Origin of the sequence: Variovorax sp. Varisp36, from assembly GCF_047304235.1 — a bacterium.
Taxonomy (GTDB): Bacteria; Pseudomonadota; Gammaproteobacteria; order Burkholderiales; family Burkholderiaceae_C; genus Variovorax.
Genome location: NZ_JBGLYU010000008.1, coordinates 113939 through 156011 on the forward strand (window position 1 = coordinate 113939; position 42073 = coordinate 156011).

A 42073-nucleotide genomic window follows, 5' to 3' on the forward strand; every position below is an offset into this window, starting at 1 on the left:
GCGCACTATTTATGGCGCGGTGCTGCTGTCGGGCGCGATGGCCGGGCTCGCGGGCTTCGCGGTGGTCGCGGGGCAAGAGGGCCGGCTCACGCAGGCCTTCTACCAGGGCTATGGCTTCTCGGGCATCCTCATTGCCTTCCTCGCGCGCAACAACCCGCTTGCGGCCACGGTGGTGGCGCTGCTGGTGGCGGCGCTGTTCGTCACCGGCCGCAGCCTGCAGGTGTTCTACCAGGTGCCGTTCTCCATGGTGCAGCTGATCCAGGCGGTCATCGTGGTGTGCGTGGCGTCGAGCGACTTCTTCATTCGCCACCGGCTGCGCCGGGTGGGCGGGGAGGCCGCAGCATGAGCGTCAGCATCGTTCTCAACTGGCTCGCGAGCACGCCGGACTTCGCCGTGCCGTATGCGCTGGCCGCACTGGGCCTGATCATCAGCGAGCGCGCGGGCGTGCTCTCGCTCGGCGCCGAAGGGCTGATGCTGGTCGGCGCGCTGGCCGGCATCGGCGCGCAGATCGCCATCGGGCAGCCGGCGGTGTCGCTGGTGCTCGCGATGCTGGCGGCCGGCATGGTGTCGGTGCTGTTCGCGGTGATGGTGATCTGGTTGCGCGTGAACCAGGTGATTGCCGGGCTCGCGCTGGTGTTCTTCTGCCAGGGGCTCACGGCGTTGGTGGGCTCGATGGCCGACTGGACCAACCACGCGACCGAAGGCATCGGCGCGATGGGCCTGTGGCCGCTGTCGATGCTGCCGGGTGTGGGCAAGCTCTTCGAGCAGAACGCGATGGTGTGGCTCACGCTGCCGATCTTCGGCGCGGTGGCGTGGTTCTTCGCACGCACCACCACCGGCCTGCGGCTGCGCGCCGTGGGCGAGAACCCGCAGGCGGCGGACGCGGCCGGCATTCGCGTGACGGCATGGCGCTTCGCTGCCGTGCTCGCAGGCTCGGCCCTCGTGGGGCTGGCGGGCGCGTACATCTCGGTGGTCAGCACCAAGCTGTGGATCGCGGGCATGACGGGTGGGCGCGGCTGGATCGCGGTGGGCCTGGTGATTTTCGCGCGCTGGTCGCCGTGGAAGGCGCTGGCGGGCGCCGTGCTGTTCGGCTGCATCGAAGCGCTGATTCCGCAGCTGGCCGCGGCCGGCGTGCAACTGCCGCAGTACTTCGTGATGATGACGCCGTATGCGGTGACGCTCGGCGTGATGGTGTGGGTCGCTCTCTCGCGGCGCGGCGCCGATGAAGAGCCCGGTGCGCTGGGTCAACCCTATGTGAGAGAAGAACGGCGATGAAGGCCTGGGTCTACAACGAGGAGCGCGAACTCGACGCGGCGCAGTTCGCCGACTACCTGAACCCCGCGACCACGGCAGTCGTCTCCATCGACATGCACCGCGGCCACCTCGACGACAGCCCCGACTGCCCCTGCCCCGCGCCCCGGGCGCGCGACGTGGTGGCGCCCATCGACAGCTTTCATGACGAGGTGCGCGCGCTGGGCGTGCGCATCGTGCACATCAAGTCGGTGCTGCGCCCCGATGGCGTGGACGACATCCGCGGCATTCCGTCAGCGTGGCGGCGCACCTTTCCGCTGCACGTGGGCGAGATTCCGAACGCCGATGCGCACGCCATCGAAGGCTCGAAGTGGACCGAGTGGGTCACGCGCGTCGAGCCCGGCGACATGCGCGTGGACAGCAAGCGCCGGCTGTCGGCGTTCTACCCGACCGACCTCGACTTTCTGCTGCGCAACCAGCGCATCGAGACGGTGGTGCTCAACGGCGGCTTCACCGACTGCTGCGTGCTCAACACGGCCTTCGACGCCAACAACCACAACTACCGCGTGATCGTGCTGCGCGACCTCGTGCGCGGCACCGACCCGCATCTGGAAGGCGCGGCGCTGGCGATGGTGTCGCTGCACCTCGGGCTGGTGGTCGATTCGGCCCAGCTGCTACGCCAATGGCGCGGCTGAAGCGGCAGGACTGAGCCAGCGCTCGGCCACCGCCAGCATGTCGCCCTGCGCGGCCTGCCACACCATCTCGGGCGCGGCCACGTGCACGCCCGGCGGCGCGATGCGCAGCGCCACGTCGACCAGCTCCGCCACCTTCGACGCGCGCACCGGCTGCTCGCTGCTCGGCACCATGAAGCGCACGACGGACAGCATCCATGCGGCCAGCCGCTCGAGGGGATTGGCGAACTTCGCGTTCGCCGGCTTGCGCGCCGAGCGCAGGAGGATCACGCGCTCGAAGCCGCAGGCCACCACCGCCTGCTCGTCGAGGCTCGCGAGTCCGCGCTTGAGCGCCTCGGGCAGCCGGCCCTGGTCGTGCGGCTGCACGATGGCCAGCGTCTGCACGCCGCTGGCGCGCAGCCAGCGCGCCAGCGCGGGCAGGTCCGAGGGCTCGGGCACCCACAGCGCGCGTTCGCGGTCGTGGTACAGCCGCGGCGGGTCGAAGGCGACGATGGCCGTGTGGGCGGAGGTGAGCGGCCATTGCGCGATCGGCTCGGCCGGGCTCAGGCAGGTCTCGACGCCGCGCAGCCCGTCGCGGATCGGCTCGCGCGCCAGCACGCGCGTGTGGGCATGGCGGTGGCTGCCCGCGAGCCGGCGCAGCAGTTCCGCCCCCAATGCGCCAGTCGCACCGGCGACCAGCAGGGTGCCGAAGGCGTCGGAAGCAACGGGCAATACCGCACGGTTGGCGGCCTGCAGGGCGTGGAGGGGATCGAGGGACATCGAGCCACCTATGCTACCTTCCGCATCTTCTGCGGAGGTAATGCAAATGATGATGAAGCGCTGGCTATTGATCCTTGCGGCTGTCGTGTCCCTGAGCGGCTGCGGCTACAACCAGTTCCAGTCCCTCGACGAGGCCAGCAAGTCGGCCTGGAGCGAGGTCCTCAACCAGTACCAGCGGCGCGCCGACCTCGTGCCCAACATCGTGGCCACCGTGAAGGGCGAGGCCAGCTTCGAACAGGACACGCTCACCAAGGTGATCGAGGCGCGCGCCAAGGCCACCTCGATCCAGGTCTCGCCCGAGACGCTCAACAACCCCGAGGCCTTCAACAAGTTCCAGCAGGCGCAGGGCGAGCTCTCGTCGGCGCTGTCGCGGCTGATGGTGGTGGCGGAACGCTACCCCGAGCTCAAGGCCAACCAGGCCTTCCGCGACCTGCGCGTGACGCTCGAAGGCACCGAGAACCGCATCACCGTGGCGCGCAACCGCTACATCGAGAGCGTGCAGGAGTACAACGTGCTCGCACGCAGCTTCCCGACCAACATCACGGCCAAGATCTTCAGCTACGCGCCGAAGCCGAACTTCTCGGTGCAGAACGAGGCGCAGATTTCCACGCCGCCGACGGTCGACTTCAGCACGCCGAAAAAGTAACTCCCCCAGTCTTCGTGCACTTCGTGTCACTGCGCCTCCCCCCTCGCCGGGGGCAACGCCGGCGGCCCGGCAAAGCCGGTTCCGCGGTGTTTCTGGAATGGGGCGCGCGCCTCCTGGCGGCACTCATGCTGCTGACGATGGGCGGCGCATTCGCGCAAGGCCTGCTGCCGGTGCCCGCACTCACCGCGCGCGTGATTGACCAGACCGGCACGCTCGATGCCGCGCAGCGCAACGGCCTCGACACCAAGCTCGCGGCCTTCGAGCAGCGCAAGGGCTCGCAGATCGTGGTGCTGATGGTGCCGACCACCGCGCCCGAGGACATCGCCAGCTACACACAGCGCGTGGGCGACGCCTGGAAGATCGGCCGCAAGGACGTCGGCGACGGCCTGCTGGTGGTCGTGGCCAAGGACGACCGCAAGATGCGCATCGCCACCGCCAAGGCGCTCGAAGGCGCGGTGCCCGACCTTGCGGCCGTGCGCATCATCGACGAGGAGATGAAGCCGCGCTTTCGCGGCAACGACTTCGCGGGCGGGCTGAACGCGGCGGTGGACCGGCTCATCGGGCTGGTCGACGGCGAGCCGCTGCCCGAGCCCTCGCGCGACACGGGCAGCCACGGCGGCGGAGGCGGCGGTGGCTTCGACTGGGAGAACCTCGCGATCTTCCTGTTCGTCGGCGTCTTCATCGGCGCGCCGATCGCGCGCGCCATCCTCGGCAAGAAGCTGGGCACGGTGGTCGTGGGGGGCGGCGTCGGCGTGGTCGTGTTCTTCATCACCACCAGCATCGCCATCGCGGTGATCGCGGCGCTTGTCGCGCTCATCGTCTCGCTGGTCGCAGGTGCCGGGCGGATGGGCGGCGGCGGTGCGTCGGGGGACTGGTGAACACGATGACGGCAACCGACGCAACCTTCTTCTCGAAGCTCGGCCGCATCTGGCGCCACCGCTGGATCGACGAGTCCGAGGTTCGCCGCGCGCTGCCCGCAGCCGCGCTGGAGCGCCTCGCAGGCCGCGTCGCCGCGAGCGAGCGGCGCCACAGCGGCGAGATCCGCATCTGCGTCGAGGCCGGCCTGCCGATGTCGTACCTGTGGCGCCATGCACCGCCGCGCGAGCGCGCCGTCACGCTGTTCGGCAAGCTGCGCGTGTGGGACACCGCGCACAACAACGGCGTGCTGATCTACCTGCTGCTGGCCGAGCACGCGATCGAGATCGTGGCGGACCGCGGCATCAACGCGCGCGTCGATGATGCCGAATGGGCCGCGATGGCGCAGCGCATGGGCGCGGCCTTCCGCGAGGGCCGCTTCGAGGACGGGCTCACGCAGGCGCTGGAAGAAATCTCGGCCCTGCTGGTGCAGCACTTTCCGCTGGGCGAGAACGAAATCGACGTGAACGAACTGCCGGACGAGCCGGTGGTGCTCTGACTTTCTCTTTCTTTCTCCCTCCCCCGCTGGGGGAAGGAGCCCAAATCATTCCTGCTCGGGCAGCGCCCACACCGCGTCGCCACCCACTGCATGAAAGCGCCGCCCCGGCGCCTGCTCCATCAGCCACCCGCCCGTGAACTCGCCGAAAGCCGGCAGCACCGCCTGCTGCGCATCGCTCACGAAACACGGCAGCCGCACGCTGTCGCGCCCCGGGCCGTGGAGCCTGCAAACGGGGTGCAGGTGCCCCGCGAGCACGAAGTGCGTGGCATGCGTCTGCGGATGGTGGCAGCAGGCGAACGGCCCGAGCAGAAAGGGCTCGTCGACCACGTCGATGCCGAGCGCATCCGGCGGATCGCCCGCACGGCCGTCGTGGTTGCCGCGCACCAGCGTCATCGCGATGCCGGCATGGCGCGCCCTCCAGGCCTCCACCGCGGCGAGCACCGTGCGCGCCTGCGCCGCATGCAGGAAGTCGCCGAGGAATACGATGCGGTGCGGGGCCAGCCGGGCCATCAACGCATCGAGCCGCGCAAGGTTTTCCTGCGTCGTGCCGCCCGGCACCGGCTGGCCGAGCGCGCGGTAGGCCGCGGCCTTGCCCAGGTGCAGGTCGGCCACGAACAGCACGCGCGCATCGGGCCACCACAGCGCCCGCTCGGGCAAGAGCTGCAGCAGCTCGCCCGCCCAGCGGAGCGGGAACGGCGATGGGAAAGAATCGGAATGGCTCACGGGCTGGAAGTGTCGCAAAAGACGCAGGTTCGCGCGGCCGCCTTGCAATCGGCCCTGGCCGTCCCCAGTTCCTGCACATGACCGAATCGCCCCCGCTGCACATCGTCTGTCCGCACTGCCACACGACCAACCGCGTGCGCGCGGCGCAGCTGGACAGCGCGCCCGACTGCGGCAGCTGCCACCGCCCGCTGTTCGCCGGCCATTCCACCGCGCTGCCGGACGAAGCCACCTTCGACCGCCACATCGCGCGCAACGAGATCCCGGTGCTGGTCGACTTCTGGGCGCCCTGGTGCGGCCCCTGCCGCCAGATGGCGCCGGGCTACGAACAGGCCGCGGCCCAGCTGGAACCACGGGTGCGGCTCGCCAAGGTCGACACCGAGGCCGTGCCTGCCCTGGGTGCGCGCTTCAATATCCGAAGCATCCCGACGCTGGTGCTGTTCCGCGGCGGCCGCGAGGTGGCGCGGCAGGCCGGCGCAATGGGCGCGGCGGACATCGTGCGGTGGGTGAAGGCGCACGGCGCGGGCTGACCGGCTCACAGCGGCGGCAACGGGCGTGACGGCCTGCGCCGGTCGCGCCGCTGCCCCACGGGCTTAGGCGGCTTGCCCGGCCCCTCCTGGCCGAAGGACAGCGTGCCCTTCACGCGCTCGACGCCGCCGGCCGTGACCACGCCGCCCGCGGCCTTCTCGAGCTGCTCGACCATGCGGGCGATGCGGTCCGCCACGTTCTCGTTCGACAGCTTCTCGCGGAACAGCTCGACCATCAGCGGAAACGAAAACGGCGTCGGCCGCGCGAGCGGCTTCAGCACGAGCTGCTGCGTGGCCATGCGCGCGAGGCTGGCGCGCAGGCGGCCGATCTCGAGCTCCTGCGCGAGCAGCTCCTGCTCGGCCTGCTGCAGCAGCCTGTTGCCGGGGTCGTACTTGCGGAACACCTCCCAGAACAGCGAGGACGAGGCCTGCAGCTGCTTGCTGCTGCGCTTCTCGCCCGGGTAGCCCTGAAAGATCAACCCCGATACGCGCGCGATCTCGCGGAAGCGCCGCTGCGCGAGTTCGCCCGCGTTGAGCGAAGCCAGCACCTCGTGCAGCAGCACCGCGGGCGCTTCGCCTTCCGGCGGCCTCAGCACCTGCGGCAGCAGCACGGCCCAATCGACCCCGGTCGCGCTCAGCAGCTCGAAGCCGTAGTCGTTGACCGCGATGGAAAAGGTGCGCGCCTCGTGCTGCGCGACACGCCAGGCCAGCAGGCTTGCCAGCCCGAGGTGCACATGCCGGCCCGCGAACGGATAGAGGAACAGGTGCGAGCCTTCGCGCGTGTCCAGCGTTTCTGCCAGCAGCGTCTGCGGCGTCGGCAGCGCCGACCACTGCTGCTGTATCTCGAGCAGCGGCCGCACGCACTGCAGCTCGGGCGAGTCGTAGCGCCCCTCGCCGGCCAGCGCCAGCTGCTGCACCACCGCATCGGCCAGCGTGTTCGACAGCGGCATGCGCCCGCCGTTCCAGCGCGGCACCGCGGGCCGCTTGCCGCTCGCGCGCCGCACCCAGGCGGTCATGTCGTGGATGCGCACGAGCTCGAGCAGCCGGCCGCCGAACAGGAAGCAGTCGCCGGGCTTCATGCGCGCGACGAAACTCTCTTCGACGCTGCCGATCTTCGAGCCGCCGAGGTACTGCACCGACATGCTCGCATCGCTCACGATGGTGCCGATGTTCGTGCGATGCCGGCGCGCGAGCCGCGCGTCGGGCACGCGCCACACGCCCTCGGCATCGGGCACGGCGCGCCGGTAGTCCGGGTAGGCCGCGAGCGAGGGGCCACCTTGCGAGACGAAGTCGAGGCACCACTGCCAGCTCTCGCGCGAGAGGCCTTGGTACGCGGCCGTGCCTCGCACCTCGTCGTACAGGTCATCGGGCATGAAGCCACCGCCCAGCGCCACCGTCACCAGGTGCTGCACCAGCACGTCGAGCGGCTGGTCGGGCGAATGGCGCGCCTCGATATGCCCCGCCGCGATGGCCGCGCGCGCGGCCGAGCCTTCGACCATCTCGACGCTGTGCGTGGGCACGAGCGTGATGCGCGACGGCCGCCCCGGCGCATGGCCCGAACGGCCGGCGCGCTGCAGCAGCCGCGCCACGCCCTTGGGCGAGCCGATCTGCAGCACGCGCTCGACCGGCAGGAAGTCCACGCCCAGGTCCAGGCTCGAGGTGCAGACCACGGCCTTCAGCTCGCCGCTCTTGAGGCCCAGCTCGACCCATTCGCGCACCTCGCGGTCGAGCGAGCCGTGGTGCAGCGCAATGAGGCCGGCCCACTCGGGCTTGGCCTCCAGCATGGCCTGGTACCAGATCTCCGACTGCGAGCGCGTGTTGGTGAAGACCAGCGCGGTCTTGCTCGCGGCAATCTCCGCGATCACCTGGGGCAGCATCGTGAGCCCGAGGTGGCCGCCCCAGGGAAAGCGCTCGGCGGTGCCGGGCAGCAGCGAATCGATGACGAGCTTCTTCGGCACCTGGCCCTGCACGAGCACGCCGTCCGCATGGCCCAGCAGCGAATGCATCGCCTCGTGCAGGTTACCCAGCGTGGCCGACATGCCCCAGATCGCGAGGCCGGGATTCCAGCGCTTGAGCCGTGCCAGCGCGAGCTGCACCTGCACGCCGCGCTTGTTGCCGAGCAGCTCGTGCCATTCGTCGACGACGGTCATCCGCACATGGCCGAGCACTTCGCTTGCATCGGCGCGCGAGAGCAGCAGCGACAGGCTTTCAGGCGTGGTGACGAGCACGCTGGGCAGGCGCTGGTTCTGCGCGCTGCGTTCGGCCGACGAGGTGTCGCCGCTGCGCACGCCGGTGCTCCACGGATGCACATCGGCGCCGAGGGCTTCGAGGGGCTGCTGCAGGGCACGCAGCGTGTCGGCCGCAAGCGCGCGCATCGGGGTGAGCCACAGCACAGTGAGCGGAGGGGCGGCGGGGTGTGCCGTTTCCTTGCGCGCTTGAGAGAAAGCCTGCAACGCACCGAGCCACACGGCGTAGGTCTTGCCCGCGCCGGTGGTCGCGTGAAGCAGGCCGGACCTGCCTTCGCCGATGGCTTTCCACACCTCGCGCTGGAACTTGAAAGGCTTCCACCCGCGTGCGGCGAACCACGCGTCGAGCGCAGGCTTCACGGACTTGGATTTGCTCCTTCCCCTGCCGGGGGAAGGCCGGGATGGGGGCAAGCGGCCTTCGACGACAGGCCGCTGGCTCCGGATACGCCGCTTGCCCCCACCCCTGCCCTCCCCCAAAGGGGGAGGGAGAAATTCGGGATCCATTGGGTCGGTCATGAGGGAAGCAACGCAGCGAGCGTCTGCAAGGTGTCCGCCTCCTCCACGGGCTTGTCCTCCCGCCAGCGCAGCATGCGCGGAAAGCGCACCGCAATGCCGCTCTTGTGCCGCGTGCTGCGCGCGATGCCCTCGAAGCCCAGCTCGAACACCAGCGTCGGCTTCACGCTCTTCACCGGCCCGAAGCTCTCCACCGTGGTCTTGCGGATGATCGCGTCCACGCGCGCCATCTCGGCGTCGGTAAGGCCCGAGTAGGCCTTGGCGAAAGGCACGAGCTTGCGGTCGGCTTGCTCGGGCGGAGCATCCCACACGGCAAAGGTGTAGTCACTGAAGAGGCTTGCGCGCCGGCCGTGGCCGCGCTGTGCGTAGATCAGCACCGCGTCGACGCTGAGCGGGTCGATCTTCCACTTCCACCACACGCCGACGTCTTTGGTGCGGCCCACGCCGTACTGCGCATCGCGGCGCTTGAGCATCATGCCTTCGACGCCCATGGTGCGCGCGGCCTCGCGCTGCCTTGCGAGATCGGGCCAGCCGGTGCCGGTGAGCATCGGGCTCGGCAGCAGCGAAGAGTGCTGCATCCGCGTGATCAGCTCGTCGAGCAACACGCGGCGCTCCGACTGCGGCAGCGCACGCAGGTCGCGTCCTTCCCATTCGAGGAGGTCATAGGCCAGCAGCACCACGGGAATGTCGCGCAGCAACTTGGCGCCGAGCGTCTTGCGGCCGATGCGCTTCTGCAGCTCGGCGAAGGGCTGTACCTTGCCTTCACGCCACACGGCGACTTCGCCGTCGAGCACCGTGCCGTCAGGCAAGGCCTCGCCCAGCACGGCAAGCTCGGGGAAGCGCTCCGTCACCAGCTCTTCGCCGCGCGACCACACCCAGACGGCGCCTGCGCGCTTCACGAGCTGCGCGCGAATGCCGTCCCACTTCCACTCGACGATCCAGCCGGACGGCGACCCCAGCACGGCATCGAACTGCTCGAGCGGAATGTTGAACGGATGCGCGAGGAAGAAGGGGTACGGCTGGCCGCTGGTCTTCTGCACCTGCTCGGCGCTCGACTCGGGCGCGATGAGCGTGCGGTAGTCGTCGCCCCGGGGCCGTGCCCCGATGTGCGTGTAGCCCATGAGCCGCTGCGCGACACGCCTGGCATCGATGCCGCCCACCGCGGCGAGTGCCTGCGTCACCTGCAGCCTCGACACGCCCACGCGAAATGCACCGGTGATGAGCTTGAAGTACACCAGCCGCTCTTCGACCGCGAGCTGTCGCCACTGCGCGCGCAGCCGGTCGGCGAGCTGCCCGGGTGCCGTCTTCGCGGCTTCGCGCAATGGCAGCAGATGCTGCTCGACCCAACCCGCGAGACCGAGGTCGTGCACCTCGCTCGGCGGCGGCAACAGCAGCGCGATGGTCTCGGCGAGATCGCCCACGGCGTCGTAGCTTTCGTCGAACAGCCACTCGGGCAGGCCCGCCGCCTCCTGTGCGAGCAGGCGCAGCAGCTTGGTGGGCACGAGCTGGCGTGGCTTGCCGCCGGCCAGGAAGTACACCGCCCATGCGGCATCGGCCGCGTCGGCCTCGCGCAGGTAGCGCTGCAGCGCGACCTGCTTGGCGAGGCTAGACGTGCTCGCATCGAGCTCGCGGTAGAGCGCGGCAAACGCTCTCACGGTATTTCTCCTTTCCCCTTTGGGGGAAGGTTGGGATGGGGGCTCGCGGCGTCTCCATCGAGCGACGCAAGCCCCCTCCCCGGCCCACCCCCGGAAGGGGAGGGAGTTTCCTGATCGTCTTCGTCGCCGTACTCGGTCTTGAAGCCCTGCGCATCGAGGCCGTTCTCCGTGAGCCACCGCACCATCACCTGCACGCTGCCGTGCGTGACGAACACGCGCTCTGCGCCGGTGCCGGCAATCGCCTGCTGCAGGCCGGGCCAGTCGGCATGGTCGGACATCACGAAGCCGCGGTCCACGCCTCTTCGGCGGCGCGTGCCGCGCAGCTGCATCCACCCGCTGGCGAACGCATCGGCGTAGTTGCCGAAGCGGCGCATCCATGGCGAGCCCTGCGCCGATGGGGGAGCGAGCACCAGCGAACGCTTCAGCAACGCGGCGTCGACACCCTCATCGTCCGCACGCAAGGTGGGCGGCAAAGAGACGCCCGCCGCCCGGTACACCGCATTGAGTGGTTCCACCGCCCCGTGCACGACGATCGGCCCGATGCTCGCATCCACGCCATGCAGGATGCGCTGTGCCTTGCCGAAGGCATAGCAGAACAGCACCGACGCGCGCCCGGCCTGCGCATTGGCGCGCCACCACGCGTCGATCTCCGCGAACAGCACGGCCTGCGTGGGCCAGCGGTAGATCGGCAGGCCGAAGGTCGACTCGGTGATGAAGGTGTCGCAAGGCACGGGCTCGAAGGGCGGGCAGGTGCCGTCAGGCTCGGTCTTGTAGTCGCCCGAGGCCACCCACACGCGAGCGCCATGTTCGAGCCGCACCTGCGCCGAGCCCAGCACATGGCCGGCCGGATGCAGCGAGACGCGTACGCCACGGTGCTCGATGGCCTCGCCGTAGGCCAGCGTCTGCAGGTCGATGCCGCTGCCAAGGCGCGCACGCAGCGTGCCGGCGCTGTCGGTGTGGGCCAGGTAGCGTGCGTGTCCGGCGCGCGCATGGTCCGAATGCGCATGCGTGATGACGGCGCGCGCCACCGGCCGCCACGGGTCGATGTAGAAATCGCCGGGTGGGCAATAGAGGCCCTCGGGCCGGGCGACGACGAGGAGGTCTGCTTCCTGCTGTGCGGGCATGGCACGCCATCGTAGGCGCAGCGACGGTTTCCCGCCGCGCCACGGCGGGCGCAAAGCGCTGTGGGCCGGCGCCTACCCGGCGTGCAGCGGGCTACGGCTTCTTCGGCCGGTTTTTCGCCATGTCGAGCACGTTCATCTTCATGCCATTGGACATGACCATGTCGCCCGGCTTCTGGTCGGCCTTGCAGGGGCCGATCCACCTGGCCTCCATGACGCTCGCGCCTTCGGCACGGCCCATCAGCGGCGGGTTGTAGGTCGACTTGCTTTCCATGCGGTAGGCCGTGCCGAAGTCGCCGCTCAACACCGCATGCGAGGTGGCGACCGTGTTGCCGATCTTGCAGACCGAGTCCATCACCAGCTTGCCGCCGTCGGAACGCAGCTCCTGCTTCGAACACATGTCCTTGCCCATGCCCTGGCCCATGTCACGCAGCGCCTTGTCGCTGGCCGCGTCGATGCACTGCTGCACGGTGTGGCCGGAGCCGGGTCCCTTGCCCGTGCCGTCCCCGGTCTGGATTTCCCACAGGCCGGGTTTGCGCGAGGGAAAGTCGAGGGCGAACGCAGGGCATGCGACGGCACCGGCCGCGATGCAGGCTGCGAGGGAGGACAAACGAATCTTCATGGCGGGCTCCCGCACCGGTGGACGACGATGCCCGGGTTGTACCGCGCACCCCGCCGCGGCGGAATACCGCAATCGGCCTACGCCGGTCGCGCGTGCACCGGTGCGAGCGCCGGGCCGCGCTGCCGTGTGGCGACACCGAGCGCCACGCCCAGCGCCAGGCCGCCCAGCACGTCGATCAACACATGCTGGCGCACCGCCATCGTCGAGTAGACGATGCCGACGGCCCAGGCCATGTTGGCGATGCGCAACCAGCGCGGCGCCCCCACTTCGCGCAGCTGCCGCGCCAGCGCGACGCAGGTGAACACCGAGAACGAGACGTGCAGCGAAGGAAAGGCGTTGCCCGCCGAGTCGACCATCTTGAGGAACTGCAGCGAGGTGCCCGGCGCGGTGTCGACCGCGAAGTTCGGAATCGCCGTGGGCACGAACCAGAACACGAGCAGCGCGAAGACCGTCATCGCCGCGCAGCCGAAGGAAAAGCTCGACAGCTCGCGCTTGTCCTTGGCCAGCAGCACCGGCAGCGCGATGTAGCCCCAGAGCGAGAGGTACACCGGCAGCAGTGCTGGCCAGAAGGCGATGAGATGGTCGACGGCCGTGAGCGGCAGCACCCAGGCTTGGCCGGCGTGCTTCATGATCCAGAAGTACAGGGGGAAGAAGCCGAGAGTGGCGACCGTGTTGCCGACCAGCTTCAACGGAAACAGCGTGATGCAGCGCCGCCACAGGGCAGGCACCCAGGGCTGCTGTGCCGTCGATGAAGAAGATGCGTCGGAGGCGGAAGGTGTCATGGAAGCCTGTGCAGCGCGCAGCGCGCTACCAGGGCGTCCACTTTAATTCGCTTTTCGCAGAGGCCACAGTGCGCTCGATGAACCGCACGCCGCGCGCGCCGTCCTCCACGCGCGGGTAGTCGGCGTCCAGCGGGTCGGCCGGCTGACCCGCCAGCCGCGCGCGGATGTCCGCCGCCACGCCCGCATAGACATTCGCGAAGGCTTCGATGAAACCTTCGGGATGCCCCGCCGGCAGCCGGCTCGCGCGCTTCGCGGATTCGCACAGCCAGGGCGCGCCGCGCGTCAGCACGCGCTTCGGTCCGTCGTGCGGCAGATGCATCAACTGGCTCGGCTGCTCCTGGCGCCACTCGAGCGTGCCCAGCGTGCCGGAGACGCGCAGGCGCAGGTCGTTTTCCAGGCCGGTGTTGATCTGCGAGGCGATCAGCACGCCGCGCGCGCCGCCCTCGAAGCGCAGCAGCAGGCTGCCGTCGTCGTCGAGCATGCGGCCCGGCACCAGCGCGCTCAGGTCCGCGCACAAGCTGTCGATCTGCAGCCCGGTGACGGTCGCGACGAGGTTCTCGGCATGCGAGCCGATGTCGCCGATGGCACCGGCCGCGCCGCTCTTCGCGGGGTCGGTGCGCCAGTCGGCCTGCTTGTTGGTGCCGCCTTCGACGTGGCTCGCGAGCCAGCCCTGGTTGTATTCGACGACGACCTTGCGCACCTCGCCGATCTGGCCCGAGCGCACCATCTCGCGCGCCTGCCGCACCATCGGGTAGCCCGTGTAGTTGTAGGTAACGCCGAACACCGTGCCCTGCTTCGCCACGGCGGCGACCAGCGCCTCGGCCTGCGCGAGCGTGTGCACCAGCGGCTTGTCGCACACCACATGGAAGCCGGCTTCGGCAAAGGCCTGCGCCACCGGAAAGTGCACGTGATTGGGCGTGACGATCGACACGAAGTCGATGCGCTCTTCCAGCGGGCGCTTCAGCTCGTCGGCCAGCAGCGACTGCCAGTCGCCGTGGTTGCGGCCGTCGGCCAGGCCGAGGTCGCGGCCCGAGGCGCGCGCCTTGTCCGGGCTCGACGACAGCGCGCCGGCCACGAGTTCGATCTGGCCGTCGAGCGCCATGGCCTTGCGGTGCACGCCGCCGATGAAGGCGTCGCGGCCGCCGCCGACCATGGCATATCGGAGCTTGCGAAGAGAGGTATCGGTCATGTCGTGTTCTTCAAGGAACACCGCGGAACCGGCTTCGCCGGGCCGCAGGTGTTGCCCCCGGAAGGGGGTTGGCGTAGCGACACGAAGTGCGCGAAGCCTGGGGGAGAACTCAGAACGGCGAGTTAGGGTGGTAGAAGTCCTTGGCGTTTTCCTTCGTGATCAGCACCGAAGGAATGATCGTCGTCGCCGGCAGCTTCTCGCCCTTCAGCCGCGCCTCGGCCGTCAGCTTGATCGCGTCGTAGATGAACTTCGGCGAGTAGCTCACGTCGGCGGTAATGCGCTTGTCCTTGCCGTCCATGATGGTCTTGACCATGCCCTTGGCGCCCGCGCCGCCGAAGATGATCTTGATGTCGTCGCGCTTGGCCTGCTCGATGGCCTTGAGCACACCCACGGCCATGTCGTCGTCGGCCGCCCAGATGGCGTCGATGTTCTTGAAGCGCGTGAGGTAGTCCTGCGTGACCTTGAAGGCATCGTCGCGGTTCCAGTTAGCGTACTTGGCGTCGAGCAGCTTGATGTCGGGGCTGCCCTTGAGCACGGCGTTGAAGGCGTCCATGCGCTCGTTGTCCAGCGTGGTCGCGATGCCGCGCAGCGCCACCACGTTGCCCTTGCCGCCGAGCTGCTTGACGATGTACTCGGCCGGGATCTTGCCGAAGGCGGTGTTGTCGCCCGCCACGTACGCATCCTGCGCGCTGGTGTCGGTCAGGCCGCGATCGACCACGGTGACGTACGCTCCCTTGGCCTTGACCTGCGCGACCGGTTTCGTCAGTGCGGCCGATTCAAACGGGAACACGACCAGCGCGTTGATCTTGGTGACCGTCGAAAGATCCTGCAGCTGGTTGGCCTGCTCGGGCGCGTTCGCCGCAGTCTTGATCGTGATCTTCAGGTCCTTGTGTTCCTTCTCGAGGTCCTTCTTCGCCTGGTTGGCCCAGTAGTTGATGCCGCCCATGAAGCTGTGCGTGGCCGCGGGAATCGAAACGCCGAGGTTGACCTTCTCCGCGGCGAGCGCGGGCAGGCTGGCGAATGCAGCAGCGGCAACTGCCGTGAGTGCGATGCGTCGGGTGAAAGTCGTCATGCTGGATGTCTCCTCTTTGGTGGATGGAACGAACGTACGAACGGGAACAACGAGAAACGGTCTACCGGCGGCCGCGCTGCAGGAAAGCCACGATGATGATCACGAAGCCCTGCACCGCCGCATTCAGGTACACGCTGATGATGCTGGTGAGGTTCAGGATGTTGCTGATGACCGAGAGCAGGATCGCGCCCACCACGGTGCCGGTGATGCTGCCCGCGCCGCCCTTGAGCGCGGTGCCGCCGACGATCACGGCCGCGATGGCCTCGAGTTCCCACAGCAGGCCGGTGGTCGGCGATGCCGAGCCCAGGCGCGGCACGTACAGCAGGGTGGCGATGCCCACGCACACGCCGAGCAGCACGTAGGTCAGGATCTTCACGCGGTCGACGTCCACGGCCGCATAGCGCGCCACCTGCTCGTTGGAGCCGATGGCCTGCACGTAGCGTCCATAGGCCGTGCGATTCAGGATCACGCCGCCGATGATCGCGACGATCACGAACACCCACACCGGCACCGGGATGCCCGCAAGGCTCGCGTAGTACACGGGCGCATAGAGGTCCGACAGCTCGTTGTCGAGCGTGAGCGCGCCGCCGTCGGCGAAGTACGTAAGGTAGGCACGGAAGATGCCGAGCGTGCCCAGCGTCACGATGAAGGGCTCGATGCGCCCCTTGGTGATCAGCAGGCCGTGCGCAAGGCCGAACACCGCGCCGAGCACCACCGCCAGCACCGCGCCCATCACCACCGCCAACAGCGGCGAGCCCGACGCCGGGCCGGCCCAGTTGATGAACATGATCACGCTGCCCGCGATGAGCGCGGCCATCGAGCCCACCGACAGGTCGATGCCGCCCGAGATGATCACGAAGCACATGCCCACCGCGATGATGCCGATGAAGGCGGTGCGCGTGAGCACGTTCATCGCGTTGTCGAGCGTGGCGAAGTCGGCGTTCAGCAGCGTGCCGGCAATGCACAGCAGCGCGAGTCCGATGACCGGGCCGAGCCCGTGCAGGCGCTGCGTCCGGCGCGGCGCCGCCTCGCTGCGGTGCTGCTGCTGCGCGGCCTCAAGCGACTGCGGGGGAGTTTGCGGTTCCGGTGGCATGAGCGATGAGCTCCTCTTCGGTCAGATGGCCTGCATCGAGCGTGGTGACGAGCCGGCCCGCGCGCATCACCGCGACGCGGTGGCACAGGCCGATCAGCTCCATCAGCTCCGACGAAACGACGATCACCGCGAGCCCTTCGCGGGCGAGTCGCTGGATCAGGAAATAGATGTCGCGCTTGGCGCCCACGTCGACGCCGCGCGTGGGCTCGTCGAGCACCACCACCTTGGGGCGAGGTTGCAGCACCTTGGCGAGCGCGAGCTTCTGCTGGTTTCCGCCCGACAGCGACGAGGCCCTGACGTCGAGCGAGCCGGTGCGGATGCCATAGTCCTTCACCGCCTCGGCCAGCGCGCCGCGTTCGGCCTCGGGCCTGAGCCATGGCTGTGCATAGCGCTCGAGCGCCATCAGCGTGAGGTTCTGACGCAGGCCGAAGTTGACGTGCAGGCCCTTGCCCTTGCGGTCTTCGCTGAGGTACGTGAGGCCGTGCCTCGCGGCATCGCGCGGGTTGCGCCAGCCCTTGCCGCCGGGCACCGGCTTTCCGAGCATCTCGACGCTGCCGCTCGCGGGGCGCAGGCCGAGCAGCCCTTCGAAGAGTTCAGTGCGGCCCGCGCCGACGAGGCCCGCAAAGCCAAGGATCTCGCCGGGGCGCACCTCGAAACTCGCATCCTGCGCCCAGCCGGACACGCTGAAGTTGCGCACGCGCATGGCGGGTGCATCGGCCGCCACGACCACGTCGCGCGGCGGGTAGAGGTCGGCCAGTTCGCGGCCCACCATGAGGTTGGCCATCTGCTGGCGCGTGACCTCGGCCGTGGGCGCGCGCGCGACGAAGCGGCCATCGCGCATGACGATCACTTCGTCGGTGACCTGCTCCGCTTCGTCGAGCTTGTGCGAGATGTAGACGATGGTCACGCCGTCGGCACGCAGTTGGGCGATGAGCTTGAACAGGCGCTCGGTTTCGCCCGGCGTCAACGTCGCGGTGGGCTCGTCCATGACGAGCAGGCGCGCGCGGCGGGCGATGGCCTTGGCGATCTCGACGAGCTGCTTCTCGGCGACGATGAGGCGACGGACCTTGGTGCGCGGGTCGATCTTCAGCCCGACCGCGGCGAGTGCCGTGGCGGCGTCGCGCTCCATCGATGCGTCATCGAGCAGCCAGCCCTTCTTCTTTTCATGGCCCAGGAAGATGTTCTGCGCCACGCTCAAGTCTTCCGCGAGGTTGAACTCCTGGTGGATGAGCACGATGCCCAGCGCCTCGGCGTCGCGCGAACTCCCGAACTGCTGCGGCTGGCCGTTGATGCGCAGCGTGCCGCCGCTCAGCGATTCATAGCCCGCGAGGATCTTCATCAGCGTCGACTTGCCCGCGCCGTTCTCGCCGAGCAGCCCATACACGCGGCCGGGCGCGAGCGCGAAGCTCACGCCGTGCAAGACCTGCACGGGGCCAAAGGCCTTCACCACGCCGTCGAACTCGACGGCCACGCTGCCCTTGCCGGTGCCTGCCGCCGTCATGGCGCCACTCCTCGGACCTTCAGCGTCTCGTGCATCGCGAGCACACCCGCGCCGACGAGGCCGCCCTGCGTGCCGAGCGGCGTGTACTGGATCTCGAGATGCCGCGTGGAGAGTGCCAGCGAGCGCTGGTACACGCTCTGCCGCACGGCCGCGAGGAACAGCGGGCCGATGCGCGTGATGCCGCCGCCGATGAACACGTGCGACGGGTTGAAGAAGTTGACGACCGACGCAAGCATCTGCCCGATCAGGCTGCCTGCGCGCTGGATGATGGCGTTGGCGGCCGTGTCGCCGCCACGGCTGGCCTGGCCCACGTCGATCGCGTCGATGCGGCCGTGCTGGCGCAGCACTTCCGCCAATGCGGCACTCTCGCCGGCCTCGGCCGCCTGCATCGCCATGCGCGTGATCGCGGGACCGGCGGCCATGGCCTCGACGCAGCCGAGATTGCCGCAGTGGCAGCGCGGGCCTTCCTGGTCGACGCAGATGTGGCCCACGTCCCCGGCCGAACCGGCGGCGCCGCGGTACACCTCGCCGTGGCAGACGATGCCGCAGCCGATGCCGGTGCCGATCTTGATGACGAGGAAGTTGCTCAGCGAACGCTTGAGGCGCCAGAGTTCGCCGAGCGCCATCAGGTTCACATCGTTGTCGACGAAGACAGGCGCCGCGTAGTCCTCGCGCAGGTAGTCGCGGATCGAGAAGCTGTCCCACGCCGGCATCAGTGGCGGGTTCACGAGCTGTCCGATCTCGAAGTTCACGGGGCCGGGCACGCCAATGCCGATGCCGAGCACGTCCCTGGCGCCCACATTGCAGCGGGCCAGCAGTTCGCGCATGAGCGTGCGCACGCGCGCCAGCACCACGGCCGGGCCTTCGCGCACGTCGGCTGGTTCGTCGTGCTGCGCGAGCACCGTGAGGTCGGGCCGCAGCACGGCCACATCGAGACTGGTGGCGCCGATGTCGATGCCGACGAGCACGCCGAGCCCGGCATTCAGCTGGAGATTCTCGGCGCGGCGCCCGCCCGAGGAGCGCTGCAGGCCGGCTTCGGCAAGCAGGCCCTGATCGACGAGGCCGGCGATCAGCCCGTTGGCCTTGCTCTTGGAAAAACCGAGCTGTTCGGCCATGGCATGGCGCGAACCGCCGGCCGACCAGAAGGTCGTTTCCAGCAGCCGCATCTCGTCCGCAGTGATGCCACTCCAACGTGCCACGCGTCTTGTCTCCGGTGTTCTTGTCTTCGCCGCGCCCTGGTTGGGGCGAAGGCGAATACTAGGCGGAGGCCTTTAGCCGGACAAGGCTGAACTTTGACCAAATTCAGATCGAAGCAAGACGGAGCGATGCGAGCTTCAAAAGCAAAAAGCCGCCCCGAGGGCGGCTTCTTGACCGAGCAATCGGGAAGGCCGATTACTTTTTCTGGCGGTACTTGCGCAGCGCGGCGATCTGGGCGGCCATCACGGCCAGCTCCGATTGCGCCATCGCGATGTCGATGTCGCTCTTCGCATTCTTCAGTGCTTCCTCGGCTGCGGCCTTGGCCACATTGGCCTTTTCGTCGTCGAGGTCCTTGCCGCGGATCGCGGTGTCGGACAGCACGGTGACGGCATTGGGCTGCACTTCGAGAATGCCGCCGGCCACGAAGACGAACTCCTCGCCGCCGTCGGCCGTTTCGATGCGCACGGCGCCGGGGCGGATGCGCGTGATCAGCGGGGTGTGGCGCGGGTAGATGCCGAGCTCACCGGCTTCACCGGGCAGCGCGACGAACTTGGCTTCGCCCGAGAAGATCGACTCTTCCGCGCTGACCACGTCCACATGAATGGTGCCTGCCATGGTGATTCCTTCTTAAGCGACCTTCTTGGCCTTTTCGAACGCCTCGTCGATGCTGCCCACCATGTAGAACGCTTGTTCCGGCAGGTGGTCGGCTTCGCCGTTCACGATCATCTTGAAACCACGGATGGTTTCGGCCAGCGGCACGTACTTGCCAGGCGAGCCCGTGAACACTTCGGCCACGTGGAACGGCTGCGACAGGAAACGCTGGATCTTGCGGGCGCGGGCCACGGCGAGCTTGTCGTCGGGAGCCAGTTCGTCCATGCCCAGGATGGCGATGATGTCGCGCAGTTCCTTGTAGCGCTGCAGCGTGCCTTGCACGGCGCGGGCCACGTTGTAGTGCTCTTCGCCGACCACGTTCGGGTCGAGCTGGCGCGAGGTCGAGTCCAGCGGGTCCACGGCGGGGTAGATACCGAGCGAAGCGATGTCGCGCGACAGCACCACGGTGGAGTCCAGGTGGGCGAAGGTCGTTGCGGGCGACGGGTCGGTCAAGTCGTCGGCAGGGACGTACACGGCCTGGATCGAGGTGATCGAACCGACCTTGGTCGACGTGATCCGCTCCTGCAGGCGGCCCATTTCCTCGGCCAGCGTCGGCTGGTAGCCCACGGCGGAAGGCATGCGGCCCAGCAGAGCCGACACTTCGGTGCCGGCCAGCGTGTAGCGGTAGATGTTGTCCACGAAGAACAGCACGTCGCGGCCTTCGTCGCGGAACGACTCGGCAATGGTCAGGCCGGTCAGCGCCACGCGCAGACGGTTGCCCGGGGGTTCGTTCATCTGGCCGTAGACCATGGCGACCTTCGAGTCTTCGAGCTTCTCGAGGTTCACCACGCCGGAGTCGGCCATCTCGTGATAGAAGTCGTTGCCTTCGCGGGTACGTTCACCCACACCGGCGAACACCGACAGACCCGAGTGAGCCTTGGCGATGTTGTTGATGAGTTCCATCATGTTCACGGTCTTGCCCACGCCGGCGCCGCCGAACAGGCCCACCTTGCCGCCCTTGGCGAACGGGCACACCAGGTCGATCACCTTGATGCCGGTTTCCAGCAGGTCTTGCGAAGGCGACAGTTCGTCGTACGCGGGAGCCTTGCGGTGGATCGAAGCGGTGAGCTCCTGGCCGACCGGGCCGCGTTCGTCGATGGGCGCGCCCAGCACGTCCATGATGCGGCCGAGCGTGGCCTTGCCCACGGGCACCGTGATGGGTGCGCCGGTGTTCTTCACGATGATGCCGCGGCGCAGGCCGTCGGACGAGCCCAGCGCAATCGTGCGCACCACGCCGTCGCCGAGCTGCTGCTGGACTTCGAGAGTCAGCGCGCTGCCTTCGAATTTCAAGGCGTCGTACACCTTGGGCATCTGGTCACGCGGGAACTCCACGTCGACCACGGCGCCGATACATTGGACAATTTTTCCTTCAGCCATGGCGTTTCCTTCTGGATGGATCTCAATAAATTTGCGACAGGTTCTTGCAGAAGCGTCCTGGTGCCGAAACGGGCCGCTTTTGCAAGAATGCCGGACGGGCCGGCACCCTTGAGTTTCTTGTCGTCGTCAGCTCATCAGCACTTCATGGCCGTTGCTTGCGCAGCGAAGGCGTCCGAAGCTGCCTTGCAGGCCTGGCCCAGTGCAGCCTTGTCCGCGCCCATCGAAGCCCAGGTGGCCTTCGTCTGGTCGAGGTTGGCCTTCATCGCGTCGGCGGCAGCACCGCTTTGCGAAGAAACGCACGCCTGCACCTTGGCGAGGTAGTCGTTGCACTCCTGCGGCAGGTCGGCCGATGCTGTCGGGGCTGCTGCGGCGGGAGCGGCCGGCGCTGCTGCGGGAGCTGGGGCCGGAGCGGGCGCTGCGGGTGCAGCGGCGGGAGCCGGTGCAGGCGCAGGCGCCTCTTCCTTCTTGGAGCAGGCAGTCAGGGCGGCGGCAACCGCCACCAGGGCAAGAATCTTCTTCATTTTGCGCAGAGTCCCCTAAAAATAGGCCTTGGATTAGCGAACGCGCAGAGCGCGTCCGATCAGCAACGCGGCCTGTTGCATTGCCTCGATCAAACGCCTGCGGCCGCAGCCGCGCCGGACACGATCTCGGACAGCTCCTTGGTGATGCCGGCCTGGCGGGTCTTGTTGTAGACCAGCTTCAGTTCGCTGATCACGTTGCCCGCGTTGTCGGTCGCAGCCTTCATGGCCACCATGCGCGCCGAATGCTCGGACGCCATGTTTTCGGCCACGGCCTGGTACACCAGCGATTCCACGTAGCGCACCAGCAGCTCGTCGATCACGCTTTGCGCGTCGGGTTCGTAGATGTAGTCCCACGAATGATGGCCCGACTCGACCTGCAGCGTCTCGGCCTTCAGCGGCAGCAGTTGCTCCACCATCGGCTCTTGCTTGATGGTGTTGATGAACTTCGTGTAGCACAGGTACACAGCCGACAGCTTGCCTTCGGCATAGGCGTCGAGCAGCGTCTTGACCGGCCCGATGAGCTTGTCGAGATGCGGCGTGTCGCCCAGATGCGTCACATGCGCCACCACGCGGGCGCCGATGCGGTTCAGGAAACCCAGACCCTTGCTGCCGATGGCAACCGACTCGACCACGTTGCCCGCTGCCTGCGCTTCGCGCAGCTTGGCCGTCACGGCACGCAGCAGGTTGGTGTTCAAGCCGCCGCACAGGCCCTTGTCGCTGGTCACGATGATGAAACCGACGCCCTTGGCCTCGGTCGTCTTCATGAACGCGTGGGTGTACTCCGGGTTCGCCTTGCCGAGATTGGCCGCGATGTTGCGGATCTTTTCGCTGTAGGGGCGAGCGGCGCGCATGCGTTCCTGCGCCTTGCGCATCTTGGAAACCGAGACCATTTCCATGGCCTTGGTGATCTTCTTGGTGTTTTCCACCGATTTGATCTTGCCGCGGATTTCCTTACCAGCTGCCATGAGAGCTCCTTCTTGCGTCGATCAAGGCGTCGATCAGGCGAACGACTTCTTGAACGAAGTGGCGGCGGCCAGCAGTTCGGCTTCCGCGTCCTGGCAGACCTTCTTGAAAGCCTTCTTCTCGTCGCTGTCGTCGGCCTTCGCGGGCTTCGGGTCCCACTTGGCGCCGTTCTTTTCCATCGTGGCCAGCAGGGGTGCGTGGCTCGACTTGAGGAACTGGTGGAAGCCGTGTTCGAACGAGAGAACCTTCTTGACGTCGATGTCGTCCATGAAGCCCTTGTTCACCGCGAACAGCGTGGCGCTCATCAGCGAGATGGGCAGCGGGCTGTACTGGGTCTGCTTGAGCAGTTCGGTCACGCGGGCACCGCGGTCGAGCTGCTTGCGGGTGGCTTCGTCGAGGTCCGAGGCGAACTGGGCGAAGGCCGCGAGTTCGCGGTACTGCGCCAGGTCGGTACGGATACCGCCGGACTGGTTCTTCACCAGGTTGGTCTGCGCCGACGAACCCACGCGCGACACCGAAATACCGGCGTTGATGGCGGGACGGATACCGGCGTTGAACAGGTTGGTTTCCAGGAAGATCTGGCCGTCGGTGATCGAGATCACGTTGGTCGGCACGAAAGCGGACACGTCGCCGGCTTGCGTTTCGATGATCGGCAGTGCGGTCAGCGAGCCGGTCTTGCCCTTGACTTCACCCTTGGTGAAAGCTTCGACGTAGTCGGCGTTCACGCGGGCTGCGCGCTCGAGCAGGCGGCTGTGGAGATAGAACACGTCGCCGGGGTAGGCTTCGCGGCCTGGCGGGCGGCGCAGCAGCAGCGAGACCTGGCGGTAGGCCACGGCTTGCTTGGACAGGTCGTCATAGACGATCAGCGCGTCCTGGCCGCGGTCGCGGAAGTATTCACCCATCGTGCAGCCCGAGTAGGCCGACACGTACTGCATGGCCGCCGATTCGGAAGCCGATGCCGCCACCACGATGGTGTAGTCCATCGCGCCGGCTTGTTCGAGTGCGCGCACCACGTTCTTGATCGACGAAGCCTTCTGGCCGATCGCAACGTAGACGCAGGTCATGTTCTGACCCTTCTGGTTGATGATCGCGTCGATGGCGACAGCCGTCTTGCCGGTCTGGCGGTCGCCGATGATCAGCTCACGCTGGCCACGGCCGACGGGCACCATCGAGTCGACGGACTTCAGGCCGGTCTGCATCGGCTGGTCGACGGACTTCCGTGCGATCACGCCGGGAGCGACCTTTTCGATCACGTCGGTCATCTTGGCGTTGATGGGACCCTTGCCGTCGATCGGCTGGCCCAGGGCATTCACCACGCGGCCGATGAGTTCAGGACCCACGGGCACTTCCAGGATGCGGCCCGTGCACTTGACGGTGTCGCCTTCGGAGATGTGCTCGTACTCGCCCAGAATCACGGCGCCGACGGAGTCGCGCTCGAGGTTCAGTGCGAGGCCGAACGACGGCGTGCCGTCTGCGCTCGGCGGGAATTCAAGCATTTCGCCTTGCATCGCGTCCGACAGGCCGTGCACGCGCACGATGCCGTCGGTCACCGAAACCACGGTGCCTTCGTTGCGGATGTTGGCGCTGACCCCGAGGCCCTCGATGCGGCTCTTGATCAGTTCGGAAATTTCTGCGGGATTGAGTTGCATGACTCTTTCCTTCTTTCTTTGTAAGGCGATGGAGACCGGTCAGGCCGCCAGCGCAACTTTCATTTGTTCAAGGCGCGCTTTGACGGAGGTGTCGAGCACCTCGTCGCCGACCACCACACGAATGCCACCGATCAGTTCCGGCTCCTGCTGGACCGTGACCTGCAGCTTGCGACCGAAGCGCTTTTCGAGCGCGGCCGCCACACTGGCCAGAGCCGAGACTTCGATCGGGAAAGCGCTGTAGACCACGGCGTCGGACGAGCCGCTCTTCGCGTTGGACAGTGTCCGGAACTGCTTCGCAATTTCCGGCAGCACCGAGAAACGCCCGTTCTCGAGGAGCGCAGCCAGGAAGTTCTGGGCCATTGCGGGCAACGGCGCAGCGAATGCACCGGCGACCACGCCGAGAACCTGCTCGGCCGTAACCTTGGGGTTGTCGGCGAGTTGCTGGAGCTCCGGATTGGCTCCGATGGCGGCAAGCTTTTCGAGCCAGACGCTGGTTCCGGCGACGTCGGACGACGACGCCTTGAAAAGCGCCTCGGCGTAGGGGCGTGCAATGGTGGCGAGTTCAGCCATGGCTTCTATCAGAGTTCGGTCTGCAGGCGGGCGAGCAAATCGGCGTGAACGCCCGCATTCACTTCCTTGCGCAGAATCTGCTCTGCGCCCTTGACGGCCAGTGCAGCAACCTGCTCGCGCAGGGCTTCACGGGCCTTCAGTGCCTGCTGGTCGGCTTCGACGCGTGCGGCTGCAACGATCTTGTTGCCTTCCTCGGTCGCGCGGGCCTTGGCCTCTTCAACGATGGCCTGGGCGCGACGTTCGGCGTCGGCAAGACGCTGTGCGGACTCGTTGCGCGCCTGGCCCAGTTCGGCTTCCACGCGCTTGTTGGCGGCGGACAGCTCGGACTTGGCCTTGTCGGCGGCAGCGAGGCCTTCGGCGATCTTCGCAGCGCGGTCGTCCAGCGCTTTCGCGATCGGCGGCCACACGAACTTCATCGTGAACCCGACCAGGATCAGGAACACGATCATCTGAACGATCAGGGTACCGGTAATGCTCACTTTTCACCCTCTCTTTGGGATTGAATCGAAGCCATTCGCTAGGGGACTAGGGAACGACGACGCAGGTCCGACGAGAAAGACTTACTTCGGCAGGTTGGCGATCTGAGCCAGGAACGGGTTGGCCGTTGCGAACCACAGAGCGATACCGGTGCCGATAATGAAAGCGGCGTCGATCAGACCAGCCAGCAGGAACATCTTGGTTTGAAGTTCGCCCATGAGTTCAGGCTGACGTGCGGCCGACTCGAGGTACTTGCTGCCCATGATGCCGATGCCGATACATGCGCCCACAGCGCCCAGACCGATGATCAGGCCGGCGGCCAGTGCAACAAAGCTAATAACTTCCATGATGACTCCTAGAGGACTTTGGTTGAAGAGAAAACGAAAAACAAAAAACGAAAGCGGATGATCAGTGGTGATCGTGGGCCTGGCCGATGTAGACCAGCGTCAGCATCATGAACACGAAGGCTTGCAGCGTGATGATCAGGATGTGGAAGATGGCCCAGGCCGTGCCCGCGATGATGTGGCCGATGGCCAGGCCGATGCCGGTGGCCGACACGGACCAGGCACCGCCCATCAGGGCGATCAGCAGGAAGATCAGTTCGCCGGCGTACATGTTGCCGAACAACCGCATGCCGTGCGAGACCGTCTTGGCGATGAACTCGATCATCTGCATGGCGAAGTTGAAGGGGTACAGCGCCCAGTGGTTGCCGAAGGGTGCGGTGAACAGCTCGTGGATCCAGCCTCCGGCGCCCTTGATCTTGATGTTGTAGAAGATGCAGATCAGCAGCACGGCCACCGACATGCCCATCGTCACCGAGAGGTCGGCGGTAGGCACGACGCGCAGGTAGGCGTGGTGCGGGTCTTCACCCGCGATGTGGAAGATCTTGGCCCAGATCGCCGGGAACAAATCGACCGGAAACAGGTCCATTGCGTTCAGCAGGAAGATCCACACGAAGATGGTAAGGGCCAGCGGTGCGACGAACTTGCGGCTCGTGGCGTTGTGGACGATGCCCTTGGCTTGCTGGTCGACCATTTCAACCAGCAGTTCGACGGCAGCCTGGAAGCGGCCCGGAACGCCCGACGTGGCCTTGCGTGCAGCCAGCCAGAGCAACCAGCAGCCCAGGACACCCAGAGCGATGGAGAAAAACAGCGAATCGAAGTTGAAGACCGAAAGATCGGCCACACCTGCAGGCTTGGAGCTTTGCAGATGCGTCAAGTGGTGAACGATGTATTCACCAGCGGTCTGACCATGTTCCGCAGCGTTTTCAGCAGCCATTCCGTTACTCGTCTCGTTGTTGCCGGCGCCGGGGCGAGAACATCACCGCCAACCAGGCCGCCTTCATTGTCACCACCAGGCCGATCAGCATTGCTGGCCAGCTCAGCGCCGTTATCAGCCTCGGCGCGGCGATCAGCATCGCCACGGACAAGGCCATCTTGACCATTTCCCAGAGGAAGAATCCGAACACCGCAGTGCCTGGATTCAGGGAAGAGAACCTGCCGGTCAACCCGCGTGCGAACACCGCCGCCGGAATGACCACCGCGATCGCGCCATAAGCGGCGGACCAACCCAGATTTTGCCTCCCCGTCAGTCCCCAGGCGGCCAGAGCCACCACCAGACCGACAACCAACTGCCCCGCGACCACCCGCCATGGGGAGACCGAAGGGTTCTTTGCCCGCAGTTCACGCGCCTCATCGGCGGTCAACGGCTTGAATTCTGCGTCGAGGTCTTCAGCGACCTCCGAGTCTTGACGGGCGATTTTTTTCATTTCGAATGAAGCCCGGATGACGACCCAGAATTTCTACAAAGCCATTGATTATAAGTAAAAACCCAGCCTGTCCCTCCACCCGTGCTGCCGCGCATGCAAATCGATGCCGCATTCCCTGACGCGAACCCGACGCGGCGCACGCAACCATAATTCCGGCATGCACCCTATCACCGATGCCCTGCCCGCCACGCTTTGTTACCTCGATGGCGAATACACCGCCCTGCGCGACGCGAAGATCAGCGTCCTCGACCGAGGCTTCATTTTCGGCGACGGCATCTACGAATACGTCCCCGTCTACTTCGGCCAGCCCTTCTGCTTCGAGGAGCACATGGCCCGCCTCGACCGCTCGCTCGCCGAACTGCAGATCGAGAACCCGATGTCGCTCGCGCAGTGGCGCGAGATCGTGATGCGGCTGGTCGCGCCCGGCGGCAACGCCCCCCAGTCCGTTTACTTTCAGGTGACGCGCGGCGTGGCCCCGCGCGACCACGCGATGGTGCGCGGCATCCGCCCGACGGTGTTCGTGATGGTGAACCCGCTGCCGCCCATCTCCGATGCCATCCGCGCCAAGGGCGTGGCCTGCGTCACCGCGGCCGACTTCCGCTGGCAGAAGGCCCACATCAAGAGCACCAGCCTGCTGGGCGCCGTGCTTGCGCGCCAGATCAGCGTGGAAGCCGGCGCGACCGAGACCATCATGTTCCGCGACGAATGGCTCAGCGAGGCCTCGTCGAGCAACGTGTGGATCGTGAAGGACGGCACGCTGGCGGGCCCGCCGAAGAACAACCTCGTGCTGACCGGCATCCGCTACGGGCTGCTCGAGCGCCTGTGCAAGGCGCAGGGCATTGCGTTCGCGCTGCGCCCTATCTCGCGCGACGAGGTGTTCGCCGCCGACGAGCTGCTGATCTCCTCGGCCAGCAAGGAGCTGCTGCCCGTCGTGAGCCTCGACGGGCAGGCTATTGGCAATGGCCGCCCCGGCCCCATCTACCAGAGCTTGTATGCGGCCTACCAGCAGGCCAAGCAACACAACGCACAGAAACACGGAGCCCCGGCATGACCGACAACACGACCACCACCGACACCACCGCGATCCCCGATCCGCGCAAGGAATCGCTGATCGAGTACCCCTCGCAGTTTCCGATCAAGGTGATGGGCGCCAAGGTCGACGGCTTCGTGCACGCCGTCACCCAGATCGCCGAGCGCTTCGATCCCGCCTTCGACGCCACCACCGTCGAGCTGCGCGACAGCAAGGCCGGCAACTACCTCGGCGTGACCATCACCGTCACGGCCACCAGCCGCGAGCAGCTCGACGACATCTACCGCGCGCTGTCGGCGCATCCGATGGTCAAGGTCGTGCTTTGACCCCCGTGCCGTCCGCACGGCGAACCACGCCATGACAGGCACCGCCGCCATCGAGCTGCGCCCGCTGGGCCGCGTCGATTACGCCGACACCTTCGCGGCAATGAAGCAGTTCACGCAGGAGCGCACAGCGGACACGCCCGATGCACTATGGGTTTGCGAACACGCCCCGGTCTTCACGCAAGGCATTGCGGGCAAGCAGGACCACATCCTGAACCCCGGCGCCATTCCCGTCGTGCAGACCGACCGCGGCGGCCAGGTCACGTTCCACGGCCCCGGCCAGGTGGTGGCCTACCCGCTGATCGACCTGCGCCGCGCGGGCTACTTCGTCAAGGAATACGTCTATCGCATCGAGGAATCGGTGCTGCGCACGCTGGCTCATTTCGGCGTCACCGGCCACCGCGTGGCGAGCGCACCGGGCATCTACGTACGGCTGGACGACCCGTTCTCGCACGCGATGCTGAAAGCATCGCCTTCAAACGGTTCGGCGCTGGCCGGCCCGCTGCCTGCGGGCGACCCGTTTCGCGGTCTCGGCAAGATCGCCGCGCTGGGCATCAAGGTGAGCCGCCACGCCACCTACCACGGCGTGGCGCTCAATGTCGAGATGGACCTCGAACCCTTCTCCCGCATCAACCCATGCGGGTATGCGGGGCTGCAGACGGTCGACCTTTCTACAATCGGCATCCAAACCACATGGGAAGAAGCCGCCACGGTGCTGAGCCAGAAGCTCGGCGCCTTCCTCGCGCCTTGACACACCAATGAGCACCACAGAAGTCGTCCGCGACGCCCAAAGCGCCGAAAACTACAACCCGCTGGCCAAGCAGAAGGCCGCGGCCAAGCTCTCGCGCATCCCCGTCAAGGTGGTGCAGCAGGGCGAGGTGCTCAAGAAGCCCGAGTGGATCCGCGTCAAGGCCGGCAGCCCGACCACGCGCTTCTACGAGATCAAGCAGATCCTGCGCGAGAGCAACCTGCACACGGTCTGCGAAGAGGCCTCGTGCCCGAACATCGGCGAATGCTTCGGCAATGGCACGGCCACCTTCATGATCATGGGCGACAAGTGCACGCGCCGCTGCCCGTTCTGCGACGTGGGCCATGGCCGCCCCGACCCGCTCGACAAGGACGAGCCGCTCAACCTGGCCAAGACCATCGCCAAGCTGCGCCTGAAGTACGTGGTGATCACCAGCGTCGACCGCGACGACCTGCGCGACGGCGGCAGCCAGCACTTCGTCGACTGCATCCGCAACATCCGCGAGCTCTCGCCGACGACGCAGATCGAGATCCTCGTGCCCGACTTCCGCGGCCGCGACGACCGCGCCCTTGAAATCCTCAAGGCCGCGCCGCCGGACGTGATGAACCACAACCTCGAGACCGCGCCGCGCCTGTACAAGGAAGCGCGCCCCGGCAGCGACTACCAGTTCAGCCTGAACCTGCTGAAGAAGTTCAAGGCGCTGCACCCCGACGTGCCGACCAAGAGCGGCATCATGGTGGGCCTCGGCGAGACCGACGAGGAGATCCTGCAGGTCATGCGCGACATGCGCGCGCACGGCATCGACATGCTGACCATCGGCCAGTACCTGTCGCCGTCGGGCTCGCACCTGCCGGTGCGCCGCTACGTGCACCCGGACACCTTCAAGATGTTCGAGGAAGAGGCCTACAAGATGGGCTTCAGCCACGCGGCCGTGGGCGCGATGGTGCGCTCCAGCTACCACGCCGACCAGCAGGCAGGACACGTTCTGGCCGGCGCGCCCTCGCTCGATTGAACGCCGCGGCGACCGTCCCAGCGGCGGACGCGCCGCAGTCAGGCAGGCCCCTGCACATCCTGCTGGCGATGTGCTATCTCGTGCATCGCACGGGGGCGGAAATGTTCACCCGCGACCTGGCGCTGTGGCTGCGCCGCCGCGGCCACGCCGTCACGATCTTTGCAACGGCCTTCGGGGACATGGCCGACGAACTGCGCTTTGCCTCGATTGCCTGCGTCACCGAACTGAGCGACATTGCGGCGCGGCCGGACGTGATCATCGGCAACACCCACCACGAGACGGTTCGCGCGCTGCTGCATTTCCACGACGTGCCGGTCCTCACGATATGCCACGACCGAAGCGCCGAACACGGACGCCCGGCGCAGTTCACGCAGGTCGTATGCCATGTGGCCGTCGACGAGAACTGCGCCGAGCGCCTGGTGCACGAGTTCGGCATCGCGCGCGAACGCATCGAGCTGATCCAGAACGGGATCGATCTTTCGCGCTTTCCGCGGCGCGGCGGGCTGCCGGCCCGGCCCCGGACGGCGCTGGTCTTCAGCAACTACGCCTCGCACGACGCGCAGCTCGAGGAAATCCGCGCCGCCTGCGTGCAGCGCGGACTGTCGCTGGACGTGATCGGCAGCGGCACCGGCAACCACCTGCCCGACCCGGCCGAGGCACTCGGCCGCTACGACATCGTCTTCGGCAAGGGGCGCTGCGCCACCGAGGCACTGTGCACCGGCAACGCGGTGGTGGTGCTCGATCCGAGTTCGGGCATGGGCGAGATGGTGACGGCGGCCACCGTGGCCCACGCGCGGCGCTGGAATTTCGGCCGGGCGCTGCTGATCCGGCCGATCACGCGAGAGAACGTGGGCGCCGAACTCGACCGATACGACGCCGAGGATGCGGGCAAGGCCGGCGAATGGATGCGTGCGCATGGCGGCCTCGACGCAACGCTCGGCGCGCTCGAGCGCTGCGCGCAGCGCATGGCCCTGCAGCACCCCGTGATCGAGGTGCCCGCAAGCCAGCGCGCGAATGAGGTGGCCCGCTACATGGAGGACTGGATCCGGCGCGGCAACCCGTCGGCGGCGCATCTGACTGTTGCGTCCTTGCAGCAGCACATCGGGTGGCTCCAGCAATCCTTCAACGACCATCAACGCATGCACCAGGCTCGAATCGACGCGCTGCAGGCAGAGCTGCAACGCCAGGCCGAAGAGGCACGCCGGCAGATGGAGCTCGCCGCCATGCAGGCCGCAGCGCAGATCGCCATGCAGACCGCCGCGCAGGCTGCACAGGCGGCGCAGGCGGCGCAATCGAACGCCGACTGCAACGCACGGCTGGCCGAAGCCGAGCAGCAGACCCGGCAGGCGCGCACCGAACTCGCCCTGCTCCAGGCACAGCTGCGCGAGGTCTACGCCAGCCGTTCGTGGCGTGTGACCGGACCGCTGCGGCGGGTATCAACCCTCGTCCGGCCCGGCAGTCCGCGCGCATGAAGGCGCTGGTGATCGCCGCCCATTCGGGGCACGAACTGCTGCTGTGGAAGTGGCTGCGCAACGAGCGGCCGGATTTCGTGGTGCTGACCAACGGCGCCGGTTCGAGCGGCGTGCCGCGGCTCGAACCGACGATCGACAACCTCGCACGCGCGGGGGCCCGCTGGATTGCGGATGTGGTGCAGCCGGTTGCCGATGCCGACATCTACCGGGCGCTGCTCGAAGGCGACACGCGCCTGTTCACGCAGTGGGTCCACGCCTTGACGACGCACGTCGTGGAGCAAGGCATCGACTGCATCGTTGCCGATGAAGCCGAGGACTACAACCCTTCGCACGACCTGTGCCGCCTGCTGGCCAACCAGGTCGCCGCGCACGCCGTGGCGCGCGGCCGCACGGTCGTATCGCTCGGCTATCCCACCGTGGGCCATCCGAGTCCACCGGCACGGCTGGCTTCCGAGCGCCATGTCATGGTCGAGCTCGACGGCCCCGAGTTGCAGGCCAAGCTCGACGACATGCACGGTTACGCGCACAGCTTCGGCGGCCAGCTGGAACGCGAGCTGGCGGGCTTCATCGCCGAGTTCGGCGCCCAGGCTTACGGCCGGGAATGCCTCTTCGCCGCGCAGCCCACGCGCTATGAACTGGCGGAGGCCCCCGCCACCAAACCCGCCTTCGAAATCTTCGGGGAGGAACGCGTCGCGGCCGGCGTCTACAAGCACGTCATCCGCGGCGCGCATCTGCAGGCCGTGGCGGATCGGCTGCGCGACGCGATGCGATGACACATCCATCGATGCCTCGATGACCTTCACGACGCCAGCCCGCGACGACAGCACGACCGCCATCGCCGCCGATACGGCGGCCGCGAGCCCGGTCGACGCCGCACTGGCCCATGCGATCGTGGGCCTTGGCCGCTTCGGCAGCATCCACGCCCGAAAGCTCCTCGCCCTGCGCGGCTTCCAGCTGCGCGCCCTCGTGGATTGCTCGTCGTCGGCCCGCGCCGGCGCAGATCTCGCGGCGCTGCCATTGCTGTCCAGCCTTGACGACCTGCCGCCGGGCATCGCGTCGGCCACCGTTGCCACCAGCGACGACGCGCACGCCGAGCTTGCCCTGTCGTTGATGCGGCGCGGCTGCCACGTGCTGGTCGAAAAGCCGCTTTGCATCGACCGGCACGACGGTGCCCTGATGATCCGCACGGCGCGGCAATGCGGCGTGACGCTGAGCACCGGCCACATCGAGCGCTTCAACCCCGTGTTCGGCACCGTGCTCCTCGCCCGGCTGCGCAATGCCGCGGCAAGCCACCGCCAGGACCAGCGTCCGTTCATGCGGTTTCGCCGCTATTCGACGCGCGTTGCCATGGCCAGGGACAGCGTGCTGGACCTGATGGTGCACGACCTCGACCTGCTCGCCTGGCTGTGCGCGATTCCCGCGGAAGCGCCAATGGAAGTGCTCGCACGGCACATCGACGTGCACAGCGTGCGTGCGCGCGTGCGGCTGGGCACGTTGGTCGCCGAATTCGAGAGCGGCTACGCCAGCACGCCGGCAATCGCTCGATTGCAGGTGTGCGACGGCCACCGGGAGCAGTTGCTGGACCTGCGCAGCGGCGCGCGTTCGACGACGACAGGCGACGACGCCCTGGCACGGCAGTACCACGGTTTCAGGCGCGCCATCCTGGGCCAGGCCAGCCGCGTCGCGTCGGGTGCCGATGGCCTGGCGGCCGTGACCCGGGCTTGCCAGATACTGCACGCATGAAGATCCCGCTGTTCCGGTCGGCCGCATCCACCGAGCCGAAAGCGGCGCACCTGGCCCAGTCCCTCGCCGCAGTGCTGCGCAGCGGCGTGTACATCCTCGGTCCGCAGGCCGAGGCTTTCGAGGCACGGCTGTCCGGCCTGCTGCAAGGCCGCGAGACCGTGGCGGTGGGATCGGGCTCCGAAGCGCTTCTGCTGGCCTTCAAGAGCCTCGGCATCGGAAGCGCGGGCGGAGGAGACGCGCTGGACGAGGTCCTGCTGCCGAGCTACACCTTCGTCGCCTGCGCGGAAGCGGTGCTCGCCGCGGGCGCGCGGCCGGTCTTCGTCGACAGTGCGCCGGACGACTTCCTGCCGACGCTCGCGCATTTCCGCGACGCCCGCACGCCGCGCACCCGCGCAATCCTCGCGGTCGGCCTCTTCGGCGACCCGAGCGGCCTGCCCGAACTGGCCGCCTACTGCCGCGACGAGAAGCTGTGGCTGGTCGAGGACGTAGCGCAATGCCTGGGCGCCCATGCCGCCGGCACCTGGGGCGACGCCGCGGCAATGAGCTTCTATCCGACCAAGACCCTCGGCGCCGCCGGCGACGCCGGTGCGCTGGCCTTCAGGGATCCGCAGCATGCCCACAAGGCGCGGCTGCTGCGCAACCACGGCTACGCCGACGGCCGGCACCACTGCCTCGGACACAACAGCCGCATGGACGAATTGCAGGCCTGTCTGCTCAATGCCGCGCTGGACGACTTTCCGGACAACATCGCGCGACGGCGCGCCATCGCAGCGCGCTACATGGCGGCCTGGGCGGACCGTCCGATCGGTTTGCCGCGAGGCTCGGCGGGCCACGCGTGGAACTATTTCGTCATCACCCTGCCCGGCCCCCGCGAACGCGCGGCCTTCGCGGCGCAGCTGGCGGCATCCGGAATCGCCACCCGGATCTACTACGAGCAACCGCTGCACCTGCACGAGGCGCTGCGGCCCTGGCACGGCACCCGCGCCCTGCCGCACAGCGAAAAACTGGCCGGCTGCTCACTCGCATTGCCGCTCTATCCGATGCTCGGCGACGAGGAAATCGAGTACATCATCGGCGTCGTACGGCAAGCTTCCGGCGCATAGCGGCAGCCAACGCCGCGGGACCACATCGAAAGGGAGAACGGATCAGATGGCCACCATCCTGACCACGCTGGCCACACGCCCTGTCGAGGGCCTGGTCGAGAACCACGCAGCCTATGCGCGCCGGTACGGCTATGCGCACCGCATCGCCGACAGCACCCATGTGTGGGGTCCGCGCCAGCCGGTCTTCTTCCGCTACCACGCGATCTATCAGCACCTGGCGCAAGCCGACGAGGGCAGCCTGCTGCTGGTACTCGACCAGTTCGCTGTCGTCTACTGGCCCCGACCGCTGGAAGAGGTGTTCGACGGCATCGACGCGCTGGTCTGCGCGCAACCCGACGACGACGCGCTCTGCAACACCAGCATGCTGCTGCTGCGCAACACGGCCGCGGTGCGCGAGCAGGTGCGCCAGTTGGTCGACCATGTCTCCCATTGGGCAGTGTGCATCCTGGAGGACAACGAGCAGCCCGAGAACGCGCTGGTCGCCCATGTCTTCCCGCCCCGCCCCTGCGCCCTTCCCCTGCCCAACGGCATCCACGCCAATGTGCAGGCCAACTGGCCCGCGGGCAGCTACTACGAATCGATCCAGGGTGTGCGCCCGCTGGTGGCCAGCGACGCGCCCACCTGGCGCCGCGCAGGCGCCGGAAACCAGTGGACGCCGGCGCTGGACTACGACTTCCGCGGCGTGCAGAACCTCGTGGAGGACGCCGCGGCCCTGGCCGCCGACGAACGCCCGCCCTTCCTCGTACTCGCCGGGACCACGCCCCCACCCGGGGACGACCTGCACCTGAACCCCGGCGCGCGCATCGCCTTCGTCAGCATCTACACGCACCACATCGCCAGCTACGGCCGCATCCACGAAGAAAGCCTCACGCGTTACTGCCTGCGCCACGGCTACGGCTACCACCTCTACCGCAAGGTGCCCGGCTTTGCCAACGGCCTGACAGGCTCGTGGGCCAAGCCGCACGTCATGCGGCGCCACCTCGCGGAGCACGAGTTCCTGCTGTGGATCGATGCGGACATCCTGGCCATGAACCAGTCGCTGCGCATGGAGCCGCTGGTCGACGGCCGGCAGGCGCTGGTGGGCAACGACCACACGGCCTGGAACATGAACTCCAGCGTGGTCGGCGTGCGCAACACGCCCGCGATGCACGCGCTGGTGGAAGACGTCTGCCGGCAGATCGAGGCCGCGCCCGACCGCTCGTCGGTGCACGCCAACGGCGGCGACCAGACCTACTTCGCGAATGTCTTCAATGCCCACGGCCTCGTCACCGAAGCCCAGGTGGTGGACACGCTGTCGCTGGACGCGCCCGCGATCTACGCGACCGCCGACAGCCACTTCGTGCATTTCCCGACGCAGCTGACGCCGCAGCGTGCGGCATCCATGCATTTATGGAACCGGCGCAGCCTGGCGCGCGATGCGTACGAACGCGGCGGCGACACGGCGCAGCCCGACACCACTGCGTCGTCCCGCTGACGGGGCCGCGCAGCCTCAACCGCGCGTGGCGTTCTCCTTCATCTTCGCCAGCGCGATGGCAATCGCCGCGCCGCCCAGTGTCTTGATCAGCCCCGAGTGCTGCGCATAGAACCGGCTCACCTCGTCGATCACGCCCGCGTGCTGCTGCTCGGCATGCGCGGCAATCTCGGTCACCTGCGCAGGCGACAGCTGCGAGGCCTGGTCGGGCGTGACCTGCGTCTGCCCCGGCTGCAGCATGCGGCCGAGCACGCCGCCGGCCAGCGCCGAGGCCGCTGCCGGGCCCAGCGTGGCCAGGATCTGGTTGAGCACGCCGGCCTGCTGCTGCGGCGACGACTGGCCGAACAGCTTGCCCACCATGTCGCCGAAAGGCGGCGTCTGGTCGGATCGCATGGCCGCGGCGAGCCCCGCACCGACTTCGTCGGTCGATGCCTGCTGCGTGACCTTGTCGAGGTGGGCCTCGGGGCTGCCGTTGCCGCCGATGGCCTGCTGGAGGATGTCGAGTAAACCCATGGATATCTCCTTGTTACCGGGCCACGAGATGCCAGACCCCGAGCAGCAGGGCCGCGCCGATCACCGAGGCGATGAAGCCGGCGCCCGCGCCCGCAGCGTACAGCCCCAGGGCCTGTCCTGCATAGGTCGCCACCAGCGACCCGGCAATGCCCAGGACCACGGTGAGGATGAACCCCATGGAGTTGTTGCCCGGAAAGATGGCGCGGGCGATCAGCCCCGCGATGAAGCCGATCAAGATGGTCCAGATGATGTGCAAGAGAGACTCCCTGTCTGTTGAAAAAAGATGATGCGGGATCGTTGCCCGCCCATCCTGAGCGCGGCCTGACGGTACGCCCTCCGACAGCCGCGCGGTCGCCAAGGAGCTGGCCGAAAGCGGCAGCATTTCGCTATCCTGCCGGCTGCTCAAGAAGAAGGAATGACCTTGCAAACGCACCCTGCCGTTCAAGCCGAAATGGAACGCAATTTCGGCGCCATTGCCGATCTGGTCCGCCTCCATGCGCAACACACGCCCGACCACGCCGCGCTGGCCGATGCCGGGCGCACGCTGGACTACCACGCACTCGACGCGCTCATGGACCGCGTCGCGGCCAGCCTGCAGCGCGACGGGCTCCAGCCCGGCGATGCCATCGCCATCTGCGCCTCGTCGTCGGTGAACTACGCGGCGGTGTTCCTGGGCGCGCTGCGCGCGGGCGTCGCGGTGGCCCCGCTGGCGCCCGGCTCCACGCCCGCCAGCCTGGCCCGGATGATCGAGGACGCCGATGCGCGCATCCTGTTCAGCGACGCCTCGGCCGCCGAGGTGATCGGCCCCGCGAAGGAAGGCGGCATTGCACGCATTGCGCTCGACGGCTCGAACGTGGGCCGCGACTTCGAAGGCTGGCTCGCGCCGGCAGGTGTGCAGCCCAAGGCCGTGGAGACGCAGCCTTCGTGGCCCTTCAACATCATCTATTCGTCGGGCACCACGGGCGAGCCCAAGGGCATCGTGCAGGGCCACGGCATGCGCTGGGCCCACGTACAGCGCGGCGCCAAATACGAATACGGTCCCGACACCGTCACGCTGCTGTCAACGCCGCTGTACTCCAACACCACGCTGGTGGTGTTCTTCCCCACCATCGCCTTCGGCGGCTGCGTGGTGCTGATGCCCAAGTTCGACGCGCTCGGCTACCTGCAGCTGGCCGAGCAACGCCGCGTGACGCACACCATGCTCGTGCCGGTGCAGTACCAGCGGTTGATGGCGCATCCGCGCTTCGACGCGCACGACCTGTCGTCGTTCCGCTTCAAGTTCAGCACCAGCGCGCCCTTCAACGCCGCGCTCAAGGCCGACGTGCTCAAGCGCTGGCCCGGCGGGCTGATCGAGTTCTACGGCATGACCGAGGGCGGCGGCACCTGCATCCTGGAGGCGCACCTGCACCCGACCAAGCTGCACACGGTGGGCCAGCCCGCCGAGGGCAGCGACATCCGCCTGATCGACGAGGAAGGCAACGAACTGCCGCGCGGCAACACCGAGGTGGCCGGCGAGGTGGTGGGCCACTCGGGCGGCATGATGACCGGCTACCACCGCCAACCCGAGAAGACGCGCGAGGCCGAATGGTTCGACGCCACCGGCAAGCGCTTCATCCGCACCGGCGACGTGGGGCGCTTCGACGCCGACGGCTTCCTCACGTTGTTCGACCGCAAGAAGGACATGATCATCAGCGGCGGCTTCAACATCTACCCGAGCGACCTCGAGGCCGTGCTGCGCGGCCATGCGGCGGTGGCCGATGTGGCGGTGATCGGAGTGCCGTCGGAGCAATGGGGCGAAACGCCGGTGGCCTTCGTGGTGCGCCGCGAGGGTGACAGCACAACCGAGGACGCGCTGCTGCAATGGACCAACGCCCAGCTCGGCAAGACGCAGCGACTGGCACGTCTCTCCTTCATCGAGGAGCTGCCGCGCAGCGCCATCGGCAAGGTGCTCAAGCGCGAACTGCGTGAACGCGGTGGATGAAATCCCTTCGCGGTCAGCTGGTCTTCTTCTGGATGCTTCTGTTCGGCATGTGCGCCGCCCTGGCCGTGGTGATGCTCACGCTCTACCAAAGCAGTGCCGGCGCGCAGGTGGCTGCGGGGCGCGCTGCGACCGAGCAGTCGTGCCGCGCGATCGCGGCGCGCTATGCCAGGTCGGCGGCCGCACCTTCCCCGGCGCAGCCGCAAGTCGATCTGCTGCAGGTGCTGCTGCAGCTGGTGCTGATCGAATCGCCCCATGTCGAGGGCGGCGTGTGGCAGGCCGCCGGCGGACAGCTGGCCTATGCCTACCCCACCTACGAAGGCAGCGGCGTCAAGCGCGACGTGCCCGTGGCCGAGCAGCCGCTGATCGCCGAGATGGCACAGCTCGCGGCGCGCACCCGGCAGCCGCAGACCGATGTGGTGCGCGGCAGCCGTGAGGCGCTGATCGTCTCGGCCTGCCCGCTGGCCGCGCCGGGCAACGACCTGGCGGCGTGGACCATGACTCGCACCAGCAGCGGCGCGCTGGCCGCGCAGGACAGCCTGCGCACCGGCCTGAGCGTCCTGCTGGCGCTGGTGCTGGCATCGGGCCTTTGGCTTGGCTTCATCCTTCGACGCGGACTGCGCCATGTGCAGCGCCTCGAAACCCGGCTCGCGCAGGCCGATGCGGACGGCGATGCCATGCCCGAGCTGCCGCGCACCGGCGTGCACGAACTCGACCGCATCGTCGACGGCTTCAACCGCTACCGCCTGCGCTTCGAGGAGGCGCGCATGAACGTGCGAGCGGCCGCTCAGCAGCACAGCCGCGACCAGCGCCTGGCGGCGCTCGGCCGCATGACCGGCGGCATCGCCCACGAGATCCGCAACCCGATCGCCACGATGCGGCTGAAGGCCGAGAACGCACTGGCCGCCGCGCCCGAGCGGCAGGGCCAGGCGCTGCAGGTCATCGTGGGGCAGATCGACCGGCTCGACGGCCTCGTGCAAAGCCTGCTCGCGCTGGTGCAGCCGGTAGCCCTCGCACCGGCCGAGGTGGCGCTTCATCGCTGGCTCGAAGAGCGCGTGGCCGCCGTCGCGCCGAAGGCAGCGGCGGGCGGCGTGCAGATCTCGCTGCATCACGACTTGCCCGCCAGCGCCGTGTTCGACCCGGTACACCTTGCGCGCGCCGTCGACAACCTGCTCGACAACGCCGTGCGCCATGCGCCACGCGGCGGCCACGTGGTGCTGGCCGTCGTGCAGCCCGATGCGCGCATGCTGCTCATCCGCGTGGACGACGACGGCCCAGGCGTACCCGAACCGCTGCAGGCCAGCCTCTTCGAGCCCTTTGCCACCGGCCGCGCCGACGGCACCGGGCTGGGCCTGGCGCTGGCACGCGAAGTGGCGCTGGCGCACGGCGGCGAGCTGCATCATGTGCCCATGCAACCGGGCACCCGCTTCGAACTGGAGCTTCCGTGGCGCACCTCCTGATCGTCGACGACGACAACGCCTTCCGCGACACGCTCGCCGAAACGCTGCAAGGCCTCGGCCACTGCGTGGTGGCGACGGCCAGCGGCGCCGAGGCGCTGGAAACGCTGTCGTCGTCGCGCGAGCGCTTCGACGCCGTGTTCCTCGACCACCGCATGGCCGGCATGGATGGCCTGCAGACACTCGCAGCCATGCAGGCCAGGCTCGTGCGCCTGCCGCCGGTGATCGTGCTCACGGCGTTCGCGAGCGCGGGCAACACCATCGAGGCGATGCGCCTGGGCGCCTTCGATCACTTGGCCAAGCCGATCAGCCGCGAGGCGGTGCGCGAGGTGCTGGAACGCGCGCTGCAGCAGCACGCGGCAGCGTCGCCCACCGGTGTGCCGCAGGACGGCGACGGCAGCGACCTGATCGGCCCGAGCCACGCGATGCGCGAGGTGCACAAGCGCATCGGCCTGGCCGCCGCCAGCGCGATGCCGGTGCTGGTCCTCGGCGAAACCGGCACCGGCAAGGAAATGGTGGCGCGCGCGCTGCACCGCCATTCGGCCCGCGCCGACCGGCCCTTCGTGGCCGTCAACTGCTCGGCGATTCCGAAGGAGCTGCTCGAAAGCGAACTCTTCGGCCACGTGCGCGGCGCCTTCACCGGCGCGACCGGCGAACGCCCCGGCTGCTTTCGCGCGGCCGATGGCGGCGTGCTGCTGCTCGACGAGATCGGCGACATGGCACTGGACGTGCAGGCCAAGATCCTGCGCGCGCTGCAGGAGGGCGAGGTCACGCCGCTGGGCAGCCACCGGACGGTGAAGGTCGACGTGCGCGTGATCGCCGCGACGCACCGCGACCTGGCCGCCGCCGTGCGCGAGGGCCGTTTTCGCGAAGACTTGCTGTACCGGCTCGACGTGCTGTCGATCCGCATGCCGCCGCTGCGCGAGCGGCTGGCCGACATCATCCCGCTGGCCGAGCACTTCCTGCGCCGCGCGGCCGCATCCGATGCGCCGAAGGCGCTGTCGGCCGAGGCCGCGCAACGGCTGCTGAGCCACCCATGGCCCGGCAACGTGCGCGAACTGCGCAACGTGATGGAGCGCTGCCATGCGCTGGTACGGCACCGCGTGATCGGCGCGGCGGACCTGGCCATCGGACCCGGGGCCGCGCCACGCGGCGAAGCGTCCGACACGGTGCCGGCCGAGTGGCTCGAAGGCGAACTGCCCGCCGCCGTCGAAAAGCTCGAGCGCCTGCTGATCGCCCACGCGCTGGCCCAAACGCAGGGCAACCGTGCCGAGGCCGCACGCCGCCTGGGCATTCACCGTCAATTGCTCTATCGCAAGCTGACGCAGTACGGGATCGACTGAGACGAAGCGTCCGGAAAGCGGACGCATGGTGTCCCCGGATCATGCGGCCGCCGCCCGCACGGTGCGCGCAAGTCGTTGATTTCAAAGGGTTCATGCGCTGGCACGTTGTGTGAGATGTCGATGGGGTCTCCATTCCACAAGGAACCGCTCATGACCTCCCGCCTCGCCCTCACCGCCGCCTGCCTACTGGCCGGCAGCGCCGCCTTCGCCCAGCTGCCACCCGCGCCGCCGCACGGGCCCATGCCCCCGCCGCACGGCGCCATCGCATTCCAAGCCGGGATGGTTGCCACCGGCCGCGTGCAGCAATGGCTGATCAACCCGAACGGCGAGGCCGATGGCCTCTTGCTTTCCGATGGCACGCAGGTCGCCTTTCCACCGCACCTCTCGGCCGCCATGATGCAGATGCTCAGGCCCGGCGACACGGCGCAGGTCAGCGGCTGGCGCGCCCCCAGCGTGCCGGTGGTGCGCGCACAGACCATCGGCGCCAACGGCCGTAGCGTGACCGACCAGCCGCCGATGCCGGGCATGGCCCCGCCGCCGCTGCGCGACCCGGGCACGCTCGTGGCCATGTCGGCGGGGGGCCGCATCGAGCGCCTGCTGTACACCGACCGCGGCGACGTGCACGGCGTGGTGCTCGCCGACAAGACCATCGTGCGCTTCCCGCCGCACATCGGCGCGATGTACGGCGCCCAGCTGCAGCCCAGCGCGCAGTTGCATGCGCGCGGCTGGGGCACGCGCGGCGCACAAGGCACCGCCCTCGAAGCGACGAGCCTCGGCCCGACCGCCGACACGGTGCGCGAAGTGTTCGGCGGGGCCGGTGTCCCCTGGGGTCCGCGCGGCGCCGGTCCCATGCCGCCCGCCGCGCCGATGATGATGCCGCCCCCGCCAGCGCCCGCTTCCTGAT

At 68.0% G+C, this 42073-nt stretch carries 44 protein-coding genes (1 of these 44 only partly in view); 20 read left to right on the forward strand and 24 right to left on the reverse strand.

What is annotated here, in order from left to right; all coding sequences use genetic code 11:
• The 3 genes in view from ACCD11_RS07560 to ACCD11_RS07570 are tightly spaced (each overlapping or abutting the next) and all read left to right on the forward strand, a layout consistent with a single transcriptional unit that may run on beyond the window.
• Positions 1–346, forward strand: the 3' portion of a protein-coding gene (locus ACCD11_RS07560; protein ID WP_413313310.1) for an ABC transporter permease. The gene continues 779 nt to the left of window position 1, outside the view; 346 of the gene's 1125 nt are visible here — the last part of the coding sequence; its start codon lies beyond the left edge, outside the window; the stop codon is at positions 344–346.
• Positions 343–1275 (forward strand): ABC transporter permease, encoded by a 933-nt coding sequence (locus tag ACCD11_RS07565; protein WP_007838494.1) that lies wholly within the window; start codon positions 343–345, stop codon positions 1273–1275. The genes ACCD11_RS07560 and ACCD11_RS07565 overlap by 4 nt, the downstream gene beginning before the upstream one ends.
• Positions 1272–1946 (forward strand): cysteine hydrolase family protein, encoded by a 675-nt coding sequence (locus tag ACCD11_RS07570; RefSeq protein WP_007838492.1) that lies wholly within the window; start codon positions 1272–1274, stop codon positions 1944–1946. Before ACCD11_RS07565 ends, ACCD11_RS07570 begins: the two co-directional genes overlap by 4 nt.
• Here ACCD11_RS07570 and ACCD11_RS07575 read toward each other — a convergent pair.
• Positions 1926–2702, reverse strand: a complete 777-nt coding sequence (locus ACCD11_RS07575) for a hypothetical protein (RefSeq protein WP_007838490.1) — start codon at positions 2700–2702, stop codon at positions 1926–1928. The genes ACCD11_RS07570 and ACCD11_RS07575 overlap by 21 nt on opposite strands.
• A gap of 46 nt (positions 2703–2748) precedes the next feature.
• Here ACCD11_RS07575 and ACCD11_RS07580 point away from each other — a divergent pair, with 46 nt between their 5' ends.
• The 3 genes from ACCD11_RS07580 (at position 2749) to ACCD11_RS07590 (ending at position 4762) form a co-directional block, all read left to right on the forward strand.
• Positions 2749–3348, forward strand: a complete 600-nt coding sequence (locus ACCD11_RS07580; RefSeq protein WP_007838488.1) for a LemA family protein — start codon at positions 2749–2751, stop codon at positions 3346–3348.
• An 86-nt stretch (positions 3349–3434) separates the two neighbouring features.
• The gene (locus tag ACCD11_RS07585; RefSeq protein ID WP_413313313.1) at positions 3435–4226 is read left to right on the forward strand and encodes a TPM domain-containing protein; all 792 of its coding nucleotides are present in this window, start codon (positions 3435–3437) and stop codon (positions 4224–4226) included.
• A gap of 5 nt (positions 4227–4231) precedes the next feature.
• Entirely contained in the window at positions 4232–4762 is a 531-nt protein-coding gene (locus ACCD11_RS07590; protein ID WP_007830225.1) for a TPM domain-containing protein, read from the forward strand.
• 45 nt (positions 4763–4807) lie between these two features.
• Here ACCD11_RS07590 and pdeM read toward each other — a convergent pair whose 3' ends face one another.
• Entirely contained in the window at positions 4808–5485 is a 678-nt protein-coding gene (pdeM, locus tag ACCD11_RS07595) for a ligase-associated DNA damage response endonuclease PdeM (RefSeq protein ID WP_413313315.1), read from the reverse strand.
• A 77-nt stretch (positions 5486–5562) separates the two neighbouring features.
• Between pdeM and trxC the strand changes: the two genes are divergently transcribed.
• Positions 5563–6012, forward strand: coding sequence for a thioredoxin TrxC (gene trxC / locus ACCD11_RS07600; RefSeq protein ID WP_413313317.1), 450 nt, complete (start codon positions 5563–5565; stop codon positions 6010–6012).
• A 5-nt stretch (positions 6013–6017) separates the two neighbouring features.
• Here trxC and ACCD11_RS07605 read toward each other — a convergent pair whose 3' ends face one another.
• From ACCD11_RS07605 to ACCD11_RS07700, 20 genes are all read right to left on the reverse strand, one after another.
• Positions 6018–8771, reverse strand: a complete 2754-nt coding sequence (locus tag ACCD11_RS07605; RefSeq protein WP_413313319.1) for a ligase-associated DNA damage response DEXH box helicase — start codon at positions 8769–8771, stop codon at positions 6018–6020.
• Entirely contained in the window at positions 8768–10423 is a 1656-nt protein-coding gene (locus ACCD11_RS07610; protein ID WP_413313320.1) for an ATP-dependent DNA ligase, read from the reverse strand. The genes ACCD11_RS07605 and ACCD11_RS07610 overlap by 4 nt, the downstream gene beginning before the upstream one ends.
• Positions 10420–11547 (reverse strand): ligase-associated DNA damage response exonuclease, encoded by a 1128-nt coding sequence (locus ACCD11_RS07615; protein ID WP_413313321.1) that lies wholly within the window; start codon positions 11545–11547, stop codon positions 10420–10422. Before ACCD11_RS07615 ends, ACCD11_RS07610 begins: the two co-directional genes overlap by 4 nt.
• Before the next feature lie 91 nt (positions 11548–11638).
• The gene (locus ACCD11_RS07620; RefSeq protein ID WP_413313323.1) at positions 11639–12166 is read right to left on the reverse strand and encodes a DUF3617 domain-containing protein; all 528 of its coding nucleotides are present in this window, start codon (positions 12164–12166) and stop codon (positions 11639–11641) included.
• A 77-nt stretch (positions 12167–12243) separates the two neighbouring features.
• Entirely contained in the window at positions 12244–12948 is a 705-nt protein-coding gene (locus ACCD11_RS07625) for a phosphatase PAP2 family protein (RefSeq protein ID WP_413313325.1), read from the reverse strand.
• 25 nt (positions 12949–12973) lie between these two features.
• Complete coding sequence (locus ACCD11_RS07630) at positions 12974–14137, reverse strand: Gfo/Idh/MocA family protein (protein ID WP_042672931.1); 1164 nt, start codon at positions 14135–14137, stop codon at positions 12974–12976.
• A gap of 109 nt (positions 14138–14246) precedes the next feature.
• Positions 14247–15209: a substrate-binding domain-containing protein gene (locus ACCD11_RS07635; RefSeq protein ID WP_056589335.1), complete on the reverse strand. Its 963-nt coding sequence runs from the start codon at positions 15207–15209 to the stop codon at positions 14247–14249.
• Between the two features lie 61 nt (positions 15210–15270).
• On the reverse strand, positions 15271–16302 hold the full coding sequence (locus ACCD11_RS07640) for an ABC transporter permease (protein WP_413313327.1): 1032 nt from the start codon (positions 16300–16302) through the stop codon (positions 15271–15273).
• On the reverse strand, positions 16265–17803 hold the full coding sequence (locus ACCD11_RS07645) for a sugar ABC transporter ATP-binding protein (RefSeq protein ID WP_413313329.1): 1539 nt from the start codon (positions 17801–17803) through the stop codon (positions 16265–16267). Before ACCD11_RS07645 ends, ACCD11_RS07640 begins: the two co-directional genes overlap by 38 nt.
• Positions 17800–18969, reverse strand: a complete 1170-nt coding sequence (locus ACCD11_RS07650) for an ROK family protein (protein ID WP_413313358.1) — start codon at positions 18967–18969, stop codon at positions 17800–17802. Before ACCD11_RS07650 ends, ACCD11_RS07645 begins: the two co-directional genes overlap by 4 nt.
• Positions 18970–19195: 226 nt before the next feature.
• Positions 19196–19615 carry a F0F1 ATP synthase subunit epsilon gene (locus ACCD11_RS07655; RefSeq protein ID WP_007830205.1) on the reverse strand — a complete coding sequence of 140 codons (420 nt, stop codon included), beginning with the start codon at positions 19613–19615 and terminating at the stop codon, positions 19196–19198.
• A gap of 12 nt (positions 19616–19627) precedes the next feature.
• The gene (atpD, locus tag ACCD11_RS07660) at positions 19628–21028 is read right to left on the reverse strand and encodes a F0F1 ATP synthase subunit beta (protein ID WP_007830203.1); all 1401 of its coding nucleotides are present in this window, start codon (positions 21026–21028) and stop codon (positions 19628–19630) included.
• Between the two features lie 134 nt (positions 21029–21162).
• Positions 21163–21549: a hypothetical protein gene (locus ACCD11_RS07665; protein WP_007830202.1), complete on the reverse strand. Its 387-nt coding sequence runs from the start codon at positions 21547–21549 to the stop codon at positions 21163–21165.
• Between the two features lie 89 nt (positions 21550–21638).
• A complete protein-coding gene (atpG, locus tag ACCD11_RS07670) occupies positions 21639–22514 on the reverse strand; it encodes a F0F1 ATP synthase subunit gamma (protein ID WP_007830201.1) in 876 nt (291 codons plus the stop codon).
• Between the two features lie 33 nt (positions 22515–22547).
• Positions 22548–24161: a F0F1 ATP synthase subunit alpha gene (gene atpA, locus ACCD11_RS07675; protein WP_007830199.1), complete on the reverse strand. Its 1614-nt coding sequence runs from the start codon at positions 24159–24161 to the stop codon at positions 22548–22550.
• Positions 24162–24200: 39 nt separating this feature from the next.
• On the reverse strand, positions 24201–24731 hold the full coding sequence (locus tag ACCD11_RS07680) for a F0F1 ATP synthase subunit delta (protein ID WP_007830197.1): 531 nt from the start codon (positions 24729–24731) through the stop codon (positions 24201–24203).
• An 8-nt stretch (positions 24732–24739) separates the two neighbouring features.
• Positions 24740–25210 carry a F0F1 ATP synthase subunit B gene (locus tag ACCD11_RS07685; protein ID WP_007830193.1) on the reverse strand — a complete coding sequence of 157 codons (471 nt, stop codon included), beginning with the start codon at positions 25208–25210 and terminating at the stop codon, positions 24740–24742.
• Between the two features lie 81 nt (positions 25211–25291).
• Positions 25292–25555, reverse strand: a complete 264-nt coding sequence (atpE, locus tag ACCD11_RS07690) for a F0F1 ATP synthase subunit C (RefSeq protein ID WP_007830191.1) — start codon at positions 25553–25555, stop codon at positions 25292–25294.
• A gap of 61 nt (positions 25556–25616) precedes the next feature.
• Positions 25617–26486 carry a F0F1 ATP synthase subunit A gene (gene atpB / locus ACCD11_RS07695; RefSeq protein ID WP_007830189.1) on the reverse strand — a complete coding sequence of 290 codons (870 nt, stop codon included), beginning with the start codon at positions 26484–26486 and terminating at the stop codon, positions 25617–25619.
• A gap of 4 nt (positions 26487–26490) precedes the next feature.
• Positions 26491–26976: an ATP synthase subunit I gene (locus tag ACCD11_RS07700; protein ID WP_007830187.1), complete on the reverse strand. Its 486-nt coding sequence runs from the start codon at positions 26974–26976 to the stop codon at positions 26491–26493.
• Between the two features lie 157 nt (positions 26977–27133).
• Here ACCD11_RS07700 and ACCD11_RS07705 point away from each other — a divergent pair, with 157 nt between their 5' ends.
• The 9 genes from ACCD11_RS07705 (at position 27134) to ACCD11_RS07745 (ending at position 35881) form a co-directional block, all read left to right on the forward strand.
• The gene (locus tag ACCD11_RS07705; protein ID WP_413313332.1) at positions 27134–28027 is read left to right on the forward strand and encodes a D-amino acid aminotransferase; all 894 of its coding nucleotides are present in this window, start codon (positions 27134–27136) and stop codon (positions 28025–28027) included.
• Positions 28024–28332, forward strand: coding sequence for a YbeD family protein (locus ACCD11_RS07710; RefSeq protein WP_007830185.1), 309 nt, complete (start codon positions 28024–28026; stop codon positions 28330–28332). The genes ACCD11_RS07705 and ACCD11_RS07710 overlap by 4 nt, the downstream gene beginning before the upstream one ends.
• A 31-nt stretch (positions 28333–28363) precedes the next feature.
• Positions 28364–29080 carry a lipoyl(octanoyl) transferase LipB gene (gene lipB / locus ACCD11_RS07715; protein WP_413313334.1) on the forward strand — a complete coding sequence of 239 codons (717 nt, stop codon included), beginning with the start codon at positions 28364–28366 and terminating at the stop codon, positions 29078–29080.
• A gap of 7 nt (positions 29081–29087) precedes the next feature.
• Positions 29088–30089, forward strand: coding sequence for a lipoyl synthase (gene lipA / locus ACCD11_RS07720; RefSeq protein WP_007830183.1), 1002 nt, complete (start codon positions 29088–29090; stop codon positions 30087–30089).
• A gap of 101 nt (positions 30090–30190) precedes the next feature.
• Positions 30191–31561: a glycosyltransferase gene (locus ACCD11_RS07725; RefSeq protein ID WP_413313336.1), complete on the forward strand. Its 1371-nt coding sequence runs from the start codon at positions 30191–30193 to the stop codon at positions 31559–31561.
• Complete coding sequence (locus ACCD11_RS07730; protein WP_413313338.1) at positions 31558–32334, forward strand: hypothetical protein; 777 nt, start codon at positions 31558–31560, stop codon at positions 32332–32334. Before ACCD11_RS07725 ends, ACCD11_RS07730 begins: the two co-directional genes overlap by 4 nt.
• Before the next feature lie 19 nt (positions 32335–32353).
• Positions 32354–33304 carry a Gfo/Idh/MocA family protein gene (locus tag ACCD11_RS07735; protein ID WP_413313340.1) on the forward strand — a complete coding sequence of 317 codons (951 nt, stop codon included), beginning with the start codon at positions 32354–32356 and terminating at the stop codon, positions 33302–33304.
• The gene (locus tag ACCD11_RS07740) at positions 33301–34407 is read left to right on the forward strand and encodes a DegT/DnrJ/EryC1/StrS family aminotransferase (protein ID WP_413313341.1); all 1107 of its coding nucleotides are present in this window, start codon (positions 33301–33303) and stop codon (positions 34405–34407) included. Before ACCD11_RS07735 ends, ACCD11_RS07740 begins: the two co-directional genes overlap by 4 nt.
• Positions 34408–34453: 46 nt before the next feature.
• Positions 34454–35881, forward strand: a complete 1428-nt coding sequence (locus ACCD11_RS07745; RefSeq protein ID WP_413313343.1) for a hypothetical protein — start codon at positions 34454–34456, stop codon at positions 35879–35881.
• 15 nt (positions 35882–35896) lie between these two features.
• On the opposite strand, the gene ACCD11_RS07750 is transcribed toward ACCD11_RS07745, so the two are convergent.
• Both ACCD11_RS07750 and ACCD11_RS07755 read right to left on the reverse strand, forming a co-directional pair.
• Complete coding sequence (locus ACCD11_RS07750) at positions 35897–36391, reverse strand: hypothetical protein (RefSeq protein ID WP_007830173.1); 495 nt, start codon at positions 36389–36391, stop codon at positions 35897–35899.
• Positions 36392–36404: 13 nt separating this feature from the next.
• Entirely contained in the window at positions 36405–36647 is a 243-nt protein-coding gene (locus ACCD11_RS07755; protein ID WP_413313359.1) for a GlsB/YeaQ/YmgE family stress response membrane protein, read from the reverse strand.
• Between the two features lie 195 nt (positions 36648–36842).
• On the opposite strand from ACCD11_RS07755, the gene ACCD11_RS07760 reads away from it, so the two are divergent.
• The 4 genes from ACCD11_RS07760 to ACCD11_RS07775 all read left to right on the forward strand — a co-directional run bounded on the left by ACCD11_RS07760 (position 36843) and on the right by ACCD11_RS07775 (position 42072).
• Positions 36843–38372 carry a class I adenylate-forming enzyme family protein gene (locus ACCD11_RS07760; protein ID WP_413313345.1) on the forward strand — a complete coding sequence of 510 codons (1530 nt, stop codon included), beginning with the start codon at positions 36843–36845 and terminating at the stop codon, positions 38370–38372.
• Positions 38369–39829 carry a sensor histidine kinase gene (locus ACCD11_RS07765; protein ID WP_413313347.1) on the forward strand — a complete coding sequence of 487 codons (1461 nt, stop codon included), beginning with the start codon at positions 38369–38371 and terminating at the stop codon, positions 39827–39829. Before ACCD11_RS07760 ends, ACCD11_RS07765 begins: the two co-directional genes overlap by 4 nt.
• On the forward strand, positions 39814–41169 hold the full coding sequence (locus ACCD11_RS07770; RefSeq protein WP_413313349.1) for a sigma-54-dependent transcriptional regulator: 1356 nt from the start codon (positions 39814–39816) through the stop codon (positions 41167–41169). The genes ACCD11_RS07765 and ACCD11_RS07770 overlap by 16 nt, the downstream gene beginning before the upstream one ends.
• A 150-nt stretch (positions 41170–41319) precedes the next feature.
• Complete coding sequence (locus ACCD11_RS07775) at positions 41320–42072, forward strand: hypothetical protein (RefSeq protein ID WP_413313351.1); 753 nt, start codon at positions 41320–41322, stop codon at positions 42070–42072.
• Position 42073 lies beyond the last annotated feature (1 nt).

What these genes read in the sequence shown, in the direction of transcription:
- atpE (WP_007830191.1), bottom strand. Translation starts at nt 25,555, where the DNA reads ATGGAAGTTATTAGCTTTGTTGCACTGGCCGCCGGCCTGATCATCGGT.
- lipB (WP_413313334.1), top strand. Translation starts at nt 28,364, where the DNA reads ATGACAGGCACCGCCGCCATCGAGCTGCGCCCGCTGGGCCGCGTCGAT.
- ACCD11_RS07665 (WP_007830202.1), bottom strand. Translation starts at nt 21,549, where the DNA reads ATGAAGAAGATTCTTGCCCTGGTGGCGGTTGCCGCCGCCCTGACTGCC.
- ACCD11_RS07645 (WP_413313329.1), bottom strand. Translation starts at nt 17,803, where the DNA reads ATGACGGCGGCAGGCACCGGCAAGGGCAGCGTGGCCGTCGAGTTCGAC.
- ACCD11_RS07705 (WP_413313332.1), top strand. Translation starts at nt 27,134, where the DNA reads ATGCACCCTATCACCGATGCCCTGCCCGCCACGCTTTGTTACCTCGAT.
- ACCD11_RS07580 (WP_007838488.1), top strand. Translation starts at nt 2,749, where the DNA reads ATGATGATGAAGCGCTGGCTATTGATCCTTGCGGCTGTCGTGTCCCTG.
- ACCD11_RS07630 (WP_042672931.1), bottom strand. Translation starts at nt 14,137, where the DNA reads ATGACCGATACCTCTCTTCGCAAGCTCCGATATGCCATGGTCGGCGGC.
- ACCD11_RS07650 (WP_413313358.1), bottom strand. Translation starts at nt 18,969, where the DNA reads ATGCGGCTGCTGGAAACGACCTTCTGGTCGGCCGGCGGTTCGCGCCAT.
- ACCD11_RS07615 (WP_413313321.1), bottom strand. Translation starts at nt 11,547, where the DNA reads ATGCCCGCACAGCAGGAAGCAGACCTCCTCGTCGTCGCCCGGCCCGAG.
- ACCD11_RS07730 (WP_413313338.1), top strand. Translation starts at nt 31,558, where the DNA reads ATGAAGGCGCTGGTGATCGCCGCCCATTCGGGGCACGAACTGCTGCTG.
- ACCD11_RS07565 (WP_007838494.1), top strand. Translation starts at nt 343, where the DNA reads ATGAGCGTCAGCATCGTTCTCAACTGGCTCGCGAGCACGCCGGACTTC.
- ACCD11_RS07575 (WP_007838490.1), bottom strand. Translation starts at nt 2,702, where the DNA reads ATGTCCCTCGATCCCCTCCACGCCCTGCAGGCCGCCAACCGTGCGGTA.
- atpB (WP_007830189.1), bottom strand. Translation starts at nt 26,486, where the DNA reads ATGGCTGCTGAAAACGCTGCGGAACATGGTCAGACCGCTGGTGAATAC.
- ACCD11_RS07570 (WP_007838492.1), top strand. Translation starts at nt 1,272, where the DNA reads ATGAAGGCCTGGGTCTACAACGAGGAGCGCGAACTCGACGCGGCGCAG.
- ACCD11_RS07640 (WP_413313327.1), bottom strand. Translation starts at nt 16,302, where the DNA reads ATGCCACCGGAACCGCAAACTCCCCCGCAGTCGCTTGAGGCCGCGCAG.
- trxC (WP_413313317.1), top strand. Translation starts at nt 5,563, where the DNA reads ATGACCGAATCGCCCCCGCTGCACATCGTCTGTCCGCACTGCCACACG.
- ACCD11_RS07775 (WP_413313351.1), top strand. Translation starts at nt 41,320, where the DNA reads ATGACCTCCCGCCTCGCCCTCACCGCCGCCTGCCTACTGGCCGGCAGC.
- ACCD11_RS07635 (WP_056589335.1), bottom strand. Translation starts at nt 15,209, where the DNA reads ATGACGACTTTCACCCGACGCATCGCACTCACGGCAGTTGCCGCTGCT.
- ACCD11_RS07625 (WP_413313325.1), bottom strand. Translation starts at nt 12,948, where the DNA reads ATGACACCTTCCGCCTCCGACGCATCTTCTTCATCGACGGCACAGCAG.
- ACCD11_RS07740 (WP_413313341.1), top strand. Translation starts at nt 33,301, where the DNA reads ATGAAGATCCCGCTGTTCCGGTCGGCCGCATCCACCGAGCCGAAAGCG.
- ACCD11_RS07680 (WP_007830197.1), bottom strand. Translation starts at nt 24,731, where the DNA reads ATGGCTGAACTCGCCACCATTGCACGCCCCTACGCCGAGGCGCTTTTC.
- ACCD11_RS07710 (WP_007830185.1), top strand. Translation starts at nt 28,024, where the DNA reads ATGACCGACAACACGACCACCACCGACACCACCGCGATCCCCGATCCG.
- ACCD11_RS07765 (WP_413313347.1), top strand. Translation starts at nt 38,369, where the DNA reads ATGAAATCCCTTCGCGGTCAGCTGGTCTTCTTCTGGATGCTTCTGTTC.
- atpD (WP_007830203.1), bottom strand. Translation starts at nt 21,028, where the DNA reads ATGGCTGAAGGAAAAATTGTCCAATGTATCGGCGCCGTGGTCGACGTG.
- lipA (WP_007830183.1), top strand. Translation starts at nt 29,088, where the DNA reads ATGAGCACCACAGAAGTCGTCCGCGACGCCCAAAGCGCCGAAAACTAC.
- atpG (WP_007830201.1), bottom strand. Translation starts at nt 22,514, where the DNA reads ATGGCAGCTGGTAAGGAAATCCGCGGCAAGATCAAATCGGTGGAAAAC.
- ACCD11_RS07750 (WP_007830173.1), bottom strand. Translation starts at nt 36,391, where the DNA reads ATGGGTTTACTCGACATCCTCCAGCAGGCCATCGGCGGCAACGGCAGC.
- ACCD11_RS07655 (WP_007830205.1), bottom strand. Translation starts at nt 19,615, where the DNA reads ATGGCAGGCACCATTCATGTGGACGTGGTCAGCGCGGAAGAGTCGATC.
- ACCD11_RS07745 (WP_413313343.1), top strand. Translation starts at nt 34,454, where the DNA reads ATGGCCACCATCCTGACCACGCTGGCCACACGCCCTGTCGAGGGCCTG.
- ACCD11_RS07620 (WP_413313323.1), bottom strand. Translation starts at nt 12,166, where the DNA reads ATGAAGATTCGTTTGTCCTCCCTCGCAGCCTGCATCGCGGCCGGTGCC.
- ACCD11_RS07700 (WP_007830187.1), bottom strand. Translation starts at nt 26,976, where the DNA reads ATGAAAAAAATCGCCCGTCAAGACTCGGAGGTCGCTGAAGACCTCGAC.
- ACCD11_RS07725 (WP_413313336.1), top strand. Translation starts at nt 30,191, where the DNA reads ATGTTCACCCGCGACCTGGCGCTGTGGCTGCGCCGCCGCGGCCACGCC.
- ACCD11_RS07605 (WP_413313319.1), bottom strand. Translation starts at nt 8,771, where the DNA reads ATGACCGACCCAATGGATCCCGAATTTCTCCCTCCCCCTTTGGGGGAG.
- ACCD11_RS07735 (WP_413313340.1), top strand. Translation starts at nt 32,354, where the DNA reads ATGACCTTCACGACGCCAGCCCGCGACGACAGCACGACCGCCATCGCC.
- atpA (WP_007830199.1), bottom strand. Translation starts at nt 24,161, where the DNA reads ATGCAACTCAATCCCGCAGAAATTTCCGAACTGATCAAGAGCCGCATC.
- ACCD11_RS07760 (WP_413313345.1), top strand. Translation starts at nt 36,843, where the DNA reads ATGGAACGCAATTTCGGCGCCATTGCCGATCTGGTCCGCCTCCATGCG.
- ACCD11_RS07590 (WP_007830225.1), top strand. Translation starts at nt 4,232, where the DNA reads ATGACGGCAACCGACGCAACCTTCTTCTCGAAGCTCGGCCGCATCTGG.